The organism is Leptolyngbya sp. FACHB-321 (assembly GCF_014695975.1).
GTDB lineage: Bacteria > Cyanobacteriota > Cyanobacteriia > Leptolyngbyales > Leptolyngbyaceae > Stenomitos.
Genome location: NZ_JACJPI010000029.1, coordinates 57,124 through 114,794, shown reverse-complemented (window position 1 = coordinate 114,794; position 57,671 = coordinate 57,124). Strand labels below are relative to the sequence as shown.

The following is a 57,671-nucleotide window of genomic DNA, read 5'->3' as shown; positions in this document are numbered from 1 at the left end:
AGTGACATTGCATTTTAGTGTACAAGATACTGGGATTGGCCTGGCCCAGGCCGATCAAGCACACATCTTTGCCCCCTTTACGCAAGTCGAAACCTCTGCAAACCGGCAGTATGAGGGCACGGGACTAGGACTGGCGATCTGTCGCAAAATTGTGGGTTTGTTGGAGGGCGAAATCGGGGTAGTGAGCACGCTCGGTCAAGGCTCGACCTTCTGGTTTACAGCCGCTTTAGAGCCACAGCCTTTAGCAGCAGCGCTCCCAACTCCTAAGGCGTCCCATGTCAGTGCCACTGCTACGCCAACGGTTCGTCTTTTGGTGGTCGAAGATTCAGCGCTCAATCAAATGCTCATGCTCAAGATGTTACAGAGATTAGGCTATCAGGCTGATCTGGTCAGCAATGGACAAGAGGCTTTAGAGCAATGCGCTCAGCACTTCTATGACATTGTGTTAATGGATTGCCAGATGCCGATCATGGATGGCTATGTCGCCACCAAGCAATTGCGCCAGCGCTATCAGCAGCAACGCCAGCCGATCATCATTGGGGTTACCGCCAATGCCATGGTCGGTGACCGGGAAAAATGCCTCGCCGCTGGGATGGATGCTTACCTTAGTAAGCCTGTGAAGCTGCCTGAGCTGAATCAGCTTTTGGCACACTGGGTGCACTCACGGACGGCTTCAGGAAGCGTCGGAGGGGGTTAATGGCTACGAGACTAACGTCTAAGCTTAGACCCAGCGAGCGTGTAGGCAAGTTGTCGAGCGGCTTGGAGGGGTATAACACCGTGCCTGACAATCAAGTACCACAGCGCCTGAAAGCTCTTCTTAGCCTAACTTTCAGACTGTGATCTTGCGCTTTTGCTCAAAGTTGAGGCACAGTAGCAGCGACGCAAACGTTGAGGAGCAGAGTGATTGATCACTTCTGCTCCTTAGCTTGTGAAGCTTGTACCGTTGCGGGTGGCAGCAACCATACAACCATACAACCATACAAAAAGCTGAAACTGCTACTGCCTAGGGTTTTCGTCGTTTGTGCCAGTTTGAGGGTAGTCCAAAGCACTAGCAGCGATCGCTGAGTCAGCAAAGCTTATGAATTGAGAGACTGTTTGTAGGCGTACTATTTGCTCGTCGCTTCATTGAGACTTCACGACAACTGTCGGTCTTTTTCTACTGGCTTGAGAATTGTGTAGTGAGTCCTGACTTGGTCTAGCAATGAAAGCTTTCAACTCTGACACTTTGAGGCTGTAAGGCGCACGAAGAGAGCCAATCGCGGTAGACTAACGCTTCGTCTTGAGATTCAAACACTGGCGTGCTCAGAAAGGGTAAGTGGGCGAGCGTGCAGGAGCGCACAAGATAGAGAGAGACGCCCCACTGTAAGTACCAAAAGCGTTTTTGCATGGGTTTACCGAGATTCAACAGGGATGGAACAAACACGCCGTGATCATCCACTGCGATCCAAGGTCTTTCGGGAAGCTTTTTGATCAATCACCACTAGGGGTGGAAAATCGGCTACAGCCGCTACTGTTCACCTATAGTGGTTGTGTGGGTGCCAGTTTTAGTTCTGCAATCGCCTTTGGTTTGGGGCAACATTTTTTTACTGCCAGGTTAAATTATTTGCTTCCGCAACGGCTTGCCTTAACTCTGCAAAGGTAAGCTTGCCGTCTTTGTCTGTATCGTGCTTTGCTAGTAACGCCTGTGGGCTACGGGTATCAGTTTCGGCTTCGAGGACTGCACTTAAGCCAGGACTTAAGAACAGCTCACTAAGGGAGACTTTGCCGTCTTCATCGCGATCTAAGCTATTAAAAAGAGCTTGAAGCTCTTGCTCGGTTGCCATCGGTTTCTACCTGCATTAATGGTTCAATTTCACATCTCATGCATAGATTACCAAACAAAAGAGACTGCTTTCTAGACTAAGAAAAAGCTACGCCTAGTAATGTTTCTAGCCACTGTTTAACTTTTGGGGTTAGTTGCAGAGCCCGCAACGGAGCAAGGGAGTGGAAAAGAGAAAGGGCAGTAGCATAAGGCTTTCAAGGATTGTGCCAGTTGGTGGTTAGTCCGGTACCGGCAGCATAAGCTATTGTTAACCACGCTTATCAATCGGCACCTTAGAACCAACAACTACACCTCTAACCTGATCGCTTTGACCGGGTTCTTTTTTGCCCTCTGCACCGCAAGTTGATCATGCTGCTGATCGCTGGGCAAGTACGCCTCCCGTTAGCACTTGCCTTTAGTCTCGCCTTTGTATAGCAGCACAACGTTCCCAATCACTGCCGCAGATCACCTCGAACTCCCAACCAATAATCTCTCAACGGTCGGTTTGCCTTAGGGTTGTTAGCTGGCTGGTGCAGACTCGTTAGCCGTCACAAGACCGTAATTCCTTGCAGCCTCTAACGCGAGATCTGGAAAGTTACGCAGCATAGCATCCCATGTCGTCTGTGCTTGTAGCGCTTCTACGATTAGCTGAAGTGGCTCAGCAAGGATGGCATGAAAATCCGCCTCTTCAGGCAACTGAAACGCTAACTGTTCCTGAGGGGGAGAAAATTGAGCGTTGACGCCTTTCTTATTGCCTCTAGCATCAACGCGATACCAACCGATTTCAGGTAAATGAATCGCATTGAAACCATGTAAGCTGTACGGCGCTCCTTGATCATTAAGACTCAGTCGCTGATAACAAAAGCCTGTGGGAATCTGGTTTGCCCGTAGTAGTGCTGCTAGCAAATGGCTCTTAGCATAGCAATACCCTGTTTTAGATTTAAGAACCTCAGAAGCGCGACAAGTCACCGGGTTCATCTGGTAGTCAAAGCTGTGATGAATTTCATCGTGCACCTACTCAAAGCAGGCTTTGGCGATCGCCGTTGCTGTTTCCTGTCCTGCTGCAATTTGTTGAGCGAGTTCGACGATCTTAGGCTCTGACCAATCAACAACTGCGCTAGCGCTCAACTATGCTTCCATGTCAACTGTTACAAAGGTTGTAAACCAATGATCTCAAACGACTGCCACCACTTTCAACAAAAACTAGCTAACGACCTCGTTCACCCGCCGCCGATCGCCTCGAAGGCTCAACAGAGACCCCCGACGGACAGTGTGCCTTAGGGTGGTTGTGCGGCTGCAACTGCCGACAGCTGAATCATCACTCCATCCTTTCACTTTGCAAACTCTTGAAGTAGCGCCATTGCTTCTTGAGCACGACCAGCAGGCACAAACAAATGGTCGTGATAATAAGCAGAAATCGGATTCACGCTCATATCATGCTCCGCTAACTTACCAGTAATAGCCGCTAGAAAGCCGACTGCTTCTAAGCTTGAGTGGATGGAAAGCGTAATCATGCAAAAGACTGCTGTGTAGGAGAGAGAAACAGCATCAGCCTGTTCACGCTCGAGGATCAGCGTCAAACCTTCATCTTCCCTGAAGAAGCCAATAGGATCAAGCTGAGCATAGCCATGCTCTTGATGACTAAGACTGCAAAAGACGTACTCCCCTTGTCGAAGGATGGGCTGCATCGAGCCCAACAAGTAACTGAGGTTAGTTTCTCCTGACATCATTTTCTACTTCAGCTCTATCCAAATTTGATCCAGTTGATGATTACTGAAGCGGCACAACGTGCCGCTTCACTCGCTGCTAGTAAACTCTTAGACTCAAGCAACGCTCTCAGTACAGTCAGTGTGCAAGCGGCTTGTGCGGTCGCTGTTATAACTTTAACGAGTAATGATGAAAAGCCTCATCCTTGCAGTACCCCAGCGCTTCATAAAGCGACTGAGCCGCAACGTTAGAAATTTGTGTTGCTAAAGAAATGCGGATAGCTTCCGTTTGTTTGGCAAACTTTGCTGCCGCACACAATAACAACTTTGTAACCCCCTGCTTGCGATAGGTTTGCTCTACAAATAAATCGTTCAGAAGCCAAACACGCTTCATGGACACAGAAGAAAAACTGGGATAAAGCTGCGTAAAGCCAACTATAGTCCCGTTATGACTTGCCACAAAGATCATTGAATCGCCTTTTTGGAAACGCTCTTGGAGAAATTTCCTAGCAGTTTCAAGCTCTGAGGGTGACTTGTAGAAAACACGGTATTGGTCAAACAACTGCGATACCGGTTCAAGATGCTCCAAACGGGCCTGAAAAACTTCCATCTGCTCTCCCCACCACTACCGAAATCACTTAGCGTCGATCACACGCACCAAAACTTCTAGAATACTAACGCAGCAACAGCTTGAAGGTAATGTAACCCCAACACTGACGGCTAAGACTCAAGCATTGCCTCCACCCAAAACTTGCGACATAACGGCATAGTTGAGCGGCGATAGGTAACCTTAGCTATACAGCTAGAACCGTTTGCTTGTCGCTCCAACGAAGTGTTAGGTGTCAGAGAAAAATTTCTGAAAGACAACTGTTGTGTTATGTCCCCCAAAACCAAAAGCATTGGATAAAACTACGTTTACCTCACCGGCTTGGGGCGCTGACAACGTATAATCGAGGTCACAATCTGAACTAAGAGACTCCACATTAATAGTTGGAGGAATCACGTCATATTGCATTGCAAGAAGACTAGCGATCGCCTCAATTGCACCCGCTGCTCCTAGTAAGTGTCCAGTCATACTTTTAGTTGCAGATAGCTGCATCTGAGCAGCATAAGTGCCAAAGACTTGTTTGATTGCCTTTGATTCGGCGACATCTCCCAATTGTGTTGAGGTTGCATGCAAATTGATGTAATCGACCTGTTGGGGAGCCACGTTTGCGTCTTGAAGTGCTCGTTGCATGGCTAAGACTATCCCCGCACCTGACGGGTCAGGTGCAGCATAATGATACGCATCAGCAGAGGCTCCAAATCCTAACACTTCTGCGTAAATCTTGGCACCTCTCGCTTGAGCGTGGCTAAGTGTCTCAAGGATAATTGCCCCTGCACCCTCACCGACTACGAATCCATCACGATTGACATCAAAGGGACGACTCGCCGTTTGAGGCTCATCATTGCGTGCAGAAAGGGCACGCATGGCTGCAAAGCCACCGATCCCTAAGGGTGTAATGGGGGCTTCACTGCCACCACAAACGATCATATCAGCGTAGCCTTGCCGTAGCAGCAGCACCGCATCTCGAATCGCATCGTTCCCAGTTGTACAGGCAGAAGTAACGCCATGATTAGGACCCTTGAGTCCATATTGCATGGCTATCATGGCAGAGGCCATATTGCCGATCATCATCGGAATCATGAACGGTGATAGCGCATTGACTCCCTTTTCCAAGAGCACCCTAGCTTGCGTTTCTAGCACTTGCAAGCCACCGATACCTGAGCCAAAGACCACACCCATGCGATCGCGTTCTGCCTGGGAAAACTCATCCAGATTAAGCCCAGCATCCTCAACGGCTTGTTGAGCCGCTGCTAACGCATACTGGCAAAACAAATCGAGTCTTCCAGCCTGCTTTCGCTCCATATAGTTCAAAGGATCAAAGCCCTTCACCTCGCAGGCAAAGCGAGTTTTGAAGGAACTAGCATCAAACCGGGTAATTGGGGCAGCACCACTCTCTCCGCGCATCATGGCTTTCCAGAAAGTATCCACCGAAAGACCAATCGGGGTTACTGCCCCCAGTCCCGTCACTACAATCCGCTCTTGAGTCTGCATAGGCGATCAGAAGATTACAACTTTAGCTAGCCTTACCGTAGTATAATACCGACCAATCGGTATTTTTTAAATCTTATGGGTAAAGGCGATAAAACTCGGCAAGACATTCTTCATAAGGTCGCTGTCCTTTTCAATGAGAAAGGTTATGCGGCAACGTCCATGCACGATATTACAAGAGTGACAGGCATTCAGCGGGGAGGGATCTACAACCACTTCGCCAGTAAAGAAGAGTTAGCTATAGAAACATTTACATATGCTTGCTCTGTCCTAGCTCAACAGCTAAGTCAAAGCATCCGTTGCCAGAAAACTGCTTTTGAACAGTTCAAAGTGATCGCAACTAGCTTTGCCGAACTCTATACCCAAAATTCGCTGTTTCCTTGTGGCTGTCAGGTGCTTAACACGGCTGTTGAAGCGAAGCGGCAAATGCTCCCCCTGCGGCATAAAGCACAAGAGGCGATGAGCCAACTCAAACAACTAATTGTGCAAACAATGCTGGAAGCGATCAAGCAAGGTGATTTACCAGCTTCTATTGATACTGATGCTGTCGTAGCAATCTTTATCTCCACGTTGGAAGGAGCAATGCTGTTGAGCGTTTTATATGATGACTCTGCCTATCTTCATCATGCGGTCAGACATCTCCACTGGTATATTGACACCCTGGCCCTAAATTCACACTCTTCCACATGAAGAAAAGCTTTACTACATGCCAGCAGAAAAGCTTTCAAGACGAAATTTGATACAGTCTGCCTCGGATTCACTTTCTGAGCAGAAACCTGAAGGCATCTAACGGTCGCAGTCACCGGGCTTAGAGACCTCGGCATCCAGCCTACTATACTCGAAGTTCCAGTGCACTGCGGTTTGTTAGCTGGCTTTCGCTACCGCTCGCCTCTTGCTAACGCTCTTACTAGCAACCTTGCAACATCTCGAATTCAGCGCTCGCTTTTCAAGCGCTACCTTTACCATGAGCAATTTACAAGTGGTCGAGCAATGGAGCAACAATTTCCTGAGTTTCTTTACTACTAACTACCGGAACAATCTCAAAGGTCGCTCCTGAACCGCGCCACTTCAAAATCCATTCCTGAAGTAAGCGTAAATCGTCGCATTCCATGAGTTGGAAACATCGACTGAAATTTGCTTCTACCCAACTATCGATGTATTTAAGACCTTCAGGAAACATTCTTCCTTCATCACGAACGCGCTTATAAATTGGCAGCATGTCATTGTCTTTGAATCGCTCAATGAGCATGAATAGCATTTGATAGTCCTTCAATTCGAGCTAATGTCCTTAATCTTAGCTGGGGCAGAAACACCTAGAGGCAAAACTAAGCAGTAAGATTGCTCCACAGAGTCTTTCTGTCATATCCTCACTGCCAGCCTCTTCTCTATTCATTGAGTACCCATGAATACTGCCCTTTCAATGATCGCCCGGTTGCTGACTCACTGATAACTTTTGGAGGACAAGTGCAAAGGCTCTGTGCAAAGGGAGCCAGCTAACGGCTCGCTTGAGCGGTTGAAGACCTTGAACTTATTACCAGCAGATTCCTTCAGTCCGCTCCAATCGAATTGTTATACAGCGTGTGCTCTTCTCATCGATGAAAGGTTAGATGGTTGCCGTCCACCTAATCGTTGCTCTGATGCAGGAGGCAAAAGATTAACAGAAAGAGTGGCATAAGGATTTTGTAACTGACCACCGATCATGAAGCGGATAAAATCTCCTAAGCCTTCAACTAAACGAGCATGACGTAACTCTCCACAGTCAACAGAAGCAAAGCCGATATCCTTGGCTAGTTGCATGACCGCTTTACGAGCTTCAGCATCGTCAGCACAAACAAAGACAGAGACTTGATAATCTTTGAGTGGGCTCGGTGCAAGTTCAAAAATTTCCTGAGCCATGGTGTTAAAGGCTTTTACAACCCTTGCCTTGGGAACTTCTGACGCTAACTTTTCGGCAAGTGACTGCACAATCGGTGCAAACTCGAACCCCTCTGGAATCTCAAAGTTGTTGCAGTCAATTAAGATTTTGCCAGATAGCACTTCAACTGAATTAAGTACCTCAGCAGGATTTACACCTCCCGCTATATATAGCAGGACATCACCAAAAATTGCTGCTTCATCGTTTGTGCCACCCTGTGTTCCACGCTCAACAAAGGCAGCTACTGACTGCCCCTTCTCTTTCGTTCGAGCACCAAAGAAAACTTCGTGACCTTATGCCGCCCAAAGCAGCCCTAGAGAACGCCCCATGTTTCCACTACCAATAATTCCAATTTTCATCGTTTGAGCAACTCCTTTCGTTGTCAGGATTACTATATCAGGTGCAATTAGAACCACTTCTTACCTAACTGGAGCTCACTTAACTCTCAACACTAACAAGCTTGATCCAACGGCTGCCCTAACTAATACCTGAAGCTGTATAACAGCAAAATGTAGCGGCGGCAGATACCCGTGAATTCAGCACTAAGGGCTTTCGACTGTCCGCTACCATGAAGTATTGGGCGGCTGACGCACACTCAACACTCATCTTACAAAAGGTCTATGACCGTGTTGAGCGGTTACTAGAGGGCTATGCATGTTAGCAAAGGGTTGAGCAAAGCCGCTCCAACACGTTTGTGTACGCCCACTATAGGGGGGGTGCATAACCCCTCGAAAAGGTATATTCCACAACGAGACATATGAGATTCGTTCCGAGACAAGTATGGCAGTCATACCGTCCAGCTAGCAGTAAACACTGGCTTTTGAGCAGTTATAATCCGCTATTAACGTTTTGATGAGCACGCCTCGCTGCCGCTTTTGTCTTCACTCCAAACACTGTTGCTCCGTTAAATGCTTGCTCCGACCCAGTCCGCTGCCCCAAGCTTTGGCATTCTGAATGCCATCCACTTGCCGCTCGGCACGGCTTTCGGTCTCAAACTGAGCAATGGCTCCCAGCATCTTCAAGAGGAGCCGTCTGGTGGCATCACCAGTGTGAATGTTCTGGTCCAGCACCTGAAGGTTGACCTGCTTGCGTACTCATTGCTCCGCTAACTGACAAAGACGGAGTGTGGAGCGTGCTAAGCGGTCTAAGCGTGTGACGACCAGCGTATCGCCTTCACTCACATATTCGAGAGAAACTTGCAGCCGTGAGTGCTGGTTAGAAGTGCCTGTCCGCTTCTCCTGAAAGAGTTGCCACACGCTTTCAGCTTCTGGAGTTGAACTTCAAAACTTTGCCCGACTGAGCTGCCCCATGCATAACCAACGACCGCCATGATGGGGGCTGACACCGTTCCTGACAATTAAGTAGCACATTGCCTGAAAGCTCTTCTTTGCTTGACTTTTAGCCTGTGATCTTGCTGCTTTTACTCCAGCTTGAGGCACAGCAGCAGCAACGCAAGCGTGAGGAGCAGAGTGATTGATCACTGCTGCTAATCATCTTGTGCAGTTTGTACCGTTGCGGGTGGCAGCAGACGGGCAAGTGGCTAAAAAAGTAAAACTACTTGCTGTGTAAGGCTTTGAGTGCTGATGCCAGTTACGAGGCAATCTTGCGCTTCCTCTTGAGTGCGGCAATTAATTGAAAGTTATCAATACTCTGATCGCGTGACCCTTGCCTACGCTCGGGTGTCGCATCAGAGTCAGAAGCAAGACCCGAAGGCGCAAAGCAATCATCTGCCGTCTTTCTGTACGAAGCACAACTGGGACTACGAGCTGATTCAAGACCTTGGTTCTGGGGTGAACGATCACAAAAGTGGTTTGCGAAGGCTGATCCAGCGCCTTTGTGATGGTAACGTCGAGCGTTTAGTGATGACCAACCGGGATCGCCTATTGCGCTTTGGCGTTGATCTAGTCTTTGCTCTGTGCGAGCACTTTCAAACCGAAGTGGTGATTAGGAACATCAACTTGTTAGAAGACTTTGAGGACGACATCGCTGAAGACATTCTGGAGATCATCACCGTGTTCTCAGCCCGTCTTGATGGCACGCGTAACGACAAGAATCAAAAAATTATTGACAATTTGATGGCTATTGCTAGAGAACTAGCTGAGTAGCAGCTGCCTCTTTCCTGAAGGAGCGACCGCATCTTTCTTGAAGTGGGCTTGAATTTGCATAAGTCTGCATCGATATTCCTGGCTCTCTGCAAGCTATGACAACCGGTAGAGGAGAGCGCCACTTTGGGTTGTTAGGGTTGTGCTAGATCAGTGCACTACAGAGATACGACGCACCTTCTTGCTTGGCTTTCTTTTCGTCCCCGTTGACAATCTCGCGCCGGCCTTGACTCTCACCGCTCAGAAACATGCAACTGCTAGAAACCAAGATTGCATATTGAGCTACGTCAGTCTTTTTTTGACAGGATTTAGGAGGATTTTTTATGTCACTGCATCGCATTAAGGCTTTTGATCCAGACTATCGCCACCATTTCGATGACCGAGATCTTGTTGGCTTTGATTTCTACAGTGCTAATGACAAGATTGGCTCTGTTGATGATTTACTCGTAGATGACGAGGGGCAGTTCCGCTATTTGGTCATCAACACCGGTGCCTGGATTTTTGGTAAAAAGGTCTTGCTGCCAATCGGTCAAGCCCGTATTGACTACAACCAACGTCGGACCTTCGCTGATGGTTTGACGCGAGCGCAAGTGGAAGCACTGCCAGCATTTACCAATGAAAGCAACCTTGACTACGGCTATGAAGAGCGAGTGCGCGGCGCTTACCGCCCTCTCGCCTCTGACCGAGACCTTGATCGTACCGTTGCTTCTAGTCGTGACGAGCGAGACGGCTACCGTTATGAGCAGGATCCAGCGCTGTACGGCATGAACGAGCGGGACCATCAAAGCTTGAAGTTGTACGAAGAGCGCCTGATTGCGCATAAACGGCGACAGAAAACTGGTGAAGTCGCTGTCGGCAAGCACGTCGAAACTGAGCCGGCAACGGTGCAAGTGCCAGTTGCAAAAGAGCGGGTCGTGATTGAGCGCACTGCTGACGCTGCAGGGAGACCGGTTGCAGTGGGTGAAGCTACCTTTGACCAAGGCGAAGTGGCCCGAGTTGAGGTTTACGAGGAAACCCCCGACATCCACAAAGAAGCCTTTGTGCGGGAAGCGGTGAGCGTGCGTAAGGAAGTGAAGCAAGAGACTGTCCACGTTGAAGACTAGGTGCGGCGTGAAGCACTGGATCTAAACACTGAGGGACGAGCGCTCGTGGATGATCCTAATTAACATCCTGGTAAACGGCGTTAAGACAAGCGCTTGTTGCCCTTTTAGCATGGCTGCAAAGCAGGCTGGATCAGACCTTCACTTCACAACCGAGCCTGTACTGCTCCCTTGCTAAGACGGTAATCACACCGATTGCATGACCGCTAGAACAGGAGGGGCTAAGTTACCTTAGCTTCCTTCTGTCTTCGCAAGGCATGTTCATACACATAAGGAGATGGCATATGGTTTATACCAATCATCCCAAGGCAAAGAGTACTTGAATGTCCTTAAGTGGCTAAAGCTTTGTCATGGCTGCTTCTTTTAATACCAATTGAAACGGCGTTCAAGGCCGATAGAGCATCCAAGATGAAGGGGTAACCTGTGACGGAAGCAACGATGGCTGGTGTTAACTCAGCAAGGAGTTGAGCAACTTTGGTTTGCAGTTGCGTCAGGGTTTTGAACGCAGCCCACTTGAGCTCTGCCTTGAGATATTCCCACAGGCGCTCACTTGGGTTTAACTCTGGACAGTAAGGCGGTTGGAACAACAAGACGATGTTCTCTGGTACAACCAAGTCTTTGCCCTTGTGAAAGCGTCCGTTGTCCACTTGAAGAATGTTGAGACTATCAGGATATGCTTGGGCGAACGCGTCCAAAAACCGCTGGTAGCATGCGGTATCGACATGAGAAAATTGCAAGAAGAAGGATGCTCCTGTCGCTGGTTCAACCCCACCGTAAAGCCAAAACGCTTTGAATAACCACGGCCAAGCGCCAAGCGGTTTGACACCACACGCGGTGATCAAGCGTCCGATGATGGTTTTGAGTCCAAAGCGGCTCTCATCCTGTGCAAAGTAGCGGATCGCTCGCTCCTCCTGCCGTCCCTGGCGGTCATGCTGGCTCAACAGTCTGAGGTCGTCTGCAAGGTTTGCTGAAAGGCAGAGCGCTGCACACTGTCTTGCTTGTCATGTTGAGGCCGTGCGACCTTGAGCTTGGCTTTGAGTCGGTGGCGTGTCATCGGATCGACCGCGTGATACTCCGCTTCCACCCCCAGCGTTTCGGCTAGCCACTGTTGCACCGCGCCACAGCTGTGGAACCCGTGACTTTCCTGTAAGCGCTTTGCTAAAGCCGTTTCTGCCCACTGAGGAATGACTCGCACACCCCCCTGGGGTTTCTTGACCGCCAACATCGCTGGCACACCACCTGCTCGGTAATGCCATCACCAGGTTTGCACCGTGTTTCGATGTTTTCCGACCGCTTTGGCAATGGCACTGATACTCGGTGCCTTGTCCTGTTTGAGCCAGTAAAGGACTGGCAAGCGTTCTTTAGCTGTTGGCATTTCGACTTGGCGCAACTGTTCTGCCAGATCGGTCACACCCGCGATCAGTAGAAGGCTTGAAACAGCTCTCTCCGTCTAGTTCATCTGCCCTATAGCTCATTTAAGTTGGTATTAAAGCCGCCATCATTGCCGCCGCTGACAACTGAGCAACTGAACGACTTGCTTGATCATCTACCTGGCTATGAGGTACGAAGACTTGCTCAGGACAGTCCGAACGATGTAGCGTCGTTGCTTTAGGGGCATGAAGATATTCCACTTTTGTCGCTGGCTGAGCATCTCGTTGACTTCGGACACGATGCACTGGCGTGTGAGCTTGTGCGACTTCAGAATTGTTGTGACCCGCACGGTATTATTAGCAGATGGCTGGCTGGCGCTGGCAATCCCGATCGCATTGTTGGTTGACAATCATTGCCTAACAAGCCCGCTGCACACTGACCGAGTAGGGCAATTGGGTATGATGCAGAGGCTATTTGCAGCGGGTGGGCGGTATGTTAGGCGGCTTTACGCTGTGGTGGGTTGCAACCCAAAAAATTATTTGTCGGTGTTGAGAGTCAAGTTAGCATCTAAATATCGAGGAGTCAGAGTAAAGTTTTGTACCGGGATAGCAACAATGTCTGAGCATATCGCAGTTGTGCAATGGCAGCGCAACCAAGCTACGTTCACTGACAACCAATACAGTCGTGAACATATTTGGAAATTTGACGGAGGAGCCGAGATTCTTGCTTCCTCCTCGCCGCATGTAGTTCCTGTGCCATATTCTAATGCTGCCTGTGTTGACCCCGAAGAAGCTTTTATTGCTTCTCTATCAAGCTGTCACATGCTCTGGTTTCTCTCTATTGCAGCAAAAAAGAAGTTTGTCGTTGAGAGCTACACTGATCATGCAATTGGTTTAATGAACAAAAGTGAGGGTGGCAAGCTTGCAATCACAAGAGTTAGCCTTCGTCCACAGGTGATTTTTGCTGGAGACAACTTGCCTACCACCAAACAAGTCGAGGAAATGCATGATGAAGCCCATCATAGTTGTTTTCTCGCAAATTCAGTAAAGACAGAGATTATTGTTGAAGCAGTTGCAACATAACAAGTTGCTGTATCAGAACGTAACTATTAGTTGGCTGAATTCAAGAAATTACCCGCGTTTAAGAATTCTACTAATAGGCGAGAAATACAACGAGGAGAACCCATCAAAGTTTGATTCAAAACAGCGAGAGTAACCCAAATGATTCAGAGTAAAGACAAAGAGGAAACTGACCGTCATAAAGCTCTTATTCAAGAGTTTGTTGATGCAATTAATGAACAAAACTGGAAGAAGCTTGATGAACTAGTGGCCACCGACTTTGTGCGACATAGCTACGCTGCTGGTGAACCTGGAATTTGTGGTCGAGATGAGCTAAAGGAGTTTCTCCATCGTGAACTGGCAACATTTCCTGATGCATTTGAAAGTATCGAAGATATCCTTGCTGAAGGAGATAAAGTAGCAGTTCGGCAGCGATTCCAGGGAACACAACAAGGTTGGATGGGATCGTATCCACCAAGTGGTAGGAAATTGACAGCGAACTATATTGCCATCTATCGGATGCAGAATGGGCAAATTGTGGAAGCGTGGGCAGAGTGGGACAATCTGAACGGGCTCAAGCAACTGGGACATTTCAATCCACCCGCCTAACAATTCGTAGCGGATGGTTGAAGTCTGCTGGTGGAGTTGCTGAGGTGATCTGCTACCCCGATTTGAGTCGTTAAGCAGAAATTCTAGCCATACAAGAGGAGGGAAGCCAATTCATGAGGGAGATTCTGAAAAATTTCTCTGAGTCAGCTTTGATTGAAGCTATTGAGGCTAATTTCGTGGAAACTTTTTCACAGCTTGGACGCACATCTCAGGGGCAGGTTTACGAAAGCGTAGAATTGTTGTGGTACACAACAAAAGTTCCTTTTCCGTTCTACAACATAGTCATTCGTACACACCTTAGTGCTGATGAAGTAGACAGGAAAATTTTCGAAATAATGGCTCACTTCAAAGTACGACAACTACCCATGTTTTGGTTTATTTGCCTAAGTGCCAGTCCAGCAAGTTTGAGAAGGCTTTTGGAATCTTATGGATTAATTCATGTGGAAGATGTTCCCGGGATGGCGATTGACTTGTTGACATTAAATTCGGAGACATTTAGTTCTTCCAATCTGATCATTGAACGAGTTAATGATCTAGAGGCATTTGAGCAATGGATTGATGTTTTCGTAACTGGTTATGATATTCCTGATATTGCACGTGACCCAATCTGTGATGTTCATACTCAGTTGGGTTTTGATCCAAACGGTTCGTGGCATTATTACCTGGCCACGTTAGATGGCAAGCCTGTAGCAACTTCATGGCTGGCGTTGGGAGGCAGAGTGGCAGGAATCTACGGTGTTGCTACCCTCCCAAAAGCACGACGTCAGGGGATTGGTGCGGCTGTTACCTTAACTCCGCTACTTAATGCACGAGAAATGGGCTACCGATTCGGTATTCTGCATTCATCGCATATGGGTTTGAATGTTTATCGTAGGCTTGGTTTTAAGGAATACTGCAAATTTAGTGCTTATTTATGGACTGTTGATGGTATCGCTCCCTAACAAGCACACACTTTATCTACAGAATGAAGAGTGAAGTTTACTATTAGGAAGGTGGAAATGTCTGAACATTGGGAAAATCTGAAGGGGCTAAAGCAACTTTGTCATTTCAACCCATCCGCCTAACAACCCGGTTGGAGTGGACTGGTAAAGTCGGTCGGCATTGTGGCAGAGGTATCGGCAGCCGCTCAACCGGAACGTTATGCTGAAAATCGTGCATGGGTAGGTGACTGTTGATCTGCTAATGGTACTAATCCTTACCTCTAAAATTTTTTCTTGTTCGGTGGTGTTCGATCACTTCACTACTAATCTCTATTTCAGGGATTAGGATGACAAACTGGATATTATCAAACGGCGTGGAAGTCTCTGCATGGGCTAGTGGCAATAATCATGCCGCACGTAAAACTTACCTTTGGGCTATTGTCGGTTTGAACGATGACTACATTACGCTAGAAATGATTGAATATCAAATAGTGCAGCCAAATGTATTCGGTGACAATCGAACTGGAACCTTCACTACATGGCAACCACTAACCACGAATCAAGTGGAAGAAAATGGAGATCCAAATTTTGGAACAACTTTTATTCCAGAGAACAAGGGTTGTCATAAAGTCACAATAAAACTGAAGCTGCAACGGATCGGAGACCCATTCGTGCAATTTAGTATCATCCTACGTTTTGATCTAATTTTAAGAGGTTCAAAGCCGCATTCCTTCGTTCTAGAAGTACCACTCAATGCTGGAAAGTAGCCCCAAACAGGTGAATCCTGAACCCCCCTTCTAGAGCACCTTTGAAGCTGGTCGTGCTACCAAATTGCACGAATGGGTCTCCGGCCCGCATAACTTTCTGCATGGATGCGCCCGCTGGTCCAGGTTTGGGCAGGGCTGATCGTGCTTACAAGAAAAATGATTGCAGCGATCGTTAAGCGGCAGTCAGAAAAGCTATACAGCTTTCACTCTCCAACAACAGACTTTGTGTTGCTTAAGAAACTTGCTTCTGTTGCCGCTGCACCATCTCTAAAGTTCGTAGTGCATAGGCATCCGTCGGGTCAATCTGTAGAATTTGCTGACACTCGACCAGGGCAGCCGCTGTGTTTTTCTGCTCAAGTAGGATTTGAACTAAATCTCGACGGATGAAGAGATGTTGCCGCGGATACTGCTGAATGAACGGACGCTGGAGTGCCTCCCGATAGAGTGAGATGGCTGCATCGAATTGCTGCTCTTGCCTCAAGAGTTTGGCCAGCCGAAGATGATTCACCAGATCTTTAGGCGACTGTTGAATGGCTTGCCAGTAGCAGGTGATCGCATCCTGCTCACGCTGATTGTCAGCCAGTAGTTGGGCTAAACGTGCATAAGCAATCGCAGCGGGCGGTGGAATGCTGCCCTCCTGACAGAGAGCCACTGCTGGCTCAAGCTGTTTTTGCTCAGACAAGAAGTTGACAAACAGCTCATACAACGGCGAAGAGTGGGGATTTTGGCTAAGGCCTTGTTGATAGACCGCGATCGCCTCATGCACTCGCCGTAATCGCAGCAACTCCTGTACTAGGAACCAGTAATAGGTTGGATTCTCTGGCGCCAGCTGAATGGCTTGTCGAAACGCCACGGCTGCTTCTTGCTCTCGGCTTTGTCCACCTAGCGCTGTACCTAGCAGTGCATAGGCCTCACTATTATTTGGATCGTGCGTGAGCAGTTGTCGTACCGTCTGCTCGGCTTGGGGATAGTGTGCTTGAGCTAGAGCATCAGTCACTTGCCCTTGAAGCCGTTGCGTGGTCATTTTCGTTGAAAGCGCTTGACCGGCCGTTGCCACAGCGGCAGCAACCAGGAGCAAACCAACTAGCTTTGTAATGGTCATGCGATGCTCCAAGGACTCAAGCAATGCTGGTGGATCTGACTCGCCTCAAGCAATGTGACGTGCCCAAATATTTTCCAGTTTAGCTGTTTGCGTCATGAGTGCCCCTGCCTTGAAGGTGGCTTCGATGCCATCTAAATGTTTCATCGCAACGGCGATCGCGCCTGCTGCTTCACCCGGTTCGGTGCAGTCAAGAATGTTGCTGTGCTCATCTTCGCCGGACCGGACTCTTTCGCATTTCATAGAAGAACGCTAGCGACGTTTGTGGCATCAGTGCTCGCAGGAAGTGACCAAATATACGCCGCCTGGGGAAACGATCACCTTCACAGCCCGTAGGGAGTCAGCCGCCATTCACATTCAAGTGTGTAACTTTGGCACCGAAATTCCTGCCGCTGCACTTCCTCATATTTTTGATAAGTTCTACCGGATTCCTCATGCTGACCCTTGGAAGCAAGGTGGCACTGGTTTAGGCTTAGCCTTAGTGAAGAAACTCACTGAACATTTAGACGGGCAGCTTCAAGTTACCAGTGCGGCTGGGCAAACCTGTTTTAGCGTGACCATCTTGCCCTCGATCGCGCCTTAGCATTGTAGGAAAGCCTTTAGACTGCAGTTGGGGATGGATGCAGTCGAATAGGACCGCGCTGCCCTACCCTCGGCTGCAAAACCGAGCTTGCCAGTTTTCTAGCACACGGCTCCTCAATCAGCGGATGCTTGTCTTGCATACCTGTAAGGCGACGAATTATTTGACCAGAACTGCAGCTTGTTTGTCATCCATCCAATTCCTTCTACACCCTCTGTTGAAGCCATTTCTACAGCCTCATGTCAGAACGCTAAAAATGGAGTGCCCTTCTAGTAGTAGTTACAGGGGTGAAAAACTTGACTTCTAGTTTGTCGCTGCGGTCAGCTAATTCGTCGCTCTACACTTAAGGTTGCCCGACTGCAAAACTGCAAGCAGGACAGTGAGCAGAGAGCGGCTTTAAAGCAAACCTTGCAGACGACCTCAAACGGCTGAGCCAGTAGCTTGGCAGATGCAGCAAGATGAACGCCCCAGGCGCTATTTTTCAGGATGCAAGCCGCTTTGGACAACATACCTTAAGCGGATGATTGCTTAGTGCTAGTGGAGTCAAACCGCTTGGGCCGTGGCAGTGATTGTTCAAAGCTTCTGGCTCTACGGTGCGGTAGAACCTGCAACGGGAGCATCGTTTTCCCTACAGTTTTCTCATGTCGATACCGAGTATTATCAACGTTTCTTGGATGAGTTTTCTAACGCTTATCCCGTCAGTCTTAACATTCTCCAAGTGAACAACGGACGGTTTCACAAGGGCAAAGCTTTGGTGGTGCCAGAGAACATCATTTTGTTGTTCCAGGCGCCCTACTGGCCGGAGTTAAATCCTATCAAGCGGTTGTGGGAACATCTCAAGGTGACTCTCAAGTGGCTTTGTTCAAGACTCTGACTCAATTGCAGACCAAAGTCGATCAACGCTTGGCTGAACCAACACCGGAAAGAGTTGCTTCCATCTCGGATTATCGCTTCATCCTAGAGTCCCTGTCTGCCTTGAACACGATTTAAATTAGTATTAGAAGCACTATTCTATGCAGCTTCAAATTGAATTGGTATTACGTGTTTCGGGTTGAATGCCTCGATTTTTATTGAGTCCCAACGCTCTAACTACCAGTCCAATAATGAATGTGGTACATGCAGCTATAAAGACATAAAAGAGGGGGTTAGAGAGAAAATCGCTGGACTGTAATAAAGCTTTATCAATTATGGCAGTTGTCAGACCGAACTGTGCCAGAAGCTGAGGAATTTGCGCTAGGAGCAGAGGAACAAGCTGACTTAAGACAAATGAGATAATGGCTCCCAACAGAAACCAGACAAAAATACCTAATCCAAAATAGAAAGAAACAATAGGTGAGTCTTTATCACCATCAGCAAGTTTTGGATCAGGCCAGCCTAAATGAGAAGGAAAATCATCTTTTTGAATTTGTGGTTTTTTAAATTTTTCGCCGGTTAACAACCATTGCGAAACCTGACAAACTAATGGGTGCTTCCGTTTCGGATTGTAAGTTAGATATTGCCCATGACTAAGGAGATGAATTTTTTCTGCTTTGTATGGAATTTCTTTTGGAGTTAAGGGTGCGTCCTTGCCATTTTTGCTATCGAAGAAACGGGTGAAGTCTGAAACTGGATCGGTTGGATCAAAAACGTTAATCCATTCAAAATCTTCTCTAAACACGGATTCATCAATGTTTAGAGGAACAACTAAGGGCCAAAGAACAGCAAATTTGCTGAGGGGCGAGCCATACGTCAGGAATCCTTTTAAGTTGCGGAACAGTTCCTTGCGGCTAATGATATCGTCGTTGTCATGAGAAAGCCAGCTTGGATGTTGAGGAAGCAAATATTTCTGAGCTTCCTTTTGTGCTGCTGTTAGTTGTCCTTTCACCTGCCCTGGGTGCTTGCGACACCACCTTTTCCATAATTTCTGATCGAGGTATCGAGGTAACGCTGTTTCAACCTCCATGAGTCCATTAAAGGCAACCACAGTACCTAAGCTATGAGACAAAATGTACCAACTATCGTATTTCTCCAAGCTCATCTCAACTAAAGCTTTGATAAAGCGGCGACGGATGGAGAAGCGAGGAGGTGCTTTGCCTAAATCAACTAATGGTCCTTTCCCTTCTCGTGCATCTTGTTGGTATAACTTGACATCGCCTAGATACTCAACTAGGAGATCAGGTCTGATTTCCAGCCCTAAAAGACTACGTAGAACTCTTCCTAAAACCCAAAGGAAGGGTAGAAGCAATAACACCACAAGGGACACAACCAATAAATAAACACGATGAATGAGATAAACTGGCTCACCTTCCTCAGGTAAATGCTCCTTTGCTTCTTTACAGTCGCGTCCAGGCAATCTTCTATCAGGATTTCTCGGCACCTCCGTATTTGGGTTTTTAGTATCGGTTCTCCGCTCATATCGAGGCTTTGTCCAGAGAGATAGGCCCCATGTCCAAAAACTCAAAAGTGTTTTGATACTGTTTGGCTCATCCAAATCGGACCACCAAACTTCCCTGAATTCTAGATTCGTTTGTTTATTACTTGTATCTATAACTTCTATGATTGCTGTTGGAGTCCCCTCACCGCGCCAGGTCTGCTGCTGGGCACGATAAGGTGCATCTTTGCTAACGTTAATATTAACTTGAGCGCTAGTTATATTGGTATCTGTCTGTAAAGCGGAGGTAATGTTTCTAACAACTTCCTCAAGATGCTCAAATTGACACTGTTCACCAATACCATGCACTACTAAGATACCAACACGTTGCAGCTTATTTTCTTGGGACATAAGATGGATACCTAAAGAATTAAAAGGACAAAGCAACTAAACTTTGCCCTAGACAATAAAGTCTTCGATAATGGCATAGCTTTGATTAGCCAGTAGCAGTACTTCAAATGGATGGTTTGGCAAAACCTGTCTGATTTTAACCAGCGCGATTACACCTTGACAGACCCTTATAGGTGATTTTTTATTTTCAAGGAATAAGTGCCAATTAAAGTATGTTATTCACCGTTCGACGGTTACGACTACTTGCACAGGCTATCTCCTAATCTGGCTCTAAAGACAAAGAGGTCGTCTCAGAACTGCACCCCAACTTTTAAGAAGGACTGTGACACAAAAACTGGTCAGTGGTAAGGTTGTTAAGTTCAGACTCACCTAATCCCTCAACTGTGTCTATGTCTGCTCTGTAACCTGCGGGAAGCAAACTACAAGTGGCGGCACCATTTACCTAAAATCATCTTGTTCAACGTGCGTTGGTATTGCTATTACTCCTTGAGCGATCGGAATCTAGAGGCGATGATGGTCGTACGAGGAGTGAAAGCCGATCACTCGACGATGAAGCGATAGGTGTTGAAGTAGGCTCCCGAGTGGGACAAACGCATGCGACCGCCTCTAAAACCGACAAATGCTTCGTGGCGCGTTGACGAAACGTACAGCAAAAGCAAAAGAGCGTGGCAATAGCTCTACCGTACCATGGCTTTGAAAAGCAATACTTGAGACTTTAGGCTCAGTGCGAAACGAGACGGCAAATGAAATATTTGCATAAACCTGAGTTCGGGTTAAGCCGAAGGCTAAAGCCTCTACTATGACTAGCTTGAGCCAAGCAACCAGTACCTTTTCTCAATAAGACGTGCTACTGCAAGTATTTGCAACTGTGAGACTTCTTGACAAGAACTTGACCGAGAGCGTGGTAGCAGGTCACCGAAAATCAGGGCTTCTAACGATTCCTTATCTCGAACTGACGTTGTATAACATGATTGAGCAAGAGCATCGAAAGAGCCAGCGAATTGCCAAACCAGTGCTTGGTTTCACGTTTAATACGGCAAGAAAAACCTTGAGGGGAATTGCAGTGATGAAGATGATTCAGAAAGGACAGGTTCAAGGCGTTAAAAAAGGCAACGTGCGCGCACAAAGAGCATTCGTGTCTCAAAGCTTCGGGCTTGTTGCTTAATCGGGTTTAGCTAGAGCCAAGCCTTTGTTCTTCAATCGTTTTTGCAACAGAACCGTTCCACAGGTTTTGTTTGTATAGTCCGGTCGTCAGTCTATAGGTTAACCGAGAAGTATTGAGTTAGGAGCGACGAAACAGTAGGGGAATGTTTGTAAGACTTCTGGACAATTGACCAAACCAAGACCGTTGCTGCCGCTGTCCATTACGGTTGCGTCGTTCCACTGGCGCAACTCGTTCAACTAAACCATCTATCATTGCCTGTTGATGGGTAGTTTGTTGCGTCAAGGTGGCGATCGTCTGTTCATGATTTTTGAGGTTCTGGGTAAGAATCGCGATGATTTCCATCATTCGAACTGCCTGCCCGTCAGTAGACGCAACTAATGATGGTACGTCTTCAGCGAGAAAACCTGCTTGGGGCTGTTGACTTGGATCTGCTCTGTGCGTGAACTTAACAGGATGTAGGGCTTTCAGGAGATCAGCCGCTTCCTGACTGGCAAAATCAACGATATTTTCCTTCTGGACGCGGGACACAGCAACCTGGGGACTATCACTATGGACGACTGTGCCTTCAAACTTCGCATTTCCAATAAGCTGTAACTTTGCTTCTGGCGTGGTGGTACCAATGCCAACATTACCGCTATCACGCAGGATAGTGATCTGACTTGTCCCTGCTGTTTGCAGCAGTAAATCTCCTGCACTATTGAAGATACCCGGTTGTACTGTAATCCCCTGGTCAAAGTTGTAGAGCTTGCTATTGGTTCGTAATTGGACAGCATCTTCTTGAATTCCTAAATCAAGCTGTCGATCGCCTACAGTTAACCGAACTGCTTCGACCTCATCCGCTGCCGTAACAACATGCAGTTTAGCGGTTGGAGTATCACTACCAATGCCAACATTGCCATTGCTCTGGAGAATTTTCAGTCGTGGTTTGTTTGCAATATTTAACTGCAAATCGCTTGGACTGTTGACAATACCAGAAGCAACGGTAAGGGACTGACCAACAGTAAGAGATTGATCAAAGTGATACCCCTGAACATTGGTTTGAAAATGCAACCAGTCATCATTATCAGTAGCGAGATTCAGATGGCGATCGCCCATCTCTAACTGCAGGACAGGTAGTTGATTTACAGGGGCAACGACATGCAGTTTTGCCGTAGGTTGTTCTGTGCCAATGCCAACGTTGCCATTATTGAGAATAGTGAGTTGAGGAGTGCCTGAGATGCGAAAAACGAAGCTATTTGGGCTTTCTAGACTGCCAGGTGTAATGTGAATGGGTTTGTCAAACTGGTAGCCAGTACCACTAGTCTGAAAGCCAACAAATTGATCGGGTTGCAGTCCTAGATCCACATAGTGATCGTTCTGGCTGAGTCGTAAGGTCGATGATTGTTCTGGGGTCGCGGCAATATGCAATTTGGTTAACGGATTATCAGTACCAATGCCGACCTTGCCACTATCTTGAAGAATTGTTATCTGATTCGTAGCCCCAGTACGTAGAAACAAATGTTGAGCATTGATACTACCAATTGCTCCCGTTGCAACTTTGATGTCTTCATCAAACTGATAGCCCTTACAATTCGTTTGTAACTGCACTAGGGCATCATCTGATATACGCATGTCTACAAAGCGATCGCTCACACTGAGTCGTAACAGTTGTGCCTGCTCGGTGGGAGCAGCAACGTGAAGCTTTGCTTTGGGTTCAGAAATTCCCACCCCCACATTGCCTGTTTTTTTGGCGATCGTGAGCTGATTTTTTCCCTCAATTTGCAAGGATAGCTGATTCGGGCTGTCGATTTGTCCAGAGTTTACAGTCAGTGTTTCACTGGTGAACTGATTGGCATCCAGAGCTTTTGCCACAGTCAAGGATCCCGTAATGTTTCCTCCTTTCAAGGGAAGACACTCTGCTAAGGCTGCAAACTCCTTGCGCTCGTCGCCCTTGCGCTCGTCCTGAGGCAGGCTAAATCCTTGGTCACTATAGTGTAGAACCGCCAAACGACTGTAAGCATGGAGAGTGCCTTCGATGCTCTGAGGTAGGGGGTTGCCGGAGCCATCCCGTGTCCATTCAATATTATTGGTGACTGTGCGTGCAGGAATCAGCCAGTAATCTCCGGTTTTATACTGTGACTCTGCCTCAAACCAAACTTCGATGCCTTCATCTCCCAGAGGAATCCACTGTCCGGCAGCAGTTGGAATTTCTGCCACTGGAGTGGTGTGATCCCATCGGCGGACTTTAGGTTTGGAGGCGATCGGAAACTGCTTTAGGTTCACCCCATCCCGATCTCTAGCTTTCTGAAACACCAGCTTTGTCCCAGCTGTTGCTGCTGTCAGGCGTACCAGTGTACCGGGAATTTCCTGGAGTTCCCGCACTTCATCGGTAATCTCAACCCATTGATTCGGAGCAAATAACTGCGTTGTTTCTCGACCTACAGGGGGCGTAATCGTTATCACATTGGCGATCGTATCGTCTAGTTCCTTGATGGCGCTGGTGATCGCGCCATTGTCCCTCGACCACTTAAAGGTGGCAGTTCCCACTGCACCCGGACTGTGAATTTCTACGCGATAGAGTTGGTTCTCCAAACGGCGCACACTATTGGCACTGCTACTTAGACCAGGATTAGCCCTAGCTTTCAGAGCGGCTTTGCGGGTTTGCAGGGTTGTCAACCTTTGTTGCCGTTTCGCCTCAGAAGCCTGTTCCTCCGGCAGTTTCAGTTCCAGGAGTTTGACCTGCCAAACTGTTTTTGTGCGGGTAGCGGTATCGGGCAGATTCAAAGCAACTTCGCGTAGCTGCGGTTCTTCGATCGCAGTTAGATGGCGCTGCCACACATCAAGGTAGGCGAGGTAGGTTTTGCCCGGAGTAGGAGTAACCCAAGGTTGCGAATTGCTCGTTAGAAAGTCCGGTTGGGGACAATCTGGTTGAGTTTTCCAGGTCAGGATACGGCGCAACTGCCCTTGAGTGGGCAGAGCCGCAGGTTTGTTGAAGCCAACGGTATAGCCTGTTTGACGTTGAGTGGGATCAACCTTGTCAATTCTGACCCTAATGGGAGTGACTTCAACCTCACTATTGGCTGGGGCAGCAAAAAGCTCAATCCACTGCCCCGATGCGAGGTTTTGTCCATCCACTAACAGCGTTGGAACTTCGATTTCTATCGCATCGGAAGACAGGGAGGTTTTCTGCCTAAAGTCAAGGCGGCTTCCAGGCTCCAATTCACAGAGAATACCATCAACATAGATACGACCGGGGTTAATCGTCAAATCCTGGCGATCGTCTGTGATGCCAATCTGAAAGCTGAGGGCTGTGCTGGGGTCAGCCAAGGGGACACCAAATTGTCCAATCATATCCCGTGCTTGCATTTGCAACAGATGGCGTTGAATATCAATCTGCTCATTCCAATCAGCATCTAGTTGCAGTCGCCCTTGTTGCATGCGAACGCTGCTGTAGTGATTTTGGAATCGAAATGTAGACCGGGTAAAGTCGCCTTTCATGGCTGATGTCCTACGTGATGTAAATGATCTTTACGGCTAAACCGAAGCGCGAGTATTCCTCCAGACCAGCTTGCAGATTTGCGATCCGCTGCGGTTGCTTTAAATCGTTGAAACCGCCGATTTCAGCCCTATCTTCAGCCCCCAAGCGAAGTTCATTCGCACAGTTAAGGCTGAGCTGAGCATAGCCCGGATTGCCATACTCAGTGGAGGTAAAGCTAGGTTGCAGTTGGTTTAGCAGACTCAGTTTTGTCTCTGCCTGGTTAAAGCCCTGATTGATGGGTGTCCAGTGCTGCCCCTGATCGGTTGATCGCCATAGGGTTCCCCCCCCTGTGCCCACTAGCACCCAACCATTGAGTGCAATCGCTAGAGCCGTAATGCGGCGATGGGGCAGATTAGTCAGGGATTGCCAGGTTTGCCCCTGATCTTGAGAGCGGAGTAAGCCACCGTGCAGCGTGCTGGCAAATACCAGATCTTGATCGGGGTGGACGGCGATCGCGGTAATGTTGCGTTGGTGCAGGGGGAGGTTAACAAAGGTCCAGGTCTCACCATGATTGGTGGAGTAATAAATGCCACTGTCTTTGGTAAATAGCCCAGTGGTTCCAGCAAACAGTCTGCCATTGGATGCGATTGCTAAAGCAGTGATTGTCTGATTAGTCAGGTTCAAGTTGATCGGTCGGTGCCAGGTAGCGCTGCGATCAGAGGAGGAGTAAACGCCAGTTCCGGCTGTACCCGCAAATAACCAGCCAGTTTGCGGATCGAGGGCAAGAGCATTAATCGTCCAAATCGCATTCTCCAGACCAGTTTGGGAGGCTGTCCAATCTGAGGAGCGAAAAATTCTTCCTCCTAAAGTGGCGACAAACAATTCCTCGTTCTGAATCAGAATTTGATTAATAGTGGTGGTATTGGGACTGCTTGAATCAGGATGAACATCACTCCGCACCTGCATTAACGGTTCCCAGGTCAAGTGCTGATTCTGGGTGTATTGGTCATACATGCAGAAGAAGATTAAGCCCTCAGTTGTACCTGCATACAGGCGCTGCTGGCTGGTATCAAGTGCCAGAGTTTGCACCTGAAGATTGGTTAATCCTTCATTAATTTCCTTCCAGGTTGTGCCCTGATCGCGGGAACACCAAACGCCTGCTGTCGCTGTCGCTGCAAATAACAACAGTTGCTTTTGGGCATCCACTCCCGTGCTAAGGGCAGTAACGCTGGCTGGCTGGCTAGCTAACTGTTGTTCTAATTGACGATCGGGCTGGCAATGGTAACGCTGAGGGGTTTGAGATTCGTCCGGCACATAACAATACTGCAGGCGACCAATTTGTTTCCGCCAAACTGTAACCAACTCGTTGAACAGGGAGTTGGTTGCTGTGAGACTCAGTACTAGAGTCCCGCCTAAAACAGTAGTATTTGTTAGCAACACTGGGCTATGAGGAGCCACGATCGCCAACCGTTGATCGGTCTGCAACCCTGCGTCGATAATGCTATCGCTGATTGTCAACTGCTCAATGGCGGTATCAATTCGCAGAGCACCACAAATACTGTGATCAATCGCGATGGTTAATTGTTCATTATTCATGGTTGCATCCATGCGATCGAAAGGCTCCAAAATGGGCGATCGAGGGGAGCGCCACACCTGCCAGAGCTCTGTGATTAGATAGTGCATCCGCTGGATACCTATCTGAACCAACTGGGTGAGTACCTGGCTTGGAGCCAGCTTGGGATTGAGGTTAAGGGCAATCAGTTGGGCAATGAGATTGACGTAGTACATTGCCAGAGCGATGATTGACCATTCATCTGGGTTGATCGCCAGCATGCGGGATGTGGGTGTCTGCACCACCAGGCCCCCTTGTTGGGGCACAAGAGTACAATGGCTAAGACAAAGGTGAGCCAGTTCTCCGGGTAGGACCGTGAGTTGCCCTTCTATCAGCAATCCCTCTAGCCGTAATTCACCAGGTTTGTGCTGTGGTTGGTCACTGCCCTGAACAGTAATATTGCCCCAAACATGTGGACGGTAGCCATTCGCAGCGACGATATACAGTTGTTTCTCCGCTGGGATACGAATCTGCAAATTGACTTTACCGTATGTGGCATTGTCTTGCAGTACGATCTTGCCAACACTGGTTTCTTCCGCCACTGCGCCCAAATGCCAGCCTTGCCGTGAGTGATGGGACAGGAAGAGTAGCACGGTTTGACCCTGGTAATGGCTGAGGTCAAAGGTTTGAGGCTGGTTGACCGAGAGTAGTCGCCCCTGAGCATCTACTGCTTTTCCGGCCGCGATCGCCACTTGGGGCTTAGCATCGTTAGTAATTGGAGTAACTTGCAACGCTTCCGAAATGCCGGGAACCAGAAAGGGGCGGGTATCGCGGGGGAGATCTCGAAGCCGCCCCTGATTGTCAAGGGTCAGGGTTGCTAAGGGAATCGCTGGAGACTGCGGCTTGTTGGGTGCTAGGGTAAGTCGCCAGGAGGCATTGGGCAAGGTGGGTTCGTAAAGCAGAAATAGACCGATCGTGGCATTTGCATAGCCCCGCAAGCGCAGGCGTTGGTTGGTCGTAACGGAAATAGTTTCACCCTGACTGCCGATCGCCACTCCTGGCGTCACGAGGACACGCTGCTGTCCGGGATAGGCGATGACCTTTAACCCCCAAACAATGCCAGGGATAAAGTCAGGACGGATTGGCATAGCTGGCAATGACCCATTCGTCACCGCAGGAGAAGTGCTGGATATTTCGACCTGTTGAGAACGCTCTTGAGAGACAGGCAGACGCACTAGAGGCAAAAATAGATTGGGCGGAAATTGGTTTGTCCTGGTTTCAGTGTCAGGTACTAGGTCAAGCTGCCATTGTTGCCCTCGTCGCTCCTGGGTTTCCGGTTTGCCCACCTCCACCCGACGCGACAGCAGCAACAACAGGGGGGTCTGCCGCTGGGTTGGAAATTTAATCCGATCGTTCATCCCAACTTGAATCAGTTGTCCTTGTTGATTGACCGCCAATCCAGGAGCAATAACTAACCCATTGAGTTGTTCGTTCAGTTTGAGGGTGAGTCCTTTGATGATGCCGGGTTGAAATTGAATCCGCTGGCTATTGGAGTAGCTAATGATTTTGCCATTGGCACTAACGGAAACTAAACTGAGAAAAATGTAGGTTCGATTGGAAGGCACAGCCGCCTGAGTAGCAGGCACAACGACGATCGGACCGATTTCTGATTGCGTTGGCTGAGCCACATCCCCCTCAGGGACGGGCGCGACATAGGTCGCCAAAATCAGCACAGTTTGATTGCAGTAGCGATTCAGAGGTAGGGAGTAGCGATCGCGGAGGCTAATTACCCGTCCCTGCACATCGATCGCTTGCCCCTGATTCACAATCACTGCCCTAGCTCCGGCAACCGCGAACACCTCTAATCCGTTAATGATGCCTGGCTTAAACGTCGGTTGAACACTGAAATCCAGATCAATCCAGGGCAGAGTGGGCACCATTAGCCTTGCTAGGGGAATATAGAGTTGCTCTCGACATGCCTGCCAAGTTGCGGTTGTTTGATGCCACTGCTCGATTGCAGCTACTAGAGGGTTTTCTGTAAAGGGTGGTTCCTGCTGCACCTGCCACACAACCGGTTGGGCAACAGTTGGTACCGAAGGACGGCTATAGGGACCGCCTCCCACATCGTCACTAAAGCCGTAGACAAAGCTGACCTCAACTCTGCGAGGTAACGGACGATGCAAAATTGCTAACCGTCCCAATTCTGGATCGACGGCAACTTCATAGCGCACCGTTGGCAACTCTGCTTCATTGATCGCTTTGGGCAACTGCCAATTCGGTGACTCCCACCCATCTAGACTGGTGATCAACAATTGTTCGGGTAGTAGAGCATCCGTTTGTCCATCCAGAATGACTTGCAAGACTGGATTGCGACCGAAGTAGCCCTGCGGCTCGACGGCAATGCCCCTGGCATGTTGCTTCCTTCGCCACTGAATTTCTTGAGCCAGGGTGGCACCGCTCAAGCGACCTGGCACATGAATGGCAGCGGTGGGTGCGGTAACAAGAGGTTTGGTTTGCGGTTGATTGAACAGCGGCAGGCGATCGTCGCCTAGAGGACTGAAGCTATAGCAATGACCGCGCCATTTCCCCGATACCAGCTCGATTGATCGAGCAGTCACTCGCGTTAAGGGATAGCTTTGCAACCGCCAAAGAAATAAGCCAATGTCGGTCGGATGATAGCTGCCCTGGTTTTGCCCTGAGCGCACGTCAACGGTAAATGAGGAACCTGTTTCAAACGGACTACCCAAGGTTGCTAATTGGGACGATCGACGCAGATCTACTGTAGCTGGAGACGTTTCAGCCTCAGTGATTAATCCAGGAGTGCGAGCAAGTAACTGCAAATACTCCACGGCTCGTCCATGCCAGCCGCTAATATTCAGGGCAAGCTGTTCCAGAACAGTTGCTGTGCCTTTATGTCGCCGATAGGCTAGGGTGTTGGCGACAAAGGCTCGTCGCTCCTGCCCCCGGCGTGGACTGCGGCTATATAATCGTTGAGCGTCAAGCAGGTCACCAATGTAGGGCACGACCCAATCCTCACAGGTTTCGATGAACCAGTTATCGTAGAGGCGATCGGTGTCAGCTTCTAGGAGAGCAAGCTCCTGCTCCAACAGTGCCAGCAACGCTCGCAGGGGTTCACCCTGGAGTGCATCGTAGCTCTGATAAATGCCAGGGAGAAGGTTGTAAAAGCGTTCGGGAATAGGCATGGGAGGGAACTGGAGCTCTTTCTGACTTTTGACTTTTAACGTTTGGCTTCCTACCCTCTCTAGGGGTTGCTGACTTGCCCAGGATTAGATAGCCCAGAATCAGATAAATGAGCAGTGAGGCTAGCATTGTGCAGGGTCAGGAGTTGTGCAGGAGAGAATTTTTGAGTGTCTGGGTGCCATTGGGCGAGCTTGGCTGTGAGGCACTGCTCCAGAGTTTTGGAGGCAGTAACACGGTACAGGAAGTCTAGATCGACAGCAATTACGCCGTCGATCGTCTGGATTAGGGCGATCACTTCGGCAGCAGTAACGGGTTGTCCAAATTCACGGTTGGTAAAGGCGAAAGTTTGCTGGAGTTTCTCTTGAACTGTCGCTTCGACTCGCTCTGGAAGGTAACGAGCATCGATTAGAAGGGTGGCAGCCAGGTCAAACCCAATCTGCTGGTAGGAAGTAACCAGAGGCGGTGATTGATAGGGGTCTCGTACCTGCTCAATCGCCTGTACCAGGTTTTGATAGAGGGCGCTATCGGGGGAAATCTCAGCCCCATCACTCCCGGCGATTGTGACATGGATGATTGCACTGTGGGTCACCCACAGAGAAACCGCTTGAGCTTTGCCAATGCCGGGGAAAGTGCGGGTGAAATCTTCAACATCGCGTAGGGAGATGACTCGCTCTAAAGTGCGGACCGTAAGGGGGGCACGATCGCGAATTTCATCGCGGCTCTCTGGGTTGGCGGCTCCGGTAGCGGGGAGAAGGTTGGTGACAGCTTGAATACCGAGGGGACGGGTTTTTAGGAGGCTAAGTTTGCCAGGAGCCAGGTTGCCTGTAATGCCAATCCCACTGCGGTAGGTCGCAACCACGTTATCTAGCCCACTGGGCAACCGTGCCCCATTGATGCCATCACCAAACGTGATGCTGGTGCTGCCATCATCTTCAATCTGCACCAGATAGACCTGATCGGTCGGTTGGAGGTTGTACAGAGCCGGTACGGGTTGCCAAAGCAGGCTATTCACCCGCACTTCTAAGCTACTGGCAATGCCTGTCACTGTTGCCGTACTTGTGTAAGTAAGGGGCGGTTTTTTCAAGAAGAATCGTTGATTTGGCTGAGTGCCATCTCCACTGCCTAACACTTCCGGTCGCTCAGCGATCGTTTCGCCTTGGGTAGCTGCTACTACATTGGCATGAATCTGTACCGTGGCGGGGTCATAGCAAGATTGTAAGGGAGATTGAACTACTAAAAGCGGCGCTTGCTGATCGGTTGGGGGCATGAGAATCGTAGCCAATTCACTGCTCACTTGATCGCTTCTCAGTGCCGGTTTAAGGGTAACTGCTGCTGCTGTAGTGGTGGTAAGAACGCCCACAAAACCGTTGACATCTTGCAGGTGCCATCGAAGTGCGGTCACGAGCAATCGCGGCACTTCAGGTGGAGTCAGCACTTGGAGCTGATCGCCGGGGGCAAGGGGAACGTGTTCCAGACCATCGGGGCTGAGGAGAATGCCAACTCCACCAACCAGACAGGGAGATTGGGGTTGAAGCGGTGGGGCAATGGCTCGAATGGCAGTGTTCCCTAGTCCAGACTGGTCGGCAAGCCAATGTTCGCCCTGATCTAGGGAATAGAACAGTCCCCCGTCGACAAGCCAATGTTCGCCCTGATTTAGGGAATAGAACAGTCCCCCGTGTTCTGTTCCAACCACCAACGTTTGCACCGTGTAGCTGGTTTCCTGCTGCTCTGGGCTTTGAAGCTCAAAAGCTTTGTCAATGGAAAATGTTGCGTCTTCATCCAGAATGGCAGTGACTGTGCGAGTTTGATCGGCAATTGTGATCCGAGCACCCACTTGCAGATTCAGCTTAGACGTGGCGGTCAGGGTCGTATTCGGTCCTGGGAAGGAGACAGTCCCCCCCAACTTTTCGTAGATGACTAATGAGGTAATCATCAGGTCTGCTAAGCCCTGATTAACTGCTTGCCAGCGATCGCCGTTACTGGCGGAACGAAACACGCCACCCCCAGCAGTTCCAGCAAAGAGCAGGGACTTAGTAAAGGGCTGATTGACGATCGTCCATGCAAAGGAAGACGCAACGATACAGGTTTCCTTGGACTCAATGGCAATTACTACCCGACTTTGATCGCCAACAGCAATGACATCACCAATGTTAAGTTCCTGCAGAAAGTTTGTTCCTTTACCGTGAACTGTTCTGCTGTCGCTGGAAATCGTGCCCGTACCGGAGCAATGAGCGGTTGCCAGTGCCGTAACATTCAGATTGGTTAACCCGGTGCTGAGAACGAAGGGTGTTCCATCAGGTAAACCTGGAGCATCGAAGGGGGCATCGATCGTCAGCTGATTGTTCAAACGATCCGGACCTAGGACAAGAACTGTACGGGTCTGACCTAAAGCAATGAGCAGATCACCAGATTTAAGTTCTTCACTAAATACCGTCCCTGTTCCTAAAACTATTGTTTTGGTACTGGCAATTGCGCCCGTTCCCGTCTTGCCAGAATAGCCGACTTGCTTCCAGGTACTCCCCAAATCCTGGGAGCGAAAAACTCCGTGACGAAGGGTTCCAGCAAACAGATAACCCTGATTATTAACCGCGAGGCATTGTACCTGGAGATTCAGGAGATCGCGGTTAATAGCTGTCCAGGTGTCGCCGTCGTCGTCAGAACGAAACAATCCGTCTCTGCTGGCAATAAACAGGAAGCGGCTGGAGGAGGCTAAGGCATAGATTGGAGAAGGGGGCAGCTTTTTGTCTAGGCTATGCCAAGTGTCGCCCTGATCTGACGATCGCACCAATCCTTGATTGGTACCTGCGAACAGGCGACCGGATGAATTGGCATGAAGGACGGTAATCTGGCGATCAGCTAAAATGCCGCTGCCTAGTTGATTACTATCCTCGATCTGCTGCCAACGCTGGCTAGAGCTCTGCCGCCGGAACAGTCCTCTGGTTGTGCCCGCAAAAGTCTCTGTTTCTTCACTGGATATCGTGCCTGCAAGGGCCTCTCCACTGAATATGGTTAGCAAAGACAGAACGGCTAAGTTAGTTAACCCCTGGTTATCAGGTTGCCAGATGTCCTGAGAAGGGTTCTGACGAAACACCCCTCCCACCTGGATAATTTCTACTCTCGGATGCTGACCACTAACGATGATCTTCTGTCCGGGCTGTAACCCCTGGACAAACTGTTCCAGATATATTCGATCAACACCCACCGGATCTTGAAAACACTCGGATTGACTCAGGGCACTAGGCATTGCCAGATTAGGATTGGCGATTGCGGTGTCAATCTGCTGTTGCTGATTTTCCAGAGTGAGAGAGATGTCTGCTAGGGGCAGGGGCTCGCTGTGTGCCAGAACGATCGTGGTTTGTGGCGGGTAAGATACTGGATTGTAGGCGGATTGGCAGGTGAGGCAGGTGACCTGAGTTGAGAGAGTGAATCCTGTTGCTAAGGCTGTGGATAAGGTCTGTACCTGCAACGGTTGCACTTGCCCCTGATTCGACAGCACAACCCAACTATGGGGCAAAATTTGGGGATAAATCGCATTGAGATTCAGGTGGCAGGTAGGTGGGACTAGGGTAGATTCGGAAGTTGTGGGAACTGTATTAGTTACTGGCTGCCCTGACCGAGACCAATCTGCATTGACAAACCCGCCAAACCGGGTACTGACAAATAAATCATCCTGAACTACAGAGAGGGCAGTGATTGCTGTAGCGATTGCGTTCTGGCTGAGATCCTGCCAGCTTTCTCCCCCATCTTGGGAGACAAACACCTTGCCGCTACCCGTCCCGGCGTAAAGGGTTGTGCCGTTAGCAGCGAGGGCAGTGATGTCAAGTTGAGACGGGCTCCATTGTCTCTCCCAAGTGTTGCTAACATCGGACAATCGATACACTCCATCGCTGGCAGTTCCAGCAAATAGATAGATCTGTTCATTTGCCTGTCCTGGATTTAGTCTCAGGCTGGCAAGGCAGGTGATGGATTGGGTAAAGTTTGGGTTGAGTAACTCCCACTGTCCGCTATAGTGCCTGATGCTGAAGCCGTAAACTCCCTGGTCGGTGGCGGCATAGAGGAAGGGAGAGAGCAGCAGCAATGCCCGGATTGATCGAGCAGCCAAGCCGTGGCTGTACCAGTCCTGTCCTTGATTGGTTGATCGATAGACACCATCATCTGTACCTGCGAACAGGAAGGTTCTCTCTGGAGTGGTAAATTGGGCATCCCTAACCGCAGGCTCAAAGGGGTGAGTAATTTTTAGCTCAGTATCGGAATTGATTTCGCAAATCTGGCGCGTTTGCTCGTTGATCGTGATTGATTCACCCACGCTTAATTCCGTCCGGAACTGGGTTTGAATACCACAAATCGTGTTATTTTCGCCACTGCTGATGGTGCCGCTACCTAGCGGAGATGTAACGGTGTCCATTAACAAACATCGCACCACCGTGTTGGGTAAGGCTGTATTCACTGATTGCACACGATTGGGTTCCGTTGTTTGCATGCGCACACTGCCCGTACCGATCGCCGCCCAGGTTTCGCCCTCATCCCTAGAGCGAAACACGCCGCCCCCCGGCGTACCCGCAAAAATGTGTCTCTGATCGGTGCAGTAAAGGGTTTCGATGGCTAGATTCGAGAGACCGATCGTTACTTGTTGCCAGGAAGCCCCGCGATTCAAGGAACGATAAATTCCGCTACCTAAAGTGCCGACCAGCAGGCAAGAATTCGAGCTTGCCAAACAACGAAGATCGATAGTGGGCAATCCGAGGCTCACTGATCGCCATTCTCCCTTAGTAAAGTGCAAACACCCACCTAAAATTGGGCTGTACTGCTGTTTCACATCTGCAGGTAGGGTTTCCCAACGCGGTGCTAGATTGCCAAACAGAAATACCTGCTGCCGAAAGGCAAGCAGGCGGGGCTGACGTAGAGCAACAAGAGGGGTGGGTTGAGGTTCCCAGGTGATTCGGGTCTGTCCGGTTGCTGACAAGAGATCAACTGCTGTTAAGGTCAGCAAATACCAATTGTCTTCCAGTGTTTCTCCCGGCAGGGGCTCATCAATCAGTAACACTCGATCGCCCACCTGTAATCGCAGATTAAGACCCTGCAAATACAAGCATTGGGTCTGGGGACTCAATATTTGCGGACGCATCAGACGTGGCTTCAGGAGATTCCAATCGGCTCGTGCAATCAACGGTTCGCTGGTTTCAAAAACCTGGGATTGTTCATTTTCCCCTGGTATGCTGGCAATCTGCGTTCCAGCGGGAATGGTGACTTGGGCAGGGGCAGTGGGTGTAGACTCAACGTTGAACGTCAGGTAGGTGCTGGCAGCGACCCCCGGTTGCAATTCACAGCCGATTGTCCGGGCTAACTCTAACAGCGATCGCCGCTCTGTTGCTGTGCGCCAGTATCCTTCATTGGCAATCCGTTCCTGATAGAAGGTCAGGACATCGATTACCATCGCCCAGGCATCAATGAGGGCGATCACCGTATCATTCTCATCACGGGTGCGGAGAGCTGCTAGAGTGGCACTGCCTGGTGGAATTACTTGATAGAGCGACTCTAAGATTCGGTGCTTGGTGCTGGTATAGTCACTAATTCGGTAGGCGAGGGCAGTCAAACCGGGCGAATTAGGACGGTGCTGCGGAAGGTCGGCATTACGCATATTCCAGCCCCCCTTGCAGTTCAAAGGTGATTCTGCCATCTTCTGGGGCACTGGAGTCGTTTCGCAGTACGGGAATTTCCAGGCGATTGCAGGTGAGTTGTCCCGTAGCTAATTCATCTCTGGGCGGCTGCCATAGTCGTTGGCAGCGGGTGATTTCCACTGATTGCACCCCTGCAACCTGCATAGCAGATTTAACAAACTCACTTAGGTAAATGGCTTGCCCAAAACTGTGGCGATCGGGATGGAAAAAGCCCAGTTGCCCATTCGGCTTCACCTGATCGCTGAAGGTCTGTTGCAGTTGTGACTGCAGATCCCGTCGAAAATAACCAGATTTAACCTGTACCGTTAAAGCCAGATCCAGGGGCACAAAGCGGGGGTTGTCAACCTCCAGGCTATGAGCCGCCAGACGGAACGGTTCCAGGTAAGCCAGTAGATCCTGCCGGAAAGCGGGATCAAGCATTTCTCCACCTGCGCGATCGACGGTGATAAAGATTGTGTCCCAGCTGCCCGTCCAGCGCCGTGTGGCTACCGCCTGTCGAACACCGGGAAAGCTTTGTGCCAGTTGAGCATAATCGGCTTCTGTCACGGCACATTGGCGTTGCCGAAAAGCGTGGGGAGCCTGGAATTTTATCTGTTCCAGTGGTTCTGGCTCAATGCCACCTGTAGCAGGGAGAGGGTTGCGAATCGAAAGAATGCCAGGACCATCAGGGCTATCAACAGCGGGATAAATGTGCGTAATCGCCTCAGCTCCAACATTGCCCGCAATGCCATTGCCAATCCGGTAGGTAGCTTCGAAACGGGTTCCCGGCTCGGGTTGCCTGCCGAGGTGGTCATCACCAAAGCGCAAATAGGCATAACCATCCTCCTCCATCTCCACGACAAAATCCCTGGCGAAGCGATCGCTGACCAGTAAATCCACACAAGGTTGCCAGCGATGGGCAGGTTGGTCAATTTCTTGCAGCCAGACGCTCGGTTGCAGGTCCCGTAGAGGCATCTGGTGCAGGAGTTCGGTGGCACTAATGGGTTGCTCCTGTCCTTGAGTCCCGCTCGGGCGGAGCGGCCCCTGTTGGGTTAGCGTACCTCGTTGCAGGCGAGGACGGTAGGACGAATCTGCAGGCACAAGCGGCAGGAGTTCGGGCGGCAGGGTGCGTCCGTGATCCACAAGGACAACATTGCCGCGAACCACACTGATATTGGCGATCGTCTCCCCCTCAACCGCCTGAGTCACCCAAAACTCAACTGGTAGGGCATCAGCGGCAGACCACTCTACTTCAACCAGAGGTTGAGGCTGGGTCACACGATCGCCCAGTTCATTGCTGCCCTCCTGTTGCAACCCATCTGCCTGAGGTGTCACCCGAATCAGGCGAACTGCATGGCGACAGCTCGGATCTGCATCTTCCAACCTGCCGGTTTTTCTGCCTTTCTGTTGTTCAATAATCAAAACGGTTCCTGGTTGAAGCTGTTGCCGCAGTTGTCCCCCCGTATCCTTCAGTGTTGCCTGGGTTGCTCCTTTGGGTAAGCTATACTCCGTCGAACCCCAAGCATAAATTTCAATCTGGTTTTGAGCCGCATAAAGCGTCACATCCTGCATGGTTTCAAAGACTTGTGCTGCTGAAGTTAAGGCTGCTTCAAACTGTTCCTTGGTTAGACCGGGTGTAGTGGTCATGTGGGTCAGCAGGCAAGCACCTGGGCGGTTTTCGGCGATCGCTGCACCTGGCAGGGTTGTCCCGTCTAGCCTTGAACTGATCTGAAACGTGACCCAAGTGCGAGCATTACGTCCGTTGTGAACAAAATAATCCAGTAAGCGGGCATGACGACGCACTGATACCCGTTTGCGTGCGGTACTCAAGTAGGCTTCGGTAGCAACAGCATCCTGGTAATAGCTGAGCCGATCGGCAGCGTAGGCAAGCAGTTCTACCAGCATGACGCCTATATCCGCTGGGTTCCGTTCCTGCCACTGCGGCATGGTTAGGGTTAACCGATTCAGCATCAATTGGCGAAAACTGGCATAATCTTTGCTGAGGTAATCAATAGGTGGAATGGGGGAGGATTTGTCTGACAGAGAATTTTGATCAGTTTGGCAGTCTAAAACCGTAAATTCTTCAACATGAAACACAAACTCCACACTGGCAAGCTGAGAATCAAACCCAGGTGGCGGCTTGAGGTTGCTGGCAGACTGAACCAATTGAAGAGTATAAACAGACAAATCTCCTGGCAAATTCACTCGCACCGTTAGCAAGTTGTCCAAGGCGGTGGCAAATTCGGCGCGAATCGATCGCAATCGAGTGCCACCCGTGATCAGAACATTCTCGGCTGTCAGGGCAGGAGCGTTATGAGGCACAGCCTGAGGCGTCCCGGGTAAGGGATGAATGAAATAAATTTGCAACGTTCGACGATCCGCAGCCACTTCCAGGTAGTTAATCCCGTTGAGGATTGGGCGTCCGTCTATGCCTTTGACCCGCCGAATAGCAATCAGGCGCTGAGTCTGGTGACGGGGTTGGGAGGGCATCTCAAACCTCACGGGTAAATTGCACAATCTGACGCTGCTGAGTCTGGTGCACCACGTATTGCACAATCACTTGAACCGCATCACCATCGCTGGAAATGGTAGTCGTTGTTGCTTCAATCACTTCGACTTGGATCACATCCCCCAACCATTGTTCTAAAGCTCCCTGTAACAAAAATTGGGTTGCAGTGACCAGTTCACTGTTATTTGGAGCAAAGATAATTTGGCGAATATTACTACCAAACGTGGGACGATTCACCCGTTCTCCTGGAATGGTAAACAATACCTGCTCGATCAAATGACGAATATGGTCATTCTCAGAAACCGTTGCCGTGCGTCCTAACCCATCAATTTGAAACGGGTAAGCAATTTCCATTTACATTCCCTTCACACGCATTTGAGTGAGTACGACCGTTAATGGTGTACCCGTAGGGACACAGATGGCTTGACTATCCTGAAGTAACACGGGCATTCCCATCGCTTTGACTCGCAGAGCTGCTAAAACCCAAGTTCCGGTGATACAGGGTCCAACGTTGGCAGGAGGCGGTGGATTGGCACAACCTGCAATGACATAAGGAGGCGGTTGCACAGTCACTGGAAGGCCCATGACTCGAACACGAGGCACCGGCATAGTGGGTTTTGCCTGCCCACCGTGGGCACAAATTACCGTACTACCAACATTGAGAAGGAATCCGGGCATGGGAGAAGGGGGAGTAAAATTATAAATTCAAGACTTAAAGCTCAAACCCTTTAAATCACTTCCAGAGCGCCATTATTAACATTAACCCCAACTGGCAGGAGCTTAATGTCAGAAGCAGTGTTACTGAGCTGAATTTGGGCAGGGGTGATCGTGATTTTGGGGACAGTGGCGCTGAGTTCAATGCCTGTAGAGTTTAGCTTGGCATTGGCGGGAGGATTGCTTAATTCGATGCCAGAAGCAGTCGCTAATTTAACTGTTGCCGGATTACAGATCAGGTCAATCGTATTTGCAGTGAGATTGGTTGTTACCGAAGTTTGTTTTTGTTCAATATTACTGGCGGTAATGGTGATGGTGGAATTGGCTTTATTTTTGAGTTCAATGATATCAGCTTTGATTTTAATGGTTGTTTCATCTTGATTATTGAGTTCGATACCGTCAGCGTTGAAAACCATCTTCAATTTTCGCTCGACTGTAGGATCTTCCACGACGAGTGTTAGTCCCTTATTCTCACCCAGATTACTCAAGGTCAGAGTAATGCCATAGGGTGTTCTAAACACCTGCACCTTATCAGGTTCTTCAACTCTGGCGGCTTGTGGTAGCTGATCCTCGCCCCAGAAACAACCGACCCAGATCGGATAGTCAGGATCACCGCCCTCAAACTCTACCCAGATATTAGAGCCAACAGTGGGGATAGCAAACCAGCCGAAGTCTTTGCCACCATAGGGGGTACAAGGCATTGCCCAGTTGTTGGTTCCAGACCCATAAACGCTGGGAACTTCGACCTGGATACGTCCTAAATTCAATGGATCTTTATTAAAGACGACTTTGCCACGATATTTACCGTAGAAGGGCTGGGTAATGGTGCTGGGAGGCGCTCCGTAGGGAAGTTCTCCATAATACCTGGGCATAAAATGTAAGGAAGGTAGTGGTTAATGAGGTTAAACGGTGACACTGGAGATGCGGCTGCCTAAGCCTTCGCGGGTTAGATTGAACCGCTGTTTGTAGTTTCCTTGTTGAATGTAATGTGTGACCTCATTGACGTAATAGCGACCATCGTAGGTTTGACCAACTCCTCGCAGGTCCACAACACCGCCATGTTCCAGGAAGTCACCGTAGGTGAGGGTATCAAGTTCTCCGGTAACGGTAACGGCGCTGTCGACAGTACGATCGACCATTGCCTGAGCGTAGGCGGTTGCCTGGATACCGAGACGGGCAGTCTGGCGAAATTGGGCAGTGCGGATGTGAGTTTGTGTGGTCAGGGCCGGTTCCTGGGAAAAGGGCGAGCGACGGCTACTTTCAATCGAAACGGGTTGAATCTGATTGGTTTTTCGATCTTGCACCCGTCCCTGGACTCTCATTACTGCTAAGGCATCGTACTGGAAGTTGATCGACTCCACATTGGTAAACGACCCCATCTTAAACGTCAAGGGTTTGCTGGGGGTAGCTTGGCGATTTGGCGGTCCCCAATAGGCTTGATTGCTGCCGGTGGCGGGACCTGGATTGATGTAAAACACAAAGCCATGTCGCGCTGCCAGTTCTTGAATGTACTCTCGATCGGTACCAATTTGGATAGGGGCACGATCAGTCTTCAGAGGACGATCGACCCATTGCGGAGTCGATAACTTGGGCATGATGCCGTATTTGGTATAACTACTAAGAATTTTTTGAACAATGCTCTGATCGTTCAATTCAAGATGTTCGACTGACTTCTCTTCCAGATCCATCATCACACTGACATCTTCTCCAGTAACGGTGAGAATCGATTCTCCCGGCTCCAAGCTGGGGGCAAACTCATAGTGGGTAATGATGCCGTCTAAGAGGATATGAGGTTGACTGTTCGCTATGACCGAAACAATGACGCGATTAAAAGGAGCCAGCAGTTGTTCTGTTGCTCCCCGTAGCAGTGGGTCATCCTGTGCATCTGCAGGTTCCGCCCGTCCAACTCGAAACACAATTTGAAATCCGGATCGTCCTTGATCCCGGTAACTCACCTCTAAACTATCCACTGCCTCGCTTAAGGCTGTAGACACGGGACGTGGGGTAGTAGTACCAATGAGCAGCGTGAGGTTCAGTCCTAAAGTGGGCATAGAACAGCAGATGGTGGAATAAGCGGTTAAATTTGGGGAATGGGAATGCGGAGAGTACGCTGCGGCTCAGCTGTGAGTTCGTCCGGCTTCATTGCATCATTGGCATCGCAAATATGCCAAAACAGGAGCGAATTCCCAAAAGTGCGATCGGCAATTAAATCAAGTCGATCACCATCAATCACGGTGACGGTTGCCAGCAAGGGTAGTGTCCGCCCCTGAGGTAAAAACCGTCGCTGTAGATAAGCCACTGTCCGGCCATCTGTTAGGGTGATTTGCGCTGTCTCTAATCGGGCATACCGACTTGTAGGATCAAACATGATGACCTCAACTGATATTGTCTTTACAGATGTTTCCTTTGCAGACCCTACCGTAAACGTCCTGCTACATTAACTCCGGTAATATCTTGAACGTTCGTGATGTAAGCGCGCTTTGCCAGTCTTTCCTTGCTCACTTGGTGGGCAAAAAACAGTTTGGCACGTTGTTCTTCCCAGGGCACATCACTATAATTCAAAATTTGTAAACTCATCGTCACCTCTGCCCGAATGGGATTTAGGTGATCATCGTGGTAGGATTCATCGATCGTGAATCCGGTCAGTTTGACGGGCAGTACCCGTTTGTCTCCCCATACCAATAGGGTGACTGGAGCCGCGATCGGGTTGATTTCTAGCACTCCCTGCTCAGTACGCTGATTCGCTGCTTTAATCACGTCACTTTTGGGATAGAGCAGCAGCTCTAGGGCAGAGAGCTGCGGATAAATCCCTTGTTCCAGAACTGTTTTGTCGCCTTCGTGAAGTTTGGCAATACCGTCAATTACAACTTTCAGGCTGATTTGTTCTCGGGGTGCCCCTTTAAGCAGCAAAATTTCGTTAGACGGCGCACCACGACTGGCACGCGGAACATTGGCACTGATGGTTCGGCTAAGACTTTCTGGGTTGTATTGGAAGACGATCGTCGTTTCAATTTGTTGATAATTGGGAGCCTGGAGGGTGACGATTGCCCCTTTCTTTAAAATTGTGGCATTCAGGGGGGTTGGCATAGCACAACAAAACCAGAAAGGGGCAAGCCAGCGAAGCGAGAGATAGCAAGGACGACAAAAAGAGCTAATGCCATAGCATCAGGACAGTTACAGGTACTTGCGAACAATAAAGCTGTGGATTAAAGTCCTGAGCAGAGAAATTCTATCAAATAAACAGACAATTTGTCGAACCTGAAGATTACAAGTCATTGCAGAATTCGAGTAAAGAAAGAAATATAGAGTTAATTGGATAGGCGAACATCACAATCCTGTATTAATTGATCTATCTCAAGTTAAATGTAAAAAATGTTTCTTGGTCAGGTTGTAATATTTCTATCAGGATTGGCAGATCTCGCTGAGATTAGCAGATGACAGGTTAGTGGTTTCCTGTTTAAGAGTCTTTAGTCCACTCAGTATCTTCTTACGTTTTAGCTATTCATTGTCCTGGAGGTTAGCATGAATCCGATGAAAGCCGCTGCCTGGAATTTCTGGTACACTCTCTCCAGTCCAGAGACGACCACTGTTTATCAACTCACGATCGCCAAAACCTGGCAACTGCTGAAGCAAGTAGTGCAACTCGTAGTTTTGCTAGCATTGTTTTTGGCAATGGTTGCTGTCTGGTTATGGGCGGTAAGTTTCCAAAGTGGGCGATCGTTCCGGGTGTGGCTAGAGACAGAGCAACCGACGATTCCAGAGCTGCTATCTAAAGGTCAGCAGTTAATCTGGGGAGTGTTCAAGCCAACACTAAATTGGATGCAAACTCAACTGAAAACCCAATATGGACTGGAGATTAAGCTGCCACCAATGCCGGAGTTTAAGCAACTAGAAGCTACATCAACCGTAGATAGCAGTCCGACTACCAGCAAAACTCAATCTAGTGGAAAAAGCTAAGCACTGTAATATCAAGTAATGCAAAATTAAAGGTTGTACACATTTGTTTTTCAATCTTTAATTTTGCAGTTTCAAGTCTTGACTTCTTCCAAATTGATCGCTCCAACGGCTGCATCTTTCAATTTGCCAGTGTTGGGGTCGAGATAGCCATTTTCTTTTAGTTGGTTCAAAGTTGCGGCAGGAATTTTAATGGTGACGGGATTGTGGGTCGCTAAGGGTGGATTCATGAGACTACGGATGCCGTAGGTGATGAATCCTAAAATGAAGGGGATGACAATTAACAGGGCGATCGTGTTTCCGATCATGGCAATACCTTTCTTTCTAAGACACAAGTTATAGATCAATTTCCATCAAAGGCTGTTCAGATTTAACATTGCCCGATCGCTTGAAGCCTTGACGATGATATATTCCCTGGAGTGTAGACGTGCTCAACCCCGAGAGCGGCGATTTGCAGAGATTGAGGTACGTGCGATCGCTGGGGCATAAATCAAATCCTCCAGATATAGCCAAAATCTTAACACCTGCCTTCAGCAGAATCTGATATGCTTCTGGGTGAAATTTTTGCTGGTTCTACAGGTATTCTCCGGTTTTCAAACAATGATTGGTCGTTGCACTAAGCGATGATGTTTGCCTTTGCGTTTACGATTGGAGGTGAAAAAATCAGAATTATCAGTGCAAGGAAGCAGCCATGACACGCCAACTCAACTTACAAGATTAGCGATCGCTTAGAGCATGGAATGCTGTAACACGCTGTTACGTACTACCGAGGCGAGATCGTACTGCTAGCCCTCTATCTCCAATGCTTTTAGCTTGTCTATTATTCGCTTCTTCTGACTTGTTCCAACGCCCGTCCAGCGTCCCACTGCTCCTTGTGGTGGCAGTTTTTTGTATACCTCATAATCTTCACCGAGCAACTCTTGCGTTCTATTGTTCTGTACTGTTGGTAGGGGTTTCACCTCCTTCTCTCTCGCCTGTTTTATTTTTTCTAAACTCTCTTTCTGTTTTTGCTCACGGAATTTAACCATTTCTTGTCCCCGTTTTGATTCTCCTCCCTGATAATTTTTTTTGGGTCCTTCATCAATGTTCTTCCATGTTTCAGGCTGAATGATTGCTTGCTTTGGCACGCCTTCTGCGACGACTTCCATGTTTCGATAACCGCTCATACGCACTACTTCATCCCTGGCCTTTCCTGCTCCTTTAACGTAAGAACCGCCGGAATTAAATCCATACCAGTCTAATGTGGAGTGTTTGCCTTCTGGTAGCGGAACTTTATGCCCCGTGACCTTATCAATTTCCCATTGCGCTGCAAACTTTGTGTCACCCATTTTTGCCAGATCAGTCATGATTGCACCACTATGTGGATAGTACATGACGCTTCCAGACGAACCTGTTTTCACTTTCCCATCTGTATACTTTTGCGGTGACTTGGCACCAAAACTCTCGTGTGCATTACTCAAAATGGGTCGTTTGGTTGATGTATGACTTAGAGCAAATTGATTACCTCCTCCCCCTATACTTTGTTGTAAGAATTCACGGTCTTCCCACGTTAAACTACCATTCCTCCCTGGTCCCCAAGTCGACTTTTTGCCCCACAAAGCATCATAATTGTTGATCCCTTGCGTCGTTATTCCGCTCGTTAAATCATCTTTGTGGTTTAGTTCCCGTCGTATGTACCGTGGGACAAAAGTGCCTCTGCTATCCTTTACATATTCTTTGCCCGTATCATCGCGCCTGTGGAATTTCAATTTTTTGCCGTTCCCAGCATCCTCCTCTACCTCATCTCCATAATATTTATCGCCAGAAATAAGAACTGTTTCCGCTAGTCCCGTGTCTTTTGCCAACGCCTTAATGCTTTTCTCGAACTCTTCTCTAATTTTTGCGATTTCATCGTTGTAGGTCTTATCCCTACTAATGTCTTCTCCTGATGATGTAGCCCATGCAGAGGTTTTATCTTTTTTAGCCTGTCTTTTGTTCGCCTTTAAAGTTTCGATCTTCTGTTTGATTTCTTCTCTCGTTCTTTCATCTAACGCCACTTTGGTCAAATCAATTCTGCTTTTCTTTTGAATTGGTTTCTGGCTGCTTAATTGAGTTGGGTGACTGGTAGTTGAAACCCGTAGCGGTTGCAACGCCTTGGCTCCCATGATATCGGCTTCCCGTTCAAGTCCCTGGTCATCGTTGATGCTGACATTACCGGGCAATTGCATGGTTGCCTGAGCGCGACCTTGTTTCTGCTGCACTACGTGCCATCCTTCATGGGGCAAATGTTTCTCCTGACCTGGGGCGACATGAATTTCTGTTCCTTGAGTGTAAGCTAACGCCTGTAATTGGGCTGGTTTAGAGGAATTGTAGTGAATTTGCACATCACTCATGTCCAGCCCTGAAAGCTGCTCTAATCCAGCTTTTAGGGTGTCTGGTAAGCCGACTTGGTTAGGACGCTTTGTTTCTTTTTCCGTAATCGTCTGTGCAGTACCCGCTTTGCACTGTACAGGTACTGTTGCCAAATTTGCCTGGAATCGTGATTCGTGAGGAGCGGAATTCTCGACAGACAGGCTCGCCCAATCAGCCTGTTCCTGCAGCTTCATCGGCTGCAAAAGCCCCGTTGTCTTGGGCGCTTCGCTATGGGTTACTTGCTGCGGTCCACGCTGTCGAGCCATCGGTCATCCTCCAGATTAGGTCTGTATCAATCGATCGTGCAATTGCCTGCCTCTACTCAGTCGGGTTAGGCTTCCCCTCTAACATGAAGTTTGCTGGTCGCATTGGCATGTGCTCCCTTGTCAAAATGCGATCGTTCCCCCTGTGACAGAAACAACCGCTCCAGTGCTGCCTATCGCTGCGATCGCTGGCTGCAGGGCATAGTAGGCTCTCTATGTGCGATCTCAGGCTCATAGCCGAAAGTCCTCCTCATTAATGGGACGTTCTAACTTACGATACTCCCCTCGCGCTGCCGTCAACACATGCTCCATACCCACGGCTGCCTGCTCCCGTGCCGCCAAAAACGCTGCATTAATGGCAATAGTATGAATATTGCCCCCCGTCACATTCAGCCGCGCCAACCGACGATAATCCAGCTCCGCCACAGGGGTCTGTGCTGGAAATACCTTTTCCCAAAGTTTATGTCGTTCTGCCTTACCCGGCAATGGAAACGTCACAATAAACCGCAGTCGCCGCAAGAATGCTGTATCTAGCGAACTACGCAAATTTGTCGCCAAAATCGCCAACCCCCGGTAGGCTTCGATGCGTTGCAACAGATAATTAATTTCAATATTGGCGTAGCGATCGTGCGAATCCTTCACCTCGCTGCGCTTGCCAAATAGGGCATCCGCCTCATCAAAAAACAAAATTGCTCCGCCATCTTCCGCCGCATCAAACAGCTTCCGCAGGTTCTTCTCCGTCTCGCCAATGTACTTACTTACCACTGCCGAGAGGTCAATGCGGTACAGGTGGAGGTGTAAGTCATTAGCAATCACCTCCGCCGCCATCGTCTTCCCCGTGCCGCTTTCCCCAGCGAACATAGCGTTCACCCCCAGTCCCCGATTCATTTTGTCGCGAAAACCCCAATCGTCATAGACCCGATTGCGCTGGCGTACCTGGTCACCAATCTGGTGCAGCAGGGCCATTTCCTCCTCCGGCAGCACAATGTCGTCCCAGGTAGCTTTGGCATCAATGCGCTGGGCCAAGTTGTCGAGGTGCGGGCGAGTCTTGGCAAGGCAGGTGGTCCAGAGGGGAGTGGGGGAGTGGGGGAGTAAGGGAGCAGGGGGAGTGGGGGAGGTTTCTTCTGCCCTCTGCCCTCTGCCTTTTGCCCTCTGCCCCATAGCAATGTCAAGGATGTCAGCGGTGTTGAGGCGGAACTGGCTGGCGAGTTGGGTGGCGATCGCTTCAGAATCCGGACCGAGGAGGGTTTGCCAGGTGTGGCGTTGTTCTGGAGGGGTGGGTTTGGCGACTTCAAAGGTGCGGGTGGGGCGATCGAAGGTTATGCCTTTGTCGGGGCTGTTCAAGAAGCAAATGCCATTACAGTGAGAAATCAGGTATTTTAGGGCGTTCGCCTGGGTGCTTTTGGGTTCGATATCTGTGCCGTCCAGATACAGGGCTACTGGCAGCAGCAGTGTCTCCCGATGCCATAGGCGAGCTAGAGTGGTTAGCTCATTCATTTGGGTCGGTAACGGCTCCAGGGGCAATCGATAGAGCTGTAGCCCCAGTTGGTCAGCCGTGGACTGGGCGATCAGCTGGGAGGTGGCGGTGTCCGTTCCTAAAAGTTGGATGATGGGGAAAGGACCGGGGCGCTGTTGAGATTGTTTTAGCACTCTAATGATTTCGTCTACTGTCGCCTGCTGAGAGGGCGGCAGTTCTGCCAGAGGATGATCGGGCAGGGGGTTCACCAGTGCCACCAGTCGGTCATCCAGACTATTTGTCCCCTTGAGATAATGCACCACCCGCATATCCGCCCGCAGAGGGCTCACCGTCAGGGGTGTGGTAGCGTTTTGGGTCACCTCAATCAGTTGCCAGTGGCGTAGAGTACCTTCCGCCATCACCACCGACCAATCCGGTTCGTCAAACAGCGTCAGAGCCAGGGCAAAGGTGGGGTAGGGTCGCTGGAGATTGTCCTGGGCTTTGGCGCAGAGTGAGGCAATCTGGGTATCTAGTTCCAGCGCGACGCAAAGCAAGAGGAGGGATTGCTCAAAGGGCGACAGGTCAAACCGCTGACTGAGCAGCACCAGAGCCGGAACAAACTCGCCGTCTGCCGCCACCTCCAAGCTCTCAGCGGTCAGAGTTGGGACATCCTCCTCTGAAACAATTCCCGCCTGTCGTTCCAGCACCTGCCGCACCCAGGCGATCGCACTAGCGAGATACTGTTCATTCTGGCGCTGCCATTGCTCCGTCATTAGGTTCTTCCCCCTGGCACCGTCACCTGATAGGCGGGATTAAACTGTAGCTTTCCGTCAGGGGTATGCATCACAAGATGGCTATCCACTCCATCTACTCGCAGGCGCGCCCAGTATTCTCCAGGTTGGACAGTTGTGAGGGAAAAGTTGAGACGCGTCAGTGCTTCGGTGTCATCGGGATCTCTTGACAGGGCGATCTCCTGGCTGCCAATGAGCAACGCCACCGATTGCCCAGACCGAACCGGGGGTGAACAATGCAAAGCTAAGCCATTGTTGCCAACCCTCAGGGATGAAGGGTCAATAGTAGGAGCGATCGCCAGGGGTTGAGCATTAGAAAACTGATTTGGTCCTTCCCCCTCATAGCGCAGTGCTACGGTATAAAAGCCGGACACCCAGGTAGAATCAATGTCCTGAGGGAGGTTAACGGTGATCTCATTGGCAGAAACGGGGGATGGAAGCGCAATCTCGATGGGGGTGCTCAGGTGAGCATTGCTAAACCGGACAAAAGCAGCGGTGTCTGGCTTGTCTAAATGGTGCCCCTGAAGGGTGAGCGTTTCCCCTGGAGTGATGCTTTGCTGCTGACTCTGCCGCTGGCTAGGCCAGGTTAAGCGCTCTATGGTGGAGATAGGCGGGATGAGATCCGTTTGAATAATGCTGCCCCGATCCTTATCGCCCACAGCCAAGACGGGCAGGGCTGCTTTTACAGGGACTCCGCTTTCGATTAGTACCACAGACACTTCATAGGCCGCAGAAATACGATAGGGCGATTGAAACGTTGACCACATTTTTGAAATGTCTTCCATCGAGAGAACCTGGGGTGTAATTCGTACCCGATCAACCTGGTTCTTCAGTCCACTGCTGGCTAGGAGTTCTCGCTTATCGGGGGAAAGGTTGGTGCTGCTCTGGGCTTGCTCAATATCCCGAGGATGAATTTCGGGATGGTCATGGAAGCTTTGCATGGCCATGCCCAACAGCCGTTGCCCCTCAATGTCATCGTTATTTTTGCCATAGACCGTAATCAAATAAGACAGGTTCAGGGCTAGGGGGGATCGTCCGGTTTCACCCGGTTTTACCCGGCTGGGAATGTCCTGATTACGCCAAGCGGCACTGGGTAGGGTTTGGTAGAGAAAGATGTTGATCTGATTGGTGCTCTCGCCGCTGTCTCGGGCCTTGTCAAGAGGTTTAGCAGTAACACTCTCCAGACTCACCGCTCCACTACGAGCCAGAGTCTGGGTAATCAGGTAATCCAGCATAGTGGTGACAGCGGCGATCGCTAGGGAATTACTCATCGCTGACCTCTCCTGCGGCGATTCAGGTAATTGTTTAGGGATAGAGCAGGACGGGGAGGTGCAATCACAGGCATCGGTTCGGGGAAGTTGGGAGGCTGTCTGCCTTCTATCGGAGAGCGATCGAGTTGAGGTGGAAGTGGGAGCGGCGGCGCCGAATTGGAGGACTCAGGAGCAGGCAACGGCAGCAGAGGAGAAGGGGGTAAACCCAGAACACTATTGCCCGATTGCAGGGTGGAAAGAGTTGCAGAAGCGGCAGAAACCTCTTCAAGTTCTAGAAGACTTTGCGGGGTGGTCAGTTTTGCTACATCAAGTGGCTTTAATTTAGTGTTAACAGGGTGAGCAAATGAGGCTTGTTCAGTCGCTAGAGCAGAAATTGTTGGATCAGAAATAGGGATTGAAAGCGATCGAGGGTTTATCCGCTGGTAGGGACGAATCGCTGTTTGCTCAGGCAGAGAACTGTCAAAATCTGTTTCAGTCGTATTGAGCACTTGTAATTCAGCGACAGCCAGGGAGATTGTTGGGGCTGAAGTCACAAATGATCGGCTTGCTGCAATCGTGACATTGCTGGATTGCGGTATAGATGCTGCTAATCTAGCTTCTGCATTATCCCCTTTTCTTGTATGACTTAAGGGCTTTAGGTCTCGCAATCCAGGGGGGCTTTGAGTGCTTGTTTCTTCCCTAGTTGCGGGGCTAAGGGGGCGAATCATGCTTGGATTCAGCACCACCGCACTATCACTGTGAGCAGAGTTAATATGATCAGTCGGTAATACCTGAGATGAACGATCAGGATAATCGCGGGGAACAGAATTTGATAACGCTATCGATAGATTACTCTGAGCTTGGGATGTTCTCTGGAGTAGTGGTTGAGCGCGGCGAACTCTGAATTCAGATTGAGCATCCGCTGTGGATAATGCTTCTAATGAAATGGCAGGAAAATTGTTTAAGCCTTGATCCGATGGTTGAAATTGACGACCGTCTGCCAGAGGCACAGCACCATTTGATAATTCTATTGGTGATATAGCATCTAGTGGAATAAGCGGCTTCCAGGTAATCAGCCTTTCTTTTGCAAGCGTAGGTTTGGTTGGAATATCCTTAGAACCCAGGGCTTGATCAGTAAAACCCGTCCCTATAGAGTAATTATCTTCCTGAAACTTTCTGAGTTTTTGGGTATGGTGATCGACTGGTTGATTAGAAACATCTACATTCAACAATTCTGCTGCTGATGTTTTAGTATCTGGTTGAATCAATCTCTGAATGGGACGATCGCTCCCTTGAGTTTGAGCATCAGTATCGAATCGTTCAACTGAGGATGAGCGAGTAGAGGCATTGTTTAATATCTGGAATGAGCGGTTAAACTGCCAATCGCCAGATTGATTAAAAGCATAATTATTGACTATTCCTGTTGACGATGAAATTGCTCCAAATCGAGATAAGGCTGCAAACTGTCGATCAACTGGCTGAGTTGGTTGAACTGCTGGATTAGAAATGGATGATTGACTGGTGGATTCAGCCGCAAAATTCACAAGATAATCATCAGGTGGTATATTCAGCCAACCAGTTGACGTCAAGATAGGCTCAGCAATCCTCCGATTGGGCGCTGCTGAAAACTGATTTCTGGCCGCTGCATCACCATAGTAGGCGGATTTCTGCAATGCACTGCTAGCCAGATTTAATGGTGAACTGAGGGTTGGTAAGACTTCAGAACTGAATTCAGCAATGCTTTTTGTTGTTCTCGCTTTATCCATCCCACGAATTGAATGGCCTTCAGAAGCAACATCTTCAGAAGCAACAAAACGTTGAATAACAAGACTAGGTGTTTGCGACGATTGATTGAGCGATCGTAGTAACGAACGTTCTGTTGCAAGTGATGGACTGGGAAGCCCTGCTAGCTCATCTGTTACTGGGCTTGGTTGGGTTGTCGGAGATGCCTGTTCTTTCCTAGGAGAGGAGAATTTATCGTGAGGGCTGAAGGGCTGTAATACAGAAGGGCGACGGACCCCCGTAAAGGAGCTAGCCGTGCGAGGCTGAATTACTGTACTTGAAGTGGATTCCGACGGGGTTGGGGATGATGGGATTGAGGGATCTGTAATGCTTGGAGGAGATGGGGATAAAGTTAGTGGGATGGAGGAACCTGTAATCCTCGATCGAGGAGATGGTGATGAAGTTGACAAGCTAAATGGATCAGCCATTGCCGTTATCGCTGGCAACGTTTCCAATGATAAAGATAAGTCAATCGCTGATGGTGAAGAGGATAGCGATAAGGTTGGAGTCAATGGCAAAGATGAAGTAGAAATCGTCGTTGGAACAGGTGGCGACGGAGTCTCAGGTGGCAAGACTAATAAATCAGCTATCACCAATGAAGTCGGTGATGGTGGTAATGATATAAACGGATCACTTATTGTCACTGGAGCAGACAGTGACGAGGTTGGGATGAGCGGCAGTAAAGAGTTCGTAATTGCTAGCGGGTTAGATAGAGATGAGGTTGGAGTAAGTGGTAGAAATGGCTCAGAAATTATCGTTGGAGCTGGCGACGATGAGATTGGATTAGGGGGTAAGGATTGATCGGGAATCATCGTCAGAGACGGCAGCAATGATAGTGAGATTAGCGAAAAGAATGGGCTGGTTGCTGCATTACTGACTATTTCTGTTGACGATGAAATGGCTTTCGATTGAGAAAAGGCTGCAAACTGTCGATCGGCTGGCTGAGTTGGTTGAACTACCGAATTAGAAATTGAATTGTCTTCAGACGCAACAGCTTCAGAAGCAACAAGGCGTTGAACCACAGGATCAGGTGATTGCAGCGAACGATCAAGCGAACGTGATAACGGCAGATCTGTTACTAGTAGTGGGCTAGCAATCGGTGCTAACTCCTCTGCCAATGAGCTTGGTCGGGTTGCCGAAAATGCCTTTCCTTGGTTGGGGGCGGGGAATGTATGGTGAGGGCTGAAAGGCTTTGATGCAGAAGGCTGATGTTCCCTGGTAGAGGAGCTAGCTGTGGAATGCTGAATTACTGTGCTTGCAGTAGGGTTGGGAAGGGTTGGGAATGGTGGGATTGATGGAGCTGCAAGGTGCGATCGAGCCATTGGTACCAATGGCTCAGCAGTTGTCGTTGGAACTGGCAACGATGAGATTGAATGAGGGGGCAAAGATTGCTCAGGAATTAGCGTTAGAGGCGGCAACGATAATAGTGAAATTGGCGAAAAGAATGAACTAGCTGCTGTTGCAACTAGCTCTGCTCTTGCTGTTGCCGAAACGATCAATCGACCAGAATAAGACAGATTCTTTAGGGCGATCGCAGTCTTCGCTTGAGCATTATTAATAGAGCACAACTGTTGAGGCAGTGTGGGAAGTTCCGTTGAGGATTCCAATCCAGCCAATCTTCCCAAAGGAGCCTGATTTGCCTTAGAGGATTGGGAAAAACTTTTATCAGTGGGTTCTAGTAAAGACTTTTTTTTTGCGTAGATGCTAACGCTGATCCATCAGTAGATGGAATGAACTGGCTTTCCTGTGCTGCTAGACTAGAGCCTGCAATTGGTGAACTAGATTGGTAAGTTAGAGGTGTGGTCAATGGTAGCGAGGGGGGGCTTGCGGCTGAATTTGTAGCCGTTTCTGTTGCTAGTGGTTCAGTCTGCCAAGCCCAGACCTGGTCACCAGGCATTGGTAAACCAGCCTCAAACATTGATGGAATACGCGGCTGTAATGTATCTGCCAATCCTAGAGTACGTTGTGTCAATCCCAGCAAATAGTCCGCCATTAACTCACCAAACTTAAATACAATTGTCGTCGTGTTGTACTCATTGCCAAAATATCAACCTCGCGCCAGCTATAAAACCGGGCTAAAACGTGAACTTCTTGCAACAGTCGTTTCGCCTGAGCGGTCAATTCTGTCCAAAAAAACGTTCCAATGTCAAACACTAATTTCCAGATATGCTTACAGGCAGAACAATCAAACCTGAGCAAAATTTCTGCCTGAGGGTCACATTCCGCCATCAGGCTAGATAGTTGCTGCATGATTTCCGGTGGTAGTTGAGGGTAATTTACTGCCTGTCCGTCATAGCTAGCTTGTAATAAACAACGTTGTCCTAGCAGTGATTTGGCTCGCAAGACATCCCGTTGTCCCACGATTGCGGCTAAATCCCAACTATTGGGCAGACGAAACCGCAGGTCATAGCCAGAAATATGGCACGTATATTCCTGAGTTGTTGGAGGTTGCAACTCTACCAGGCGAAAATCTGATACCTGCATGGTTGATTCCAACTTCTCGCCACAGTGAGGGCAGGTGGCAAAACTGTTAAGTTTATTGCCAAACGTTAGTTCCCGCAGATGCAGCAGATAGCCATCCCGCTGACCAATACTGAGGGTTGCGAGATTTCCTGGTGATTGCTCTGGGCAGGCAAAGGCCAGCAGAGTCAGGGCTCGATCAAGGGGGTGCTGACTCTGCCCAATTTCCCAAATTCGAACAATTTGTTGAGCCGTCAAAGGACGCATACGATTGGTCAATTAATAAGGAGCGTGGATTAAACAAAACCGCAAACTGTAGGGGCGGATTGACGGTACAAAACGGTATGCAGATTCTGGTAAACCCGCCCCACCAAATTTTTGAACTTATTTAATTCTCGTTCCTAAGGCTTAATCTCTTCCTCGGATGGTTCATTAACATCAGTGTCACGTTCCCATCCTTCATTTTGTAGTTGGATACTTTGAATTGCGATCGCGTTGCCGTTCGCATCTAATTCTGGTAATGCCTGGTATTCCGACACCCAACAGCGGTAAACCTTATAAGAGATCGCCTTTTGCCCCGCTTCATTGAAAACATCAATGATGATGTCCTGTCGGAAATTCTTTAATCCCATCTCCTTTGTTCGACTATCTGCCGCCGCCTGCCCATTGCGATAGTTCCACACGCGATTCGCCCAATCCTCAAACAAGGTGTCATGGGTAACGCCTCGCTCTAAAGTAATTGGATCATACTTGGTCTGTCCTGGTGAGTGCCGTTGGGTACTTGGATCGCCTCCTTCACGGTGGCTGACTACTTCCGTCGATCGCTTCAACCCCCCGACCTTACTAACCCCTGCGATGTATTGCCCATTCACCTTGACCCGAAATTTGAAATTCTTGTAGGGATCAAAGCGCTCTTTATTCGTTGAAAACTCTGGCATTCTTTCCTCCAAATAACCAATGACTAAGTTGCAATTGCTGCTCAATCCAATGCATAGGGTTTGCATGAGCAGAGGGAGAATCAATCCCTAAGAATCGCCAGTCGTTATCATGTCGCAATCTGTCCGGCAATTTGCTGGAACTTAAGAATCACAAACTCGGCAGGTTTCAGGGGTGCATACCCAACCACAATATTGACAATGCCCAGATTGATGTCATTTTGCGTGGTGGTTTCCTTATCACATTTAACAAAATAGGCTTCTGCTGGAGAACTGCCTTGGAAAGCACCCTGCCGGAACAGATTGTTCATAAATGCGCCAATGTTGAGACGAATCTGCGACCAAAGGGGTTCGTCATTCGGTTCAAACACCACCCATTTGCTGCCGCGATACAGACTCTCTTCTAGAAACAATGCCAGACGACGTACAGGCACATACTTCCATTCGGAAGCCAAAGCATCAGCCCCCTTTAGCGTCCTGGCACCCCAGGCAATATTGCCATAAATTGGGAAAGTGCGAAGGCAATTGACCCCGATCGGGTTGAGAATACCATTCTCTTTATCCGTCATGTTGTAAGTTAGTTGGCTCACCCCAGACAAAACAGCATCAATTCCTGCTGGAGCTTTCCACACTCCCCGTTGCACATCTGTACGCGCATAGATCCCAGCCATGATGCCAGACGGAGGAAATTCCTCCAGGCGAAATTCACGCATTGGATCAGGCAGTTTCACACGCGGAAAGTAAATAACTGCATTGGGGCTCCGCAAACCTAACTGATCAACCCCGTTCTGCACATCTGGAGAGGGTTTTCGCCAGGTGGTTGGAGGGTCTACCAGCAGCATGGCACGATGCTCTTCACAATATGCCAGCGCATTGCGAAGGAGATTTAGCCCCGCTTCATCGTCTGCTACAGCCTCATCCAACGTGCGGGGAGGAATACACAGCAAATTGAACAGATCAGCTTGATCCAAGGTATACAGACCAGTCAACTCACCAGGATCCCCCAGATAGTCAGCGTAAGTGGGAGTACCATCAATGCCACCCCGAAATTCGATCGGTGCAGCAGTTGCAGCGGGGGCGTCAGTTGGGACAGTACCAGTTACCTTAACCAGAGCAGACTGCTGCTCTAGCACCTTAAGGACATATCGAGGAGAACCCGCATCTACAGACACATTACGGAAAACTTCTAGAGCTGCAGGTGGCGGCGGCGGTTGCTGCAAGGCTTGCTGAATGGGAGAAAGTGGAACTTTCTGGCCAATCGTGAGAGTGAACAGAGACGAATCACCTGCCATTGATTCATCCACAGCCGTGACGCTTGCCACTAAGCCCTTTACTGAGTCAGTGCTCCAGGTTCCGGGATTTTTCGCCTCCAGGACCAACCCACCCGGAATCTCAGCCTTCCCTGAAGCCGCATCCTTATCTGTCACTCGAATAATGATCGCATCGCTGCCACCATTGAGAAAATACTGCTGCACCATATAGGACAGAGGGCTTTTAATCCATAATCCACCAAATTGGCGATCGTACTCAGCATAACTCTGCACCCGTACTGCTGTGTTGACAGGTCCCTGATAGGCTTGTCCAATAAAAGCAGTAATAGCAGTCGCAACCCCAGTTATGGTTCTTACACCACTGGGAATTTCCTCAATGTAAACACCAGGATAGGTGGGAGTAATAGGCATACAACTTCCTCTTAAACAAATTAAGCAAGGACAGAGCAACTTCTGTCTAACCAAACAACGCATCCCAAACCAAAGGAGGGTTGCGATCGACAAGTAGGCAGGGTTAGCAAACTTAGGTGGTTACTGGCATGGCAGAACTGCCAGTCAATCAAGTATTGCCCTGCATAAATATGCTTCTTTCTGGGCAAGAACAAAGCAAACGGAAAGCATAAGACAATAAATGGTAAACGTAGCAATCTTACATGTTCCTTTTTATAGTGAGGTGTTAGCCGGACGTCTCTAGAAACACGAATAAGCATAGCAATACAATTGACTAAGCAGCCTTCGCTTGAATGGTAATTGCTGCTGTAGACTGCGGAATTATACGCAGCACGATATTAAACTAACTGCGATTTTGATTAAGCACAAGATGACTTTACAAAAAGATGCTTATTTTTATACATTGAAGCTAAATTGGGTGAGCAAAGGAATCCAAATTGACTTAAGAAGGGTTAGTAATGTAGAAAGTCAAGTGTTGAAGGATTAAAGTGAGTCCTCCTAAATGAGTGGAGAGCCATCCCTCCTAGCGGAATTTGTCCTACTGTCCTCACGTAAAAAAGTCATTGACTCCGGTCACGCTGGTAATAAGTAATGAATCTGTCTTGTATCAACCACCTTCTCCGATTGGCAACAATTGCCTTTGGCGGTCGAGAACTAGCGAAATCGTCTCTCGACCCAGTGTGTCAATCTTGCTGGTCATCTGATTAAACACCGGCTCATATGAAGCGATGTGGACCAAACTGGCTATTCAGACCAATCGCAGCATTGCCATTGTAAGCGGTGCCCAAAGCTGGATTGCTGTCACTATCTAATTGCCTAACGTCACTGCTTGAGGGCTAATGCCGATTCTAGAGTTAATACCAGCGTCAAAGGTGCCATCATCATTGCCCAAGAACACCGTCACATGATCATTCTCCTAGCCCAAGCCACTGAGCAAGTTCAGCTTACCGTCGACATTTAAGTCTCGGTGGTGCTATTTGCAGTAGGGATAGTACGGGTGACAACGCAGCCACTGTCGTTACTTTCCCTTGCCATCATCGGTTCCAGTAGTGGCTCAACGTCCGTTCGCTGCCTACATAGCCTTGTTGTCGTAGTTCTTTGAATCCACTCCCACGCGTGCTCTCGCCTTCCTCCTTCCCTCTCCAGTGGCACTAAGGGCAACTTTTTGACCTTAGACACCATGACAACGAGAGCAACTGACAAAAAGACCGACCCTAAAGCAGCAGAGAACAAAACTAAAGCAAAAAGAACTACGTCGGCCAAGCAGACAGCCGCAGCCACTCCCGTAATTGAGCAAGCTGCAAACACAGATGAACCGTTACACCTTGAGCGGGTACTGGCAACAGTTCAGCAAGCCGCCTTTACTAAAGCGATCGACACTACAATCGGAGTCATACCCTTAAAACAAGGTCACGCGGCACTCCTAGACCGCATAAGATTAACGACAGACCAAGCAGCTCAGACTCTAACCCTGACCGGGTTTAACCTGGTATTAGGTCTTGAGGTGTCCATACCCGCTAATGTCGAAGGCTCTGGGGACTGGACGGTTAACGCCAGCAAGCTCCAGAAGCTGATGCAAAACTTCCCCACTGGGGCAGTAACAATTGGGTGGGCACCTAGTGAAACCATGTCGGTCGTGAGCCGTACGGCAGGACCGTTCGATGTCGCTACGCGTCTGGCAGATGATTGTCCCACGATTCCAGTCCCAGGCTCCCCACAGAGTTTCGTACTGAAGAACCTCCGTTGGGGTCTAGGGTGCGCCCTTACATGCGCGGGCGCAGAGGACTTCCGCTGTGTACATATGAACTTTTGGGCTCCCCCTAAGACCAAAGTAAAAGCAGACGCAGCTAAACCAACAGCCGGTGTTACGCTGACCGCCACGAAGCAGTCAGCAGTCCTAGCGTATTACTTCGACACAGCCGAAGGGACTGACCTGGATCTACCAGACCGTGGCGTGGCGGTGGCTGGCGAGTCGCTTCAAAAGCTGATGGCTTTGTTGAACGAGCACCCCTGCCGGGTAGAGCTAGATAGCGTCAGCTCCGAAGATGTCGTTGTACGGTTTGTCATAACGCATGGCTCTGCAAATACACAAGGCAAAACTGTGGCGCAGAGTAATGAAACACCGCCGACTCTGACACAAGAAGCAACTCAAACAGTCTTTACCTGTCGTACGGACAAGGCTGAAAGCGTGAACGGCAATGAGTTTATGCCACCGACGTTACCCGTCGAGATTAGTTTTGACCGGGATCAAATGGTCAAGGCGTTATGCCGTCAAGCGGTGTTCACTGACAAACAGGCAGCGGTAACCCTCGACATTGGGGGCAGTGAAGTGACCTTAACGTCTGCTGGTGCAGGCATTGGCAATGGCACAGACACCCTTAGTGCCCAAGTCAAAGGAGGACCAATGGCAATCAAGTTTGACCCTGAGCTGTTGTTGGAATGTCTCAAACAACTGCTTTCCAGTCAGGCAAGGCTCAGCATGAGCGCCGCTACCGAAGCGGCTTACGTACGCGACTCGGAGCGCGACGA

At 49.2% G+C, this 57,671-nt stretch carries 46 protein-coding genes and 2 pseudogenes (2 of these 48 only partly in view); 15 read left to right on the top strand and 33 right to left on the bottom strand.

Translation table 11 applies throughout. From position 1 onward, the window contains the following. Positions 1 to 697 carry the final stretch of a hybrid sensor histidine kinase/response regulator gene (locus H6F76_RS03605; RefSeq protein ID WP_190505998.1) on the top strand. 1,763 nt of this gene lie to the left of the window's left edge, so the window shows 697 of its 2,460 coding nt (coding positions 1,764–2,460); its start codon lies beyond the left edge, outside the window; its stop codon occupies positions 695 to 697. 886 nt (positions 698 to 1,583) lie between these two features. Here H6F76_RS03605 and H6F76_RS03600 read toward each other — a convergent pair. The 5 genes and pseudogenes from H6F76_RS03600 to fabF all read right to left on the bottom strand — a co-directional run bounded on the left by H6F76_RS03600 (position 1,584) and on the right by fabF (position 5,605). Beyond that, complete coding sequence (locus H6F76_RS03600; protein ID WP_190505996.1) at positions 1,584 to 1,823, bottom strand: EF-hand domain-containing protein; 240 nt, start codon at positions 1,821 to 1,823, stop codon at positions 1,584 to 1,586. Between the two features lie 497 nt (positions 1,824 to 2,320). Next, positions 2,321 to 2,929 (bottom strand): annotated as a pseudogene (locus H6F76_RS03595) (transglutaminase family protein). A 203-nt stretch (positions 2,930 to 3,132) separates the two neighbouring features. Then, entirely contained in the window at positions 3,133 to 3,528 is a 396-nt protein-coding gene (locus tag H6F76_RS03590) for an ACT domain-containing protein (protein WP_190506037.1), read from the bottom strand. A gap of 148 nt (positions 3,529 to 3,676) precedes the next feature. Then, positions 3,677 to 4,117: a GNAT family N-acetyltransferase gene (locus H6F76_RS03585; protein ID WP_190505994.1), complete on the bottom strand. Its 441-nt coding sequence runs from the start codon at positions 4,115 to 4,117 to the stop codon at positions 3,677 to 3,679. Positions 4,118 to 4,342: 225 nt separating this feature from the next. Then, entirely contained in the window at positions 4,343 to 5,605 is a 1,263-nt protein-coding gene (gene fabF / locus H6F76_RS03580) for a beta-ketoacyl-ACP synthase II (protein WP_190505992.1), read from the bottom strand. A gap of 75 nt (positions 5,606 to 5,680) precedes the next feature. On the opposite strand from fabF, the gene H6F76_RS03575 reads away from it, so the two are divergent. Further along, positions 5,681 to 6,292: a TetR/AcrR family transcriptional regulator gene (locus H6F76_RS03575; protein ID WP_190505990.1), complete on the top strand. Its 612-nt coding sequence runs from the start codon at positions 5,681 to 5,683 to the stop codon at positions 6,290 to 6,292. A gap of 283 nt (positions 6,293 to 6,575) precedes the next feature. Here H6F76_RS03575 and H6F76_RS03570 read toward each other — a convergent pair whose 3' ends face one another. From H6F76_RS03570 to H6F76_RS31335, 3 genes and pseudogenes are all read right to left on the bottom strand, one after another. Next, a complete protein-coding gene (locus H6F76_RS03570) occupies positions 6,576 to 6,860 on the bottom strand; it encodes a DUF3303 family protein (protein WP_190506035.1) in 285 nt (94 codons plus the stop codon). A 311-nt stretch (positions 6,861 to 7,171) separates the two neighbouring features. Continuing rightward, the gene (locus H6F76_RS30245; protein WP_242036501.1) at positions 7,172 to 7,567 is read right to left on the bottom strand and encodes a hypothetical protein; all 396 of its coding nucleotides are present in this window, start codon (positions 7,565 to 7,567) and stop codon (positions 7,172 to 7,174) included. Positions 7,568 to 8,317: 750 nt separating this feature from the next. After that, positions 8,318 to 8,847 (bottom strand): annotated as a pseudogene (locus H6F76_RS31335) (recombinase family protein). Between the two features lie 289 nt (positions 8,848 to 9,136). Between H6F76_RS31335 and H6F76_RS03555 the strand changes: the two are divergent. After that, on the top strand, positions 9,137 to 9,622 hold the full coding sequence (locus H6F76_RS03555) for an IS607 family transposase (RefSeq protein ID WP_190505988.1): 486 nt from the start codon (positions 9,137 to 9,139) through the stop codon (positions 9,620 to 9,622). Between the two features lie 320 nt (positions 9,623 to 9,942). Beyond that, on the top strand, positions 9,943 to 10,722 hold the full coding sequence (locus H6F76_RS03550; RefSeq protein WP_190505986.1) for a DUF2382 domain-containing protein: 780 nt from the start codon (positions 9,943 to 9,945) through the stop codon (positions 10,720 to 10,722). 326 nt (positions 10,723 to 11,048) lie between these two features. Here H6F76_RS03550 and H6F76_RS03545 read toward each other — a convergent pair whose 3' ends face one another. From H6F76_RS03545 to H6F76_RS29955, 3 genes are read right to left on the bottom strand one after another with little or no spacing between them, the layout of a single operon-like run. Further along, positions 11,049 to 11,660, bottom strand: coding sequence for an IS630 family transposase (locus tag H6F76_RS03545; protein WP_190505984.1), 612 nt, complete (start codon positions 11,658 to 11,660; stop codon positions 11,049 to 11,051). Then, the gene (locus tag H6F76_RS03540; RefSeq protein ID WP_242036507.1) at positions 11,657 to 11,944 is read right to left on the bottom strand and encodes a winged helix-turn-helix domain-containing protein; all 288 of its coding nucleotides are present in this window, start codon (positions 11,942 to 11,944) and stop codon (positions 11,657 to 11,659) included. Before H6F76_RS03540 ends, H6F76_RS03545 begins: the two co-directional genes overlap by 4 nt. 30 nt (positions 11,945 to 11,974) lie before the next feature. Continuing rightward, positions 11,975 to 12,130, bottom strand: a complete 156-nt coding sequence (locus H6F76_RS29955) for a hypothetical protein (RefSeq protein WP_206754324.1) — start codon at positions 12,128 to 12,130, stop codon at positions 11,975 to 11,977. 574 nt (positions 12,131 to 12,704) lie between these two features. Between H6F76_RS29955 and H6F76_RS30865 the strand changes: the two genes are divergently transcribed. From H6F76_RS30865 to H6F76_RS03515, 4 genes are all read left to right on the top strand, one after another. After that, the gene (locus H6F76_RS30865) at positions 12,705 to 13,172 is read left to right on the top strand and encodes an OsmC family protein (RefSeq protein WP_190506033.1); all 468 of its coding nucleotides are present in this window, start codon (positions 12,705 to 12,707) and stop codon (positions 13,170 to 13,172) included. 138 nt (positions 13,173 to 13,310) lie between these two features. After that, positions 13,311 to 13,757, top strand: a complete 447-nt coding sequence (locus H6F76_RS03525; RefSeq protein WP_190505978.1) for an ester cyclase — start codon at positions 13,311 to 13,313, stop codon at positions 13,755 to 13,757. 113 nt (positions 13,758 to 13,870) lie between these two features. Next, the gene (locus H6F76_RS03520; RefSeq protein WP_190505976.1) at positions 13,871 to 14,698 is read left to right on the top strand and encodes a GNAT family N-acetyltransferase; all 828 of its coding nucleotides are present in this window, start codon (positions 13,871 to 13,873) and stop codon (positions 14,696 to 14,698) included. Positions 14,699 to 15,024: 326 nt separating this feature from the next. Next, positions 15,025 to 15,444, top strand: coding sequence for a hypothetical protein (locus tag H6F76_RS03515; protein WP_190505974.1), 420 nt, complete (start codon positions 15,025 to 15,027; stop codon positions 15,442 to 15,444). A gap of 232 nt (positions 15,445 to 15,676) precedes the next feature. Here H6F76_RS03515 and H6F76_RS03510 read toward each other — a convergent pair whose 3' ends face one another. Beyond that, positions 15,677 to 16,546, bottom strand: a complete 870-nt coding sequence (locus H6F76_RS03510) for a tetratricopeptide repeat protein (RefSeq protein WP_190505972.1) — start codon at positions 16,544 to 16,546, stop codon at positions 15,677 to 15,679. Positions 16,547 to 16,591: 45 nt separating this feature from the next. Beyond that, on the bottom strand, positions 16,592 to 16,786 hold the full coding sequence (locus H6F76_RS03505) for a hypothetical protein (protein ID WP_190505970.1): 195 nt from the start codon (positions 16,784 to 16,786) through the stop codon (positions 16,592 to 16,594). 43 nt (positions 16,787 to 16,829) lie between these two features. On the opposite strand from H6F76_RS03505, the gene H6F76_RS03500 reads away from it, so the two are divergent. Next, entirely contained in the window at positions 16,830 to 17,126 is a 297-nt protein-coding gene (locus tag H6F76_RS03500; protein WP_347275973.1) for a sensor histidine kinase, read from the top strand. A gap of 556 nt (positions 17,127 to 17,682) precedes the next feature. Continuing rightward, positions 17,683 to 17,997, top strand: coding sequence for a transposase (locus H6F76_RS03495; RefSeq protein WP_190505966.1), 315 nt, complete (start codon positions 17,683 to 17,685; stop codon positions 17,995 to 17,997). A 147-nt stretch (positions 17,998 to 18,144) separates the two neighbouring features. On the opposite strand, the gene H6F76_RS03490 is transcribed toward H6F76_RS03495, so the two are convergent. Then, a complete protein-coding gene (locus H6F76_RS03490) occupies positions 18,145 to 19,884 on the bottom strand; it encodes a hypothetical protein (protein ID WP_190505965.1) in 1,740 nt (579 codons plus the stop codon). A gap of 889 nt (positions 19,885 to 20,773) precedes the next feature. On the opposite strand from H6F76_RS03490, the gene H6F76_RS03485 reads away from it, so the two are divergent. Continuing rightward, positions 20,774 to 21,049, top strand: coding sequence for a hypothetical protein (locus H6F76_RS03485; protein WP_206754322.1), 276 nt, complete (start codon positions 20,774 to 20,776; stop codon positions 21,047 to 21,049). A gap of 117 nt (positions 21,050 to 21,166) precedes the next feature. Here H6F76_RS03485 and H6F76_RS03480 read toward each other — a convergent pair whose 3' ends face one another. Genes H6F76_RS03480 through H6F76_RS03435 form a run of 10 tightly spaced genes read right to left on the bottom strand, consistent with a single transcriptional unit; the run spans position 21,167 to position 41,226 of the window. Continuing rightward, entirely contained in the window at positions 21,167 to 24,526 is a 3,360-nt protein-coding gene (locus tag H6F76_RS03480; RefSeq protein WP_190505963.1) for a DUF6519 domain-containing protein, read from the bottom strand. Between the two features lie 10 nt (positions 24,527 to 24,536). Then, complete coding sequence (locus H6F76_RS03475) at positions 24,537 to 29,261, bottom strand: sialidase family protein (RefSeq protein ID WP_190505962.1); 4,725 nt, start codon at positions 29,259 to 29,261, stop codon at positions 24,537 to 24,539. Between the two features lie 59 nt (positions 29,262 to 29,320). Continuing rightward, a complete protein-coding gene (locus H6F76_RS03470; protein WP_190505961.1) occupies positions 29,321 to 34,897 on the bottom strand; it encodes a putative baseplate assembly protein in 5,577 nt (1,858 codons plus the stop codon). Next, on the bottom strand, positions 34,890 to 37,406 hold the full coding sequence (locus tag H6F76_RS03465; RefSeq protein ID WP_190505959.1) for a baseplate J/gp47 family protein: 2,517 nt from the start codon (positions 37,404 to 37,406) through the stop codon (positions 34,890 to 34,892). The genes H6F76_RS03470 and H6F76_RS03465 overlap by 8 nt, the downstream gene beginning before the upstream one ends. Before the next feature lies 1 nt (position 37,407). Beyond that, entirely contained in the window at positions 37,408 to 37,779 is a 372-nt protein-coding gene (locus H6F76_RS03460; RefSeq protein ID WP_190505956.1) for a GPW/gp25 family protein, read from the bottom strand. Further along, positions 37,780 to 38,103, bottom strand: coding sequence for a hypothetical protein (locus H6F76_RS03455; RefSeq protein WP_190505954.1), 324 nt, complete (start codon positions 38,101 to 38,103; stop codon positions 37,780 to 37,782). Positions 38,104 to 38,153: 50 nt separating this feature from the next. Next, the gene (locus H6F76_RS03450) at positions 38,154 to 39,011 is read right to left on the bottom strand and encodes a phage baseplate assembly protein V (RefSeq protein ID WP_190505952.1); all 858 of its coding nucleotides are present in this window, start codon (positions 39,009 to 39,011) and stop codon (positions 38,154 to 38,156) included. A gap of 30 nt (positions 39,012 to 39,041) precedes the next feature. After that, the gene (locus H6F76_RS03445) at positions 39,042 to 40,190 is read right to left on the bottom strand and encodes a hypothetical protein (protein WP_190505950.1); all 1,149 of its coding nucleotides are present in this window, start codon (positions 40,188 to 40,190) and stop codon (positions 39,042 to 39,044) included. 26 nt (positions 40,191 to 40,216) lie between these two features. After that, the gene (locus H6F76_RS03440) at positions 40,217 to 40,507 is read right to left on the bottom strand and encodes a hypothetical protein (RefSeq protein WP_190505948.1); all 291 of its coding nucleotides are present in this window, start codon (positions 40,505 to 40,507) and stop codon (positions 40,217 to 40,219) included. Between the two features lie 47 nt (positions 40,508 to 40,554). After that, the gene (locus tag H6F76_RS03435) at positions 40,555 to 41,226 is read right to left on the bottom strand and encodes a hypothetical protein (protein WP_190505946.1); all 672 of its coding nucleotides are present in this window, start codon (positions 41,224 to 41,226) and stop codon (positions 40,555 to 40,557) included. A gap of 435 nt (positions 41,227 to 41,661) precedes the next feature. On the opposite strand from H6F76_RS03435, the gene H6F76_RS03430 reads away from it, so the two are divergent. Beyond that, positions 41,662 to 42,096, top strand: coding sequence for a hypothetical protein (locus H6F76_RS03430; protein WP_190505944.1), 435 nt, complete (start codon positions 41,662 to 41,664; stop codon positions 42,094 to 42,096). A 71-nt stretch (positions 42,097 to 42,167) separates the two neighbouring features. Here H6F76_RS03430 and H6F76_RS03425 read toward each other — a convergent pair whose 3' ends face one another. From H6F76_RS03425 to H6F76_RS03405, 5 genes are all read right to left on the bottom strand, one after another. After that, a complete protein-coding gene (locus tag H6F76_RS03425; protein ID WP_190505942.1) occupies positions 42,168 to 42,401 on the bottom strand; it encodes a hypothetical protein in 234 nt (77 codons plus the stop codon). Positions 42,402 to 42,878: 477 nt separating this feature from the next. Then, positions 42,879 to 44,750 carry a DUF4157 domain-containing protein gene (locus H6F76_RS03420; RefSeq protein WP_242036500.1) on the bottom strand — a complete coding sequence of 624 codons (1,872 nt, stop codon included), beginning with the start codon at positions 44,748 to 44,750 and terminating at the stop codon, positions 42,879 to 42,881. Between the two features lie 228 nt (positions 44,751 to 44,978). Then, on the bottom strand, positions 44,979 to 46,976 hold the full coding sequence (locus H6F76_RS03415; protein ID WP_190505940.1) for an ATP-binding protein: 1,998 nt from the start codon (positions 46,974 to 46,976) through the stop codon (positions 44,979 to 44,981). Beyond that, positions 46,976 to 48,265 carry a DUF4255 domain-containing protein gene (locus H6F76_RS03410; RefSeq protein WP_190505938.1) on the bottom strand — a complete coding sequence of 430 codons (1,290 nt, stop codon included), beginning with the start codon at positions 48,263 to 48,265 and terminating at the stop codon, positions 46,976 to 46,978. Before H6F76_RS03410 ends, H6F76_RS03415 begins: the two co-directional genes overlap by 1 nt. Then, the gene (locus H6F76_RS03405; RefSeq protein ID WP_190505936.1) at positions 48,262 to 50,010 is read right to left on the bottom strand and encodes a hypothetical protein; all 1,749 of its coding nucleotides are present in this window, start codon (positions 50,008 to 50,010) and stop codon (positions 48,262 to 48,264) included. The genes H6F76_RS03410 and H6F76_RS03405 overlap by 4 nt, the downstream gene beginning before the upstream one ends. Positions 50,011 to 50,353: 343 nt before the next feature. Between H6F76_RS03405 and H6F76_RS03400 the strand changes: the two genes are divergently transcribed. Together H6F76_RS03400 and H6F76_RS03395 are read left to right on the top strand one after the other, a co-directional pair. Then, positions 50,354 to 50,827 (top strand): hypothetical protein, encoded by a 474-nt coding sequence (locus tag H6F76_RS03400; protein ID WP_190505934.1) that lies wholly within the window; start codon positions 50,354 to 50,356, stop codon positions 50,825 to 50,827. A gap of 481 nt (positions 50,828 to 51,308) precedes the next feature. Next, on the top strand, positions 51,309 to 51,479 hold the full coding sequence (locus tag H6F76_RS03395) for a hypothetical protein (RefSeq protein ID WP_190505932.1): 171 nt from the start codon (positions 51,309 to 51,311) through the stop codon (positions 51,477 to 51,479). A 222-nt stretch (positions 51,480 to 51,701) separates the two neighbouring features. Here H6F76_RS03395 and H6F76_RS03390 read toward each other — a convergent pair whose 3' ends face one another. The 4 genes from H6F76_RS03390 to H6F76_RS03375 all read right to left on the bottom strand — a co-directional run bounded on the left by H6F76_RS03390 (position 51,702) and on the right by H6F76_RS03375 (position 55,103). After that, positions 51,702 to 52,019 carry a hypothetical protein gene (locus tag H6F76_RS03390; RefSeq protein WP_190505930.1) on the bottom strand — a complete coding sequence of 106 codons (318 nt, stop codon included), beginning with the start codon at positions 52,017 to 52,019 and terminating at the stop codon, positions 51,702 to 51,704. Further along, the gene (locus tag H6F76_RS03385) at positions 52,019 to 52,765 is read right to left on the bottom strand and encodes a phage baseplate protein (RefSeq protein WP_206754320.1); all 747 of its coding nucleotides are present in this window, start codon (positions 52,763 to 52,765) and stop codon (positions 52,019 to 52,021) included. The genes H6F76_RS03390 and H6F76_RS03385 overlap by 1 nt, the downstream gene beginning before the upstream one ends. A 122-nt stretch (positions 52,766 to 52,887) precedes the next feature. Next, positions 52,888 to 53,424: a phage tail protein gene (locus tag H6F76_RS03380; RefSeq protein WP_190505926.1), complete on the bottom strand. Its 537-nt coding sequence runs from the start codon at positions 53,422 to 53,424 to the stop codon at positions 52,888 to 52,890. Between the two features lie 107 nt (positions 53,425 to 53,531). Further along, the gene (locus H6F76_RS03375) at positions 53,532 to 55,103 is read right to left on the bottom strand and encodes a phage tail sheath C-terminal domain-containing protein (RefSeq protein ID WP_190505924.1); all 1,572 of its coding nucleotides are present in this window, start codon (positions 55,101 to 55,103) and stop codon (positions 53,532 to 53,534) included. A gap of 1,219 nt (positions 55,104 to 56,322) precedes the next feature. On the opposite strand from H6F76_RS03375, the gene H6F76_RS03370 reads away from it, so the two are divergent. Beyond that, positions 56,323 to 57,671 carry the 5' portion of a hypothetical protein gene (locus H6F76_RS03370; RefSeq protein ID WP_190505923.1) on the top strand. The gene runs 31 nt beyond the window's last position, so 1,349 of the gene's 1,380 nt are visible here — the first part of the coding sequence; it begins with the start codon at positions 56,323 to 56,325; its stop codon lies beyond the right edge, outside the window.

Coding starts and splice junctions, on each gene's coding strand:
- H6F76_RS03600 (WP_190505996.1), bottom strand. CDS start 1,823: ATGGCAACCGAGCAAGAGCTTCAAGCTCTTTTTAATAGCTTAGATCGC.
- H6F76_RS03590 (WP_190506037.1), bottom strand. CDS start 3,528: ATGTCAGGAGAAACTAACCTCAGTTACTTGTTGGGCTCGATGCAGCCC.
- H6F76_RS03585 (WP_190505994.1), bottom strand. CDS start 4,117: ATGGAAGTTTTTCAGGCCCGTTTGGAGCATCTTGAACCGGTATCGCAG.
- fabF (WP_190505992.1), bottom strand. CDS start 5,605: ATGCAGACTCAAGAGCGGATTGTAGTGACGGGACTGGGGGCAGTAACC.
- H6F76_RS03575 (WP_190505990.1), top strand. CDS start 5,681: ATGGGTAAAGGCGATAAAACTCGGCAAGACATTCTTCATAAGGTCGCT.
- H6F76_RS03570 (WP_190506035.1), bottom strand. CDS start 6,860: ATGCTATTCATGCTCATTGAGCGATTCAAAGACAATGACATGCTGCCA.
- H6F76_RS03550 (WP_190505986.1), top strand. CDS start 9,943: ATGTCACTGCATCGCATTAAGGCTTTTGATCCAGACTATCGCCACCAT.
- H6F76_RS03540 (WP_242036507.1), bottom strand. CDS start 11,944: ATGTTGGCGGTCAAGAAACCCCAGGGGGGTGTGCGAGTCATTCCTCAG.
- H6F76_RS30865 (WP_190506033.1), top strand. CDS start 12,705: ATGTCTGAGCATATCGCAGTTGTGCAATGGCAGCGCAACCAAGCTACG.
- H6F76_RS03525 (WP_190505978.1), top strand. CDS start 13,311: ATGATTCAGAGTAAAGACAAAGAGGAAACTGACCGTCATAAAGCTCTT.
- H6F76_RS03520 (WP_190505976.1), top strand. CDS start 13,871: ATGAGGGAGATTCTGAAAAATTTCTCTGAGTCAGCTTTGATTGAAGCT.
- H6F76_RS03515 (WP_190505974.1), top strand. CDS start 15,025: ATGACAAACTGGATATTATCAAACGGCGTGGAAGTCTCTGCATGGGCT.
- H6F76_RS03510 (WP_190505972.1), bottom strand. CDS start 16,546: ATGACCATTACAAAGCTAGTTGGTTTGCTCCTGGTTGCTGCCGCTGTG.
- H6F76_RS03505 (WP_190505970.1), bottom strand. CDS start 16,786: ATGAAATGCGAAAGAGTCCGGTCCGGCGAAGATGAGCACAGCAACATT.
- H6F76_RS03490 (WP_190505965.1), bottom strand. CDS start 19,884: ATGTCCCAAGAAAATAAGCTGCAACGTGTTGGTATCTTAGTAGTGCAT.
- H6F76_RS03480 (WP_190505963.1), bottom strand. CDS start 24,526: ATGAAAGGCGACTTTACCCGGTCTACATTTCGATTCCAAAATCACTAC.
- H6F76_RS03475 (WP_190505962.1), bottom strand. CDS start 29,261: ATGCCTATTCCCGAACGCTTTTACAACCTTCTCCCTGGCATTTATCAG.
- H6F76_RS03470 (WP_190505961.1), bottom strand. CDS start 34,897: ATGCGTAATGCCGACCTTCCGCAGCACCGTCCTAATTCGCCCGGTTTG.
- H6F76_RS03465 (WP_190505959.1), bottom strand. CDS start 37,406: ATGCCCTCCCAACCCCGTCACCAGACTCAGCGCCTGATTGCTATTCGG.
- H6F76_RS03460 (WP_190505956.1), bottom strand. CDS start 37,779: ATGGAAATTGCTTACCCGTTTCAAATTGATGGGTTAGGACGCACGGCA.
- H6F76_RS03455 (WP_190505954.1), bottom strand. CDS start 38,103: ATGCCCGGATTCCTTCTCAATGTTGGTAGTACGGTAATTTGTGCCCAC.
- H6F76_RS03450 (WP_190505952.1), bottom strand. CDS start 39,011: ATGCCCAGGTATTATGGAGAACTTCCCTACGGAGCGCCTCCCAGCACC.
- H6F76_RS03445 (WP_190505950.1), bottom strand. CDS start 40,190: ATGCCCACTTTAGGACTGAACCTCACGCTGCTCATTGGTACTACTACC.
- H6F76_RS03440 (WP_190505948.1), bottom strand. CDS start 40,507: ATGTTTGATCCTACAAGTCGGTATGCCCGATTAGAGACAGCGCAAATC.
- H6F76_RS03435 (WP_190505946.1), bottom strand. CDS start 41,226: ATGCCAACCCCCCTGAATGCCACAATTTTAAAGAAAGGGGCAATCGTC.
- H6F76_RS03430 (WP_190505944.1), top strand. CDS start 41,662: ATGAATCCGATGAAAGCCGCTGCCTGGAATTTCTGGTACACTCTCTCC.
- H6F76_RS03425 (WP_190505942.1), bottom strand. CDS start 42,401: ATGATCGGAAACACGATCGCCCTGTTAATTGTCATCCCCTTCATTTTA.
- H6F76_RS03420 (WP_242036500.1), bottom strand. CDS start 44,750: ATGGCTCGACAGCGTGGACCGCAGCAAGTAACCCATAGCGAAGCGCCC.
- H6F76_RS03415 (WP_190505940.1), bottom strand. CDS start 46,976: ATGACGGAGCAATGGCAGCGCCAGAATGAACAGTATCTCGCTAGTGCG.
- H6F76_RS03410 (WP_190505938.1), bottom strand. CDS start 48,265: ATGAGTAATTCCCTAGCGATCGCCGCTGTCACCACTATGCTGGATTAC.
- H6F76_RS03405 (WP_190505936.1), bottom strand. CDS start 50,010: ATGGATAAAGCGAGAACAACAAAAAGCATTGCTGAATTCAGTTCTGAA.
- H6F76_RS03400 (WP_190505934.1), top strand. CDS start 50,354: ATGCTTGGAGGAGATGGGGATAAAGTTAGTGGGATGGAGGAACCTGTA.
- H6F76_RS03395 (WP_190505932.1), top strand. CDS start 51,309: ATGGTGGGATTGATGGAGCTGCAAGGTGCGATCGAGCCATTGGTACCA.
- H6F76_RS03390 (WP_190505930.1), bottom strand. CDS start 52,019: ATGGCGGACTATTTGCTGGGATTGACACAACGTACTCTAGGATTGGCA.
- H6F76_RS03380 (WP_190505926.1), bottom strand. CDS start 53,424: ATGCCAGAGTTTTCAACGAATAAAGAGCGCTTTGATCCCTACAAGAAT.
- H6F76_RS03375 (WP_190505924.1), bottom strand. CDS start 55,103: ATGCCTATTACTCCCACCTATCCTGGTGTTTACATTGAGGAAATTCCC.